This window comes from Escherichia sp. MOD1-EC6842 (assembly GCF_002965705.1).
In the GTDB taxonomy this organism is placed as follows: Bacteria; Pseudomonadota; Gammaproteobacteria; order Enterobacterales; family Enterobacteriaceae; genus Escherichia; species Escherichia ruysiae.
Window position 1 is genome coordinate 57,427 of record NZ_PTRF01000009.1, and the last position, 57,671, is coordinate 115,097.

General features: G+C 51.3%; 45 protein-coding genes (2 of these 45 only partly in view). 16 read left to right on the forward strand and 29 right to left on the reverse strand.

The window, feature by feature from the left end:
* A protein-coding gene (gene acrD / locus A7Z29_RS12655; protein WP_001263108.1) for a multidrug efflux RND transporter permease AcrD crosses the window boundary here: on the forward strand, nt 1-1,062 show its end. The gene continues 2,052 nt to the left of window position 1, outside the view; 1,062 of the gene's 3,114 nt are visible here — the last part of the coding sequence; the start codon falls outside the window, past its left edge; it ends in the stop codon at nt 1,060-1,062.
* Between the two features lie 98 nt (nt 1,063-1,160).
* On the opposite strand, the gene ypfM is transcribed toward acrD, so the two are convergent.
* Complete coding sequence (ypfM, locus tag A7Z29_RS12660; RefSeq protein WP_001386977.1) at nt 1,161-1,220, reverse strand: protein YpfM; 60 nt, start codon at nt 1,218-1,220, stop codon at nt 1,161-1,163.
* 378 nt (nt 1,221-1,598) lie between these two features.
* Here ypfM and A7Z29_RS12665 point away from each other — a divergent pair, with 378 nt between their 5' ends.
* From A7Z29_RS12665 to A7Z29_RS12675, 3 genes are read left to right on the forward strand one after another with little or no spacing between them, the layout of a single operon-like run.
* Nucleotides 1,599-1,955, forward strand: a complete 357-nt coding sequence (locus tag A7Z29_RS12665; RefSeq protein ID WP_000258248.1) for an ArsC family reductase — start codon at nt 1,599-1,601, stop codon at nt 1,953-1,955.
* Between the two features lie 3 nt (nt 1,956-1,958).
* Nucleotides 1,959-3,086, forward strand: a complete 1,128-nt coding sequence (gene dapE / locus A7Z29_RS12670) for a succinyl-diaminopimelate desuccinylase (RefSeq protein ID WP_001277782.1) — start codon at nt 1,959-1,961, stop codon at nt 3,084-3,086.
* Nucleotides 3,087-3,113: 27 nt separating this feature from the next.
* The gene (locus A7Z29_RS12675) at nt 3,114-3,314 is read left to right on the forward strand and encodes a YpfN family protein (RefSeq protein WP_000383836.1); all 201 of its coding nucleotides are present in this window, start codon (nt 3,114-3,116) and stop codon (nt 3,312-3,314) included.
* Between the two features lie 128 nt (nt 3,315-3,442).
* Here the strand turns inward: A7Z29_RS12675 and ypfH are convergent, their stop codons facing one another.
* From ypfH to dapA, 6 genes are all read right to left on the reverse strand, one after another.
* A complete protein-coding gene (gene ypfH, locus A7Z29_RS12680; protein WP_000679838.1) occupies nt 3,443-4,141 on the reverse strand; it encodes an esterase in 699 nt (232 codons plus the stop codon).
* A 73-nt stretch (nt 4,142-4,214) separates the two neighbouring features.
* On the reverse strand, nt 4,215-6,230 hold the full coding sequence (gene tmcA, locus A7Z29_RS12685) for a tRNA cytosine(34) acetyltransferase TmcA (RefSeq protein WP_105290325.1): 2,016 nt from the start codon (nt 6,228-6,230) through the stop codon (nt 4,215-4,217).
* 14 nt (nt 6,231-6,244) lie between these two features.
* Nucleotides 6,245-7,108, reverse strand: a complete 864-nt coding sequence (ypfJ, locus tag A7Z29_RS12690) for a KPN_02809 family neutral zinc metallopeptidase (RefSeq protein ID WP_001267512.1) — start codon at nt 7,106-7,108, stop codon at nt 6,245-6,247.
* A 167-nt stretch (nt 7,109-7,275) separates the two neighbouring features.
* Nucleotides 7,276-7,989 (reverse strand): phosphoribosylaminoimidazolesuccinocarboxamide synthase, encoded by a 714-nt coding sequence (purC, locus tag A7Z29_RS12695; protein ID WP_010344579.1) that lies wholly within the window; start codon nt 7,987-7,989, stop codon nt 7,276-7,278.
* Nucleotides 7,990-8,201: 212 nt separating this feature from the next.
* Complete coding sequence (gene bamC, locus A7Z29_RS12700) at nt 8,202-9,236, reverse strand: outer membrane protein assembly factor BamC (protein ID WP_010344578.1); 1,035 nt, start codon at nt 9,234-9,236, stop codon at nt 8,202-8,204.
* A gap of 16 nt (nt 9,237-9,252) precedes the next feature.
* Nucleotides 9,253-10,131: a 4-hydroxy-tetrahydrodipicolinate synthase gene (gene dapA, locus A7Z29_RS12705; RefSeq protein WP_105290326.1), complete on the reverse strand. Its 879-nt coding sequence runs from the start codon at nt 10,129-10,131 to the stop codon at nt 9,253-9,255.
* 146 nt (nt 10,132-10,277) lie between these two features.
* On the opposite strand from dapA, the gene A7Z29_RS12710 reads away from it, so the two are divergent.
* Together A7Z29_RS12710 and bcp are read left to right on the forward strand one after the other, a co-directional pair.
* Nucleotides 10,278-10,850 (forward strand): glycine cleavage system transcriptional repressor, encoded by a 573-nt coding sequence (locus A7Z29_RS12710; protein ID WP_000176182.1) that lies wholly within the window; start codon nt 10,278-10,280, stop codon nt 10,848-10,850.
* Nucleotides 10,850-11,320 (forward strand): thioredoxin-dependent thiol peroxidase, encoded by a 471-nt coding sequence (gene bcp / locus A7Z29_RS12715; protein ID WP_001068678.1) that lies wholly within the window; start codon nt 10,850-10,852, stop codon nt 11,318-11,320. The genes A7Z29_RS12710 and bcp overlap by 1 nt, the downstream gene beginning before the upstream one ends.
* Nucleotides 11,321-11,395: 75 nt before the next feature.
* On the opposite strand, the gene A7Z29_RS12720 is transcribed toward bcp, so the two are convergent.
* The gene (locus A7Z29_RS12720) at nt 11,396-12,457 is read right to left on the reverse strand and encodes an AI-2E family transporter (protein WP_000892038.1); all 1,062 of its coding nucleotides are present in this window, start codon (nt 12,455-12,457) and stop codon (nt 11,396-11,398) included.
* 212 nt (nt 12,458-12,669) lie between these two features.
* On the opposite strand from A7Z29_RS12720, the gene bepA reads away from it, so the two are divergent.
* Both bepA and arsC read left to right on the forward strand, forming a co-directional pair.
* Nucleotides 12,670-14,133 carry a beta-barrel assembly-enhancing protease gene (gene bepA / locus A7Z29_RS12730; RefSeq protein WP_000489665.1) on the forward strand — a complete coding sequence of 488 codons (1,464 nt, stop codon included), beginning with the start codon at nt 12,670-12,672 and terminating at the stop codon, nt 14,131-14,133.
* A 20-nt stretch (nt 14,134-14,153) separates the two neighbouring features.
* Nucleotides 14,154-14,513 carry an arsenate reductase (glutaredoxin) gene (gene arsC / locus A7Z29_RS12735; RefSeq protein WP_000166470.1) on the forward strand — a complete coding sequence of 120 codons (360 nt, stop codon included), beginning with the start codon at nt 14,154-14,156 and terminating at the stop codon, nt 14,511-14,513.
* A 137-nt stretch (nt 14,514-14,650) separates the two neighbouring features.
* Here arsC and A7Z29_RS12740 read toward each other — a convergent pair whose 3' ends face one another.
* The 3 genes from A7Z29_RS12740 to upp form a co-directional block, all read right to left on the reverse strand.
* Nucleotides 14,651-15,352, reverse strand: a complete 702-nt coding sequence (locus A7Z29_RS12740) for a DnaA inactivator Hda (RefSeq protein WP_001307333.1) — start codon at nt 15,350-15,352, stop codon at nt 14,651-14,653.
* 94 nt (nt 15,353-15,446) lie between these two features.
* Nucleotides 15,447-16,736, reverse strand: coding sequence for a uracil permease (uraA, locus tag A7Z29_RS12745; protein ID WP_105290328.1), 1,290 nt, complete (start codon nt 16,734-16,736; stop codon nt 15,447-15,449).
* Nucleotides 16,737-16,821: 85 nt separating this feature from the next.
* Nucleotides 16,822-17,448, reverse strand: a complete 627-nt coding sequence (gene upp / locus A7Z29_RS12750) for a uracil phosphoribosyltransferase (RefSeq protein ID WP_001295473.1) — start codon at nt 17,446-17,448, stop codon at nt 16,822-16,824.
* Nucleotides 17,449-17,771: 323 nt separating this feature from the next.
* On the opposite strand from upp, the gene purM reads away from it, so the two are divergent.
* The 4 genes from purM to ppx all read left to right on the forward strand — a co-directional run bounded on the left by purM (nt 17,772) and on the right by ppx (nt 23,230).
* Nucleotides 17,772-18,809 carry a phosphoribosylformylglycinamidine cyclo-ligase gene (purM, locus tag A7Z29_RS12755; RefSeq protein WP_010344571.1) on the forward strand — a complete coding sequence of 346 codons (1,038 nt, stop codon included), beginning with the start codon at nt 17,772-17,774 and terminating at the stop codon, nt 18,807-18,809.
* On the forward strand, nt 18,809-19,447 hold the full coding sequence (purN, locus tag A7Z29_RS12760; RefSeq protein WP_001028605.1) for a phosphoribosylglycinamide formyltransferase: 639 nt from the start codon (nt 18,809-18,811) through the stop codon (nt 19,445-19,447). Before purM ends, purN begins: the two co-directional genes overlap by 1 nt.
* A 170-nt stretch (nt 19,448-19,617) precedes the next feature.
* Complete coding sequence (gene ppk1, locus A7Z29_RS12765; RefSeq protein WP_010344570.1) at nt 19,618-21,684, forward strand: polyphosphate kinase 1; 2,067 nt, start codon at nt 19,618-19,620, stop codon at nt 21,682-21,684.
* 4 nt (nt 21,685-21,688) lie between these two features.
* The gene (ppx, locus tag A7Z29_RS12770) at nt 21,689-23,230 is read left to right on the forward strand and encodes an exopolyphosphatase (protein ID WP_105290329.1); all 1,542 of its coding nucleotides are present in this window, start codon (nt 21,689-21,691) and stop codon (nt 23,228-23,230) included.
* Between the two features lie 44 nt (nt 23,231-23,274).
* Here ppx and A7Z29_RS12775 read toward each other — a convergent pair whose 3' ends face one another.
* Together A7Z29_RS12775 and A7Z29_RS23485 are read right to left on the reverse strand one after the other, a co-directional pair.
* A complete protein-coding gene (locus tag A7Z29_RS12775; protein ID WP_105290330.1) occupies nt 23,275-25,518 on the reverse strand; it encodes a bifunctional diguanylate cyclase/phosphodiesterase in 2,244 nt (747 codons plus the stop codon).
* A gap of 181 nt (nt 25,519-25,699) precedes the next feature.
* Nucleotides 25,700-25,852 (reverse strand): hypothetical protein, encoded by a 153-nt coding sequence (locus tag A7Z29_RS23485; protein ID WP_000019880.1) that lies wholly within the window; start codon nt 25,850-25,852, stop codon nt 25,700-25,702.
* Nucleotides 25,853-25,869: 17 nt separating this feature from the next.
* Between A7Z29_RS23485 and A7Z29_RS12785 the strand changes: the two genes are divergently transcribed.
* From A7Z29_RS12785 to A7Z29_RS12795, 3 genes are all read left to right on the forward strand, one after another.
* A complete protein-coding gene (locus A7Z29_RS12785; protein ID WP_000075999.1) occupies nt 25,870-26,061 on the forward strand; it encodes a YfgG family protein in 192 nt (63 codons plus the stop codon).
* A 309-nt stretch (nt 26,062-26,370) separates the two neighbouring features.
* A complete protein-coding gene (locus A7Z29_RS12790) occupies nt 26,371-26,889 on the forward strand; it encodes an outer membrane lipoprotein (protein ID WP_010344568.1) in 519 nt (172 codons plus the stop codon).
* 15 nt (nt 26,890-26,904) lie between these two features.
* The gene (locus A7Z29_RS12795) at nt 26,905-27,444 is read left to right on the forward strand and encodes a DUF5384 family protein (RefSeq protein ID WP_000756785.1); all 540 of its coding nucleotides are present in this window, start codon (nt 26,905-26,907) and stop codon (nt 27,442-27,444) included.
* Between the two features lie 92 nt (nt 27,445-27,536).
* Here the strand turns inward: A7Z29_RS12795 and guaA are convergent, their stop codons facing one another.
* Together guaA and guaB are read right to left on the reverse strand one after the other, a co-directional pair.
* Nucleotides 27,537-29,114, reverse strand: a complete 1,578-nt coding sequence (gene guaA, locus A7Z29_RS12800) for a glutamine-hydrolyzing GMP synthase (RefSeq protein ID WP_000138265.1) — start codon at nt 29,112-29,114, stop codon at nt 27,537-27,539.
* 68 nt (nt 29,115-29,182) lie between these two features.
* Nucleotides 29,183-30,649, reverse strand: coding sequence for an IMP dehydrogenase (gene guaB / locus A7Z29_RS12805; protein ID WP_001299507.1), 1,467 nt, complete (start codon nt 30,647-30,649; stop codon nt 29,183-29,185).
* 161 nt (nt 30,650-30,810) lie between these two features.
* Here guaB and xseA point away from each other — a divergent pair, with 161 nt between their 5' ends.
* A complete protein-coding gene (gene xseA / locus A7Z29_RS12810; RefSeq protein WP_000937959.1) occupies nt 30,811-32,187 on the forward strand; it encodes an exodeoxyribonuclease VII large subunit in 1,377 nt (458 codons plus the stop codon).
* Nucleotides 32,188-32,256: 69 nt separating this feature from the next.
* Here the strand turns inward: xseA and A7Z29_RS12815 are convergent, their stop codons facing one another.
* From A7Z29_RS12815 to yfhM, 14 genes are all read right to left on the reverse strand, one after another.
* A complete protein-coding gene (locus A7Z29_RS12815) occupies nt 32,257-38,706 on the reverse strand; it encodes an adhesion domain-containing protein (RefSeq protein WP_105290331.1) in 6,450 nt (2,149 codons plus the stop codon).
* Between the two features lie 115 nt (nt 38,707-38,821).
* Complete coding sequence (locus tag A7Z29_RS12820; protein WP_000683616.1) at nt 38,822-39,787, reverse strand: SinI family autotransporter-associated protein; 966 nt, start codon at nt 39,785-39,787, stop codon at nt 38,822-38,824.
* 55 nt (nt 39,788-39,842) lie between these two features.
* Nucleotides 39,843-42,023 (reverse strand): intimin-like inverse autotransporter SinH, encoded by a 2,181-nt coding sequence (gene sinH / locus A7Z29_RS12825; RefSeq protein WP_105290332.1) that lies wholly within the window; start codon nt 42,021-42,023, stop codon nt 39,843-39,845.
* A 210-nt stretch (nt 42,024-42,233) separates the two neighbouring features.
* Nucleotides 42,234-42,449, reverse strand: coding sequence for a zinc ribbon domain-containing protein (locus tag A7Z29_RS12830; protein ID WP_000422358.1), 216 nt, complete (start codon nt 42,447-42,449; stop codon nt 42,234-42,236).
* A gap of 62 nt (nt 42,450-42,511) precedes the next feature.
* Complete coding sequence (gene der, locus A7Z29_RS12835; RefSeq protein ID WP_024165069.1) at nt 42,512-43,984, reverse strand: ribosome biogenesis GTPase Der; 1,473 nt, start codon at nt 43,982-43,984, stop codon at nt 42,512-42,514.
* 117 nt (nt 43,985-44,101) lie between these two features.
* Nucleotides 44,102-45,280, reverse strand: coding sequence for an outer membrane protein assembly factor BamB (gene bamB / locus A7Z29_RS12840; protein WP_001177079.1), 1,179 nt, complete (start codon nt 45,278-45,280; stop codon nt 44,102-44,104).
* A 10-nt stretch (nt 45,281-45,290) separates the two neighbouring features.
* Entirely contained in the window at nt 45,291-45,911 is a 621-nt protein-coding gene (gene yfgM, locus A7Z29_RS12845; RefSeq protein ID WP_000409213.1) for an ancillary SecYEG translocon subunit YfgM, read from the reverse strand.
* A gap of 17 nt (nt 45,912-45,928) precedes the next feature.
* Nucleotides 45,929-47,203, reverse strand: coding sequence for a histidine--tRNA ligase (gene hisS, locus A7Z29_RS12850; RefSeq protein ID WP_105290333.1), 1,275 nt, complete (start codon nt 47,201-47,203; stop codon nt 45,929-45,931).
* Nucleotides 47,204-47,313: 110 nt separating this feature from the next.
* Nucleotides 47,314-48,432, reverse strand: coding sequence for a flavodoxin-dependent (E)-4-hydroxy-3-methylbut-2-enyl-diphosphate synthase (gene ispG, locus A7Z29_RS12855; RefSeq protein WP_000551807.1), 1,119 nt, complete (start codon nt 48,430-48,432; stop codon nt 47,314-47,316).
* A 26-nt stretch (nt 48,433-48,458) separates the two neighbouring features.
* The gene (gene rodZ, locus A7Z29_RS12860) at nt 48,459-49,466 is read right to left on the reverse strand and encodes a cytoskeleton protein RodZ (RefSeq protein WP_032225953.1); all 1,008 of its coding nucleotides are present in this window, start codon (nt 49,464-49,466) and stop codon (nt 48,459-48,461) included.
* Between the two features lie 284 nt (nt 49,467-49,750).
* Complete coding sequence (locus A7Z29_RS12870) at nt 49,751-50,905, reverse strand: bifunctional tRNA (adenosine(37)-C2)-methyltransferase TrmG/ribosomal RNA large subunit methyltransferase RlmN (RefSeq protein ID WP_000003318.1); 1,155 nt, start codon at nt 50,903-50,905, stop codon at nt 49,751-49,753.
* 149 nt (nt 50,906-51,054) lie between these two features.
* The gene (gene ndk / locus A7Z29_RS12875) at nt 51,055-51,486 is read right to left on the reverse strand and encodes a nucleoside-diphosphate kinase (protein ID WP_000963837.1); all 432 of its coding nucleotides are present in this window, start codon (nt 51,484-51,486) and stop codon (nt 51,055-51,057) included.
* Nucleotides 51,487-51,634: 148 nt separating this feature from the next.
* Nucleotides 51,635-53,947: a peptidoglycan glycosyltransferase PbpC gene (pbpC, locus tag A7Z29_RS12880; RefSeq protein ID WP_105290334.1), complete on the reverse strand. Its 2,313-nt coding sequence runs from the start codon at nt 53,945-53,947 to the stop codon at nt 51,635-51,637.
* Nucleotides 53,948-57,671 carry the 3' portion of an alpha2-macroglobulin gene (gene yfhM, locus A7Z29_RS12885; protein ID WP_105290335.1) on the reverse strand. The gene runs 1,238 nt beyond the window's last position, so 3,724 of the gene's 4,962 nt are visible here — the last part of the coding sequence; its start codon lies beyond the right edge, outside the window — the gene reads right to left on this strand; its stop codon occupies nt 53,948-53,950.

Consider the following 57,671-nt stretch of genomic DNA (forward strand, 5'->3'; position numbering starts at 1 on the left):
GATCACGCCGGAGCGGGTCACGATGCGCTGATGGCTGCACGTAACCAGTTGCTGGCGCTGGCAGCGGAAAATCCGGAATTAACCCGCGTGCGCCATAACGGTCTTGATGACAGTCCGCAGTTGCAGATTGATATCGACCAACGTAAAGCTCAGGCGCTGGGCGTTGCCATTGACGATATTAACGACACGCTGCAAACCGCGTGGGGTTCAAGCTATGTAAATGACTTTATGGATCGCGGTCGCGTGAAGAAAGTCTATGTGCAGGCCGCCGCGCCGTATCGGATGCTGCCGGATGATATCAACCTGTGGTATGTGCGTAACAAAGACGGTGGGATGGTGCCCTTCTCTGCCTTCGCGACCTCTCGCTGGGAGACAGGTTCGCCGCGTCTGGAACGCTATAACGGCTATTCTGCGGTAGAGATTGTCGGGGAAGCCGCACCGGGCGTCAGTACGGGTACAGCGATGGATATTATGGAATCGTTAGTGAAGCAGTTGCCGAACGGCTTTGGACTGGAGTGGACGGCGATGTCGTACCAGGAACGACTTTCCGGTGCGCAAGCTCCGGCGCTGTATGCCATTTCATTGCTGGTGGTATTCCTGTGTCTGGCTGCACTTTATGAAAGTTGGTCAGTACCGTTCTCGGTAATGCTGGTTGTACCGCTGGGAGTTATCGGCGCGCTGCTGGCAACCTGGATGCGCGGGCTGGAAAACGACGTTTACTTCCAGGTGGGTTTATTAACGGTCATTGGTTTATCGGCGAAAAACGCCATCCTCATTGTCGAGTTCGCTAACGAGATGAACCAAAAAGGTCACGACCTGTTTGAAGCGACGCTTTATGCCTGCCGCCAGCGTTTACGCCCGATACTGATGACCTCGCTGGCGTTTATCTTCGGCGTACTGCCGATGGCAATCAGCAGCGGTGCCGGTTCCGGTGGTCAACATGCGGTGGGTACTGGCGTAATGGGGGGAATGATCTCCGCCACCATTCTGGCGATTTACTTCGTGCCGCTGTTCTTTGTGCTGGTACGCCGTCGTTTCCCTCTGAAGCCACGCCCGGAATAAGCAATAAAAAAGGCGACATGCCAACGTGTCGCCTTTTTCAACTTTCTGATAAAGAACCTGTTCATCAGGTTCTTTCATTTTACCTTCTGTCCTGGTAATTACTTGCGAAGCATAACTTCGATAAAGTCTTTCCAGTTCCCCAGTTCACGTTCAATCATAACAACCTCTCTTATAATTATGGGTATTCTACGGAAACAATATACCGTGGTGAAGCTAATTTATTCGATTGCAGTGATTACTACCTCCGGGGCAAAACCTATGTAAATACTATGGCCCTGAGACAGGGATTTTTATGTGATGCAAAGCAACATTTCAACAGATTCATACGGATTCTAATACTTGCTTAATTCTGTTTGAAATACATACAGATACCTAGGGGAATATTCTTAATAATTACATTCAAAATGCTCACAATTATTTAATAATTGTTAAGTGAAACACCTTAATAATGTTATATTCCCTGGTATTCATTTGTCGGGGAAATGTATTGACCGTTAAATGAGTATTTATTCTTATAAATCGAAAAAGGATTCATTATGGTTACACTTTACGGCATTAAAAATTGTGACACCATTAAAAAGGCTCGCCGTTGGCTGGAAGCCAATAACATCGACTATCGTTTTCATGATTATCGCGTTGATGGGCTGGACAGCGAATTATTGAACGGTTTTATCAACGAATTAGGCTGGGAAGCGTTACTCAACACCCGTGGTACTACCTGGCGTAAACTGGACGAAACCACGCGCAATAAAATCACCGATGCGGCTTCTGCGGCGGCATTAATGACTGAAATGCCTGCAATTATCAAACGCCCATTGCTCTGCGCGCCAGGGAAGCCTATGCTGCTTGGTTTCAGTGAATCCAGTTATCAGCAATTTTTCCATGAGGTGTAGTCTATGTCGTGTCCGGTTATTGAGCTGACACAGCAGCTTATTCGCCGCCCATCCTTAAGTCCTGATGACGCAGGATGTCAGGCAATCATTACCGAACGTTTACAGGCGATCGGTTTTACCATCGAACGCATGGACTTTGCGGATACGCAGAATTTTTGGGCGTGGCGTGGACAGGGAGAAACGTTAGCCTTTGCCGGACATACCGACGTTGTACCGCCTGGCGATGCCGACCGTTGGATCAATCCACCATTTGAACCGACCATTCGCGACGGTATGTTATTCGGGCGCGGCGCGGCAGATATGAAAGGGTCGCTGGCGGCGATGGTGGTAGCAGCAGAACGCTTTGTCGCTCAACATCCCAACCATAAAGGTCGACTGGCGTTTCTGATCACCTCAGACGAAGAGGCCAGCGCCCACAACGGCACGGTCAAAGTGGTCGAAACCTTAATGGCACGCCGTGAACGGCTGGATTACTGCCTGGTTGGTGAACCGTCGAGTATCGAAGTGGTCGGTGATGTAGTGAAAAATGGCCGTCGCGGATCGTTGACCTGTAACCTTACTATTCATGGCGTGCAGGGACATGTGGCCTACCCACACCTTGCAGATAACCCTGTACATCGTGCAGCGCCTTTCCTCAATGAGTTAGTGGCTATCGAGTGGGATCAGGGCAATGAGTTTTTCCCGGCAACCAGTATGCAAATAGCCAATATTCAGGCGGGTACTGGCAGTAATAATGTCATTCCGGGTGAGCTGTTTGTACAGTTTAACTTCCGCTTTAGCACCGAACTTACTGATGAAATGATCAAAGCACAGGTGCTTACCCTGCTTGAAAAACATCAACTGCGTTACACGGTCGATTGGTGGCTTTCCGGGCAGCCATTTTTGACTGCGCGCGGTAAACTGGTAGATGCGGTCGTCAACGCGGTTGAGCACTATAATGAAATTAAACCGCAGCTACTGACCACAGGCGGAACGTCCGATGGGCGCTTTATTGCCCGCATGGGGGCGCAGGTGGTGGAACTTGGGCCGGTCAATGCCACCATTCATAAAATTAATGAATGTGTGAACGCTGCCGACCTGCAGCTACTTGCCCGTATGTATCAACGTATCATGGAACAGCTCGTCGCCTGATGAGTGGTTCTGCAAGAGGAAAAAAGCATGGACTGGCTGGCTAAATATTGGTGGATTCTGGTAATTGTCTTTTTGGTGGGCGTCCTGCTGAATGTTATCAAAGATCTCAAGCGCGTCGACCATAAGAAATTTCTCGCCAACAAGCCGGAGCTTCCCCCGCATCGTGATTTCAACGATAAATGGGACGATGACGACGACTGGCCGAAGAAGGATCAACCGAAGAAGTAAGCTGGAGGGGCCGGATAATGTCTGGCGCTCAACCGTAGGCCGGATAAGACGCGTCAGCGTCGCATCAGGCATCATAGCCGGATGCGGCGTGAACGCCTTATCCGGCCTACGCGTCCGGCACCTGTCTTTTACATCATTTCAATCACATCATCATCGCCAGGCTTACCGCCGCTTAACGCCTCGTCGAAGTAATGTTTCGGAATGGTATAACGCAAGTGATCCAGGGCAAATTGCATACTGCGATTATCGATCGCATGACCTAAATCCTCCACGATATCCAGCGTCACATCTCCACCGGCGTTAATTAACGCTTCCTGCGCCGCAACCGCGTGAGCCAGATCGATAACCGGATCTTCACCACCGTGGATCAGGTGAATTGTTGTAGCAGTAGAAGCCGTTTCCGGCAGGCTGGCATAGCGTCCGTTAAAGGCGATGACGCGTGAGGCAAGTCCCGGTTCGGCTTTAATACTCTCCAGCGCCATAATGGCCCCTTGTGAGAACCCGATCAGCGCCGTGGCGTTAGCCCCTACTCCGCTCTGTTTCTGCCAGTAGCGTACTGTCTCAATAAACGTCGGCATTATGGCATCCACCCGCGCCTGGCGATTCTCTTCCGTTACGCCCTGCACCGAAAACCATTGACGCCCTGCCGGATTACCGCTCGGCTCAGCACCACCGACACTTACCACCAGCGCATCTGGAAACAACGGTGCAAACCAGCTACCGATTTCCCCCATTGCCACCGGGTTATCCCCGACACCGTGGAAAAGCAGTAACAACTGTTGGGCAGGTTTATCCGGGCTTTGAACAACAAAATGGTCATGTTTCATGGCGAACTCCTTAACTGATGTCATTAATTTTACGCCGCTGACTCACAATGACCATGGGAGAAAATTGAAGGAGTCAGTGAAAAAATTGCCATTGTGTTATGCGATTGCGCAGGCGTTCAGTGCGGACATCATCAAGTGCGAATAGCGCCTGCGCGGCTTCTTCGCGTTGGCAAACCAGCAATGCCTTACGGCCTGAAAGTTTAAGTGTGGTACATAACTGCGCGTCGCTGACGTTTTTCTGCAACCGTCCTCGCAGCACCGGTAATGCCCGTTCACTGGTTTGCAGCAGGCGTGTTAAACAACCTAACGACGTTAAAAGGGGACGATGGGCGAAAGCAAAACCGGCCAGTTCAAGCCAGTCATTATCAGAAAGCATGATGTCGTTTAACGGATCAACCGAGATGCTTTCACCATTCCATTGCGAGAGAATTTGTGCGTCGCGGCGTAAACGATAATGCTCACATTCTGCCAATTGTTTACCCGCTTCGCTAATGGGTAATAGTGCCATCGCCGTATAACAGCCGCTACTGGCTTCGCGATGATTACCCATCCGTACCAGCACAAAACCGCAGCGTTGCCAGAAACGCCATAATTCCTCGGTGTAGCCAAAACTCACTGAAAGATAGTCGAGGTCATGCATATATTGCACAGCGTCAGCAATAAGTTGCTGCCCTGTACCTTCCCGCTGACGCGCCGGATGGACGGCAATGCGGCTGACACGCCGTCCGCGTAACGTTGCTGCCAGTGGATTGCTACCGTGTGCCGCCAGCGACTGAGCCACCAGGTTGCCACGCGGGCGACGAAAACCCGCCCATACCGCCTGACTGAGCTCTTCAGATAATCCCCCCTCATCCACCAGCCACAGCGCCCCGGCAATCTCGTTTTCGCAAGCAGCTTGTAAAAAATGTTGTCCAGGCGCGTCCATCATCCGGCGTAAATCCAGCGGTGAAGTCCGGTAGTGCGCACCAGACAATAACTGGTAAACCTTTAACGGCGTTTCTGGCTTGCTTCGCCATGAAGTCTGTTCAAATGCAGAAATGGTGATCTTGCCTTGTGGTACGCGCGTGAAGGTTTCATCGTCAAAAACCAGTGCCTCGCTAACCATTTTTTCCAGCGGGCATCCCTGCGCCCAGCGGATCGGCTGTTGCAATTCAAAACGCTGCAAATGCGGGAAGCGGGCGCAAAATTTCAGCAAAAAGCCACGCCCGGTGCCTTCATAGCCCTGCACCGTAGTGGTTAACAAAGTACGCGGAAAGCGTGATACCAGTTGATGTAATAGTGGGGCGGGTATTGCAGCAGCTTCATCGACAACCAGCCAATCAGCTTTTTCATCACTGGACAGCAATGCATCCGGCGCAACAAAACGAAACTTCTCTCCGGCAAATTGTGCCAGCACATTCGTTGCGGCTCTCGCAGGCGCAGTGACTATCGCACTGCCAGCGATACGGGAAATGAGTTGCCCTGCCAGCGCCGACTTACCGCGTCCGCGCGCAGCAGTTACCGCTGCCACGCCCGGTGGCATAGTCAGAAGCTGCTGTAGTATCTGTTGTTGTTCCGGTTGCGGTGCGCCAGTAGCGGATTGCCAGTCAGAACGGGGGACAACATCCGCCAGCATTAGTGGCTGCTCTTGTCGCCAGAGAATAGCGTCATCATCTGCCGCAAGTACGCGTTTGAGATGCTGGACAAAATGCGGTGTAGCGATGGGACTGGCGCAATCACTCCAGCGCAGCGAATCAGCATCGGGATGGTTTTCCCATTCTTCCCATACAGGGAGTAACAAAACCAGCCAACTGCCCGCTTTCAGCGTTCCACCAAGCGCCGCAAAGGCTGCGGCATCAAAGCCCTGGCGAGCATCGAATACCGCATGCTGGAACTCGCGCCCAAGTAAAGTTTGTAGCGCCGCTGGCGTACAGTGGTTTTCAGAAGTTGGCTGCGGCGATACCCACAGCCAGTCGCCAGGTAATGCGTCACGCAATTTGAGTGCATGTTCACAGCACCAGCACGCATCCCCGCTCAACACCAACAGGCGGCGAATCCCTTCGCGTTTCATTTGCGCTGTGAATGTGTGTAGCGCGGTCAGTTCAGCCATCCCTGCCCCGAAAGTTAAATGCTTTTACCGAAAGTATTGCATTGTGCCGGATCGCCGCTGTCGAAACCACGTTTAAACCAGCTATAGCGTTGTTGGGATGTACCATGAGTAAAGCTGTCCGGCACTACCCGCCCCTGACTTTGCTGCTGTAAGCGGTCATCGCCGATGGCTTGCGCCGCATTCAGCGCCTCTTCCAGATCGCCAGTTTCCAGAACGCCTTGTTGCTGCATACTGTGCCCCCAGACACCGGCAAAACAGTCGGCCTGGAGTTCCATACGCACAGACAAGCGGTTCACTTCCGCCTGCGTCGCGTTTTGTTGCAATTGACGGACTTTCGGTTCAATGCCTAACAGTTTCTGCACATGATGACCGACTTCATGGGCGATAACGTATCCCTGAGCGAAATCACCATCCGCGCCCAGTTTGTCTTTCATGTCATCATAGAAAGAGAGATCGATATAGACCGTACCATCCGCCGGGCAATAGAACGGCCCCATAATGGACTGTCCGGCGCCGCAACCGGTGCGTGTCATTCCGCGATACATCACCAGCTTCGGTTGCTGATAAGTCTTACCCATCTTCTCGAATTGCTGTCCCCAGGTGTCTTCCGTGGTTGCCAGAATTACCGAGGTGAATTTTGCTGCTTCATCTTCATTTGGGCTAATTGAGCGCGTTGATTGCTGTTGAGAAATCGGCTGTCCGGTCATCAACCCAGTTAAATCAACACCATAGTAGCCAGCAACCAGCACCACTACCAGTAAAATCAGCCCACCTTTACCGCTTGGCAGACGGAAACCGGGACCGCCCATTGACGGGCCACCAGAGCTGTTTCGCCTGTCTTCAACATTGTCACTTTCACGACGCCCTTGCCAGCGCATAGATACCTCAACAATATATTCATTATAGTGATGATCGTAGGTGCTTCAGAGGAAGATTACCACAGGAAAACGGGAGGAAATGATGGAGGAATGAGCGTTCAATTCACGTATTACAAGAGCGGTCATCTTGCCGTGCCAGCAGCACGGCAAGATGATGAACAGAAAAATCAGTCCAACTGTACACCCAAGCGGCGGGCGACGGCTTCATAGGCCTCGATCAGGCCACCGAGGCTCTGGCGGAAACGGTCTTTGTCCATTTTCTCCAGCGTTTCTTTGTCCCACAGTCGGCTGCCGTCCGGGGAGAACTCATCGCCCAGTACTACTTCACCTTTGTACAGGCCAAACTCCAGCTTGAAGTCGACCAGAATCAAACCAGCATCATCGAACAGTTTTTTCAGCACGTCGTTCGCTTTGTAGGTCAGCTCTTTCATACGCGCCAAGTTCTCTTTGCTCACCCAGCCAAAGGTTTCGCAGTAAGATTCGTTGACCATCGGATCGTGCATGGCGTCGTTTTTCAGGAACAGATCGAACAGCGGCGGGTCCAGCTCAATACCTTCTTCGATTCCAAGACGTTTCACCAGAGAGCCAGCAGCACGGTTACGCACGACACACTCAACCGGCACCATATCCAGCTTTTTCACCAGACATTCGGTATCGGAGAGCAGACGCTCCATTTGAGTCGGGATACCCGCTTCAGCCAGTTTGCTCATAATGAAGTAGTTGAACTTGTTGTTCACCATACCTTTGCGATCAAACTGCTCAATGCGCGCGCCATCACCTGCTGACGTATCATTGCGGAATTCGAGCACCAACAGATCCGGGTTTTCCGTGCTGTATACGGTTTTCGCTTTACCACGATACAACTCAGCTTGCTTTTGCATCTTTATCACTCCTGGGTGTGAATTAACGTTTTAAAATCTTTTGCTGTCTGGTGTGCCGGATATTTTGTCGGATGCGGCGTGAACGCCTTATCTGACCTGTGTCCGACAAACAAATTTCGTGCGAATTAACGCTAAAATCGCGTTTTTCTGCCGACGCACACGTTTGCGTATCATAACAGAAAAAAGGGCCGGATTACTCCAGCCCTGTATTTTTACTTGCTAAACGCTGCCTGGAAGACAGATACCAGTGCGTCGTTTTGGCTTTGAGTCAGCGTATGGCCTTTCGGATCGATGAACTGCAAGCTGCTGCGGTTATCTAAATCACCGACCTGCAGTTTATAGTCACCGGATGCCAGGCCTGGATCGCTCGCGCCCAGTTCCTGCCAGTCGCTGTCAGACAACGGCTTATAGGTCACGGCCATGCTGCCCTGCGAACGGGTGCTGTCGGTCACTTTCATGCCCACTTTTTCCAGCGCCGCTGGCAGACGTTGCCAAACCACGTTGAACGGCCCGCGAACGACCAGCATTGGTAAGCCTGTGTCATCAGCAGCACTTTGTACGTCCATGGTGGTGGAAGCACGGTTTTGCGCCGCATTAGCCGCATCGGTCACGGATTTATCCAGACCGGCGGAAATGACGTTCATCATCTCCGTGCTGTAACGCTGCATGGAAGCCGCGTCTGCAACCGGTTTGCCCGCCTGCTCCAGGTTCAGCAGTTTCACCGTTACCGCCTGCTGATAACCCTGCGGTTTAACAGAGATTTGATAACGACCGCGATACTGCTCGTCTTCGTCCAGACGATTCCATTGCACCCAATCGGTAGTCAGCGTCTGACCAGCATCATCGCGTTGGGTAATGGTGTAGTTTTTCGCCTGCAGCACGCTAACAACCTGCGGCCACAAAGTATTACCACGACCATTTTCTACCAGCAGCGAGGCGGTGTCGCCCGTAAACTGGGTACGTGCGCCGGAAATCAGCGCCAACGGCTGGGCAGGTGGACGAATGTCCAGCGCCTTACCGACAGCACCGCTACCGTTGGTCACCGGTATTGCATAATCACCGGAAGTCACCGGCAAAATCATTCCTGCCGGGGCATGAAGCTCCGCAAGCGGTGCCGCTTCCAGATAGGCTTCATCACCACTCACCTGACGCTTATAGCGTGAGTCAGAACTACAGGCTGCGAGTAACAGAACAAGCGATACACCCGCAACCTTTGCCAGGCGCGACTTTTGAACAGAGTAAGCCATCAAATCTCCCTAAACTTTACAGCAAACCGGCATACTTAAGCGCCGCTCTGACCGTCTCACGACCACTGTCGGTGATTGGTGTCATTGGCAGGCGCAGCGTATCGGTCGCCACAAGACCCAGTTCCTTACATGCCCATTTCACCGGGATTGGATTGGGTTCGACAAATAGTTTGTTGTGTAATGGCATCAGACGCTGGTTAATAACGCGTGCCTCGGCAAAATGCCCTTCTGCCGCCAGTTTGCACATCTGAGCCATATCACGCGCTGCGACGTTAGCAGTAACGGAAATAACGCCATGACCACCTAACTGCATGAAGTCCAGCGTGCTCGCATCATCGCCGCTCAGCAGAACAAAATCGTCTGAAACCAGCTCTTTGATCTGGTTAACACGCGTTAAGTTCCCTGTTGCCTCTTTGATTCCGATAATATTTTTTACTTTCGCCAGACGGCCCACCGTTTCTGGTAGCAGATCGCAGCCAGTACGGGACGGCACATTATACAGGATTTGCGGCAGGTCAGTATGTTCAGCGATGGCTTTGAAATGCTGATACAGACCTTCCTGCGACGGGCGGTTGTAATAAGGGGTCACCGTCAGGCAGCCAACAATGCCACTGTCATTGAAACGCTGTGTCAGGCTAATGGCTTCCGCAGTAGCGTTAGCGCCGGTTCCGGCAATCACCGGAATACGCCCGTCAGCCAGCTCCAGGGTCATCATCACCACATCAACATGTTCGTCATGATTCAGGGTAGCGGACTCACCAGTGGTGCCAACAGAAACAATCGCCGAAGTACCGCTGGCGACTTGATAATCAATCAGTTTTTTTAAGCTAGCCCGACAGACATTACCTTTTTCATCCATCGGAGTAACAATCGCGACAATACTTCCCGTGAACATGGGCCATCCTCTGTGCAAACAAGTGTCTCAATGGTACGTTTGGTATGGCATTAAAAGCAAGCAAACAGAACCGTTCTGATTGTTGTATGCATGTTTTTTTTATGCTTTCCTTAAGAGCTACTCTCCCCCTTGAAGGAATAACCGGTTTGACACTGTCATCGCAACATTATCTGGTGATCACTGCGCTGGGTGCCGATCGCCCAGGAATTGTGAACACTATCACCCGTCATGTCAGTAGTTGCGGCTGTAATATTGAAGACAGTCGCCTGGCGATGCTGGGAGAAGAGTTCACCTTTATCATGCTGCTTTCCGGTTCATGGAACGCAATCACCTTGATCGAATCAACGTTACCGTTGAAAGGTGCCGAACTGGATCTTTTAATCGTGATGAAGCGCACGACGGCTCGTCCGCGTCCGCCGATGCCAGCATCTGTCTGGGTTCAGATCGATGTGGCAGATTCACCGCATTTAATTGAACGCTTTACCGCACTTTTTGACGCGCACCATATGAACATTGCGGAGCTAGTGTCTCGCACGCAACCTGCTGAAAATGAACGAGCTGCGCAACTGCATATTCAGATAACCGCCCACAGCCCGGCGTCTGCGGATTCAGCAAATATTGAACAAGCTTTCAAAGCACTATGTACAGAACTCAATGCGCAAGGCAGTATTAGCGTCGTCAATTATTCCCAACATGATGAACAGGATGGAGTTAAGTAATGAATCCACTGAAAGCCGGTGACATCGCACCGAAATTTAGCTTGCCGGATCAAGACGGAGAACAAGTTAATTTGACCGACTTCCAGGGACAGCGTGTTCTGGTTTATTTCTACCCGAAAGCCATGACCCCCGGCTGTACCGTACAAGCCTGTGGCTTACGCGATAACATGGATGAGTTGAAAAAAGCCGGTGTTGATGTACTGGGTATTAGCACCGATAAACCCGAAAAACTCTTCCGTTTTGCGGAAAAAGAGCTGCTCAACTTTACGCTTCTGTCTGATGAAGACCACCAGGTGTGCGAACAATTCGGCGTCTGGGGAGAGAAGTCCTTCATGGGCAAAACCTACGATGGTATTCACCGCATCAGCTTCTTGATCGATGCTGACGGCAAAATCGAACATGTCTTTGACGATTTCAAAACCAGCAATCACCACGACGTAGTGATTAACTGGCTGAAAGAACACGCCTGATTACTTTGCTCCATTCCGTGCTGGCTGCGCTTGCGGCCAGCACTCCTCACCTCCGGCGATATAGCGGAATGAAGGTTAATCTTGCGCAATTTGACCATCGGGCCAGGCATGGATTACCGCTTTAATTAGCGTCGCCAGAGGAATGGCAAAGAACACCCCCCAGAATCCCCACAGACCACCGAAGATCACCACCGATAAAATAATCACCAGCGGATGCAGGTTAACCGCTTCGGAGAACAACACCGGTACTAACAGGTTGCCATCCAGCGCCTGAATAATCAGATATACCGCGAAGCAGCTCCAGAATTCAGTGCCAGCGCCAAACTGGAATAGCGCCACGCCGACCACCGGAATGGTCACCACAAATGCGCCAATGTACGGAATAAGCACCGAGAAACCGACCAGCACCGCCAGCAGCAGTGAATAGTTCAACCCGAAAAGCAAGAACCCCAGCCAGGTGGCTATCCCCACCACAATCATCTCCAGTACCTTGCCACGGATGTAGTTGGTGATTTGCTGGTTCATCTCCTTCCAGACCTGGCCTGCCAGCCCACGGTTACGCGGAAGCACCCGGCGGACGGCATTCAACATTTGCTCTTTATCTTTCAGAAGGAAAAAGACCATCAGCGGCACCAGAACAAGATAGACGGCAATGGTCAGCAGGCCCACCAGCGATGCGAGAGAGATTTTCACCACCGAATCGCCCATGGTGAGCATCCGGCTGCGCATATTGTCGGCCATCGCATCAATAATGCCCGCATCCATTAACGCCGGATAACGGCGCGGCAACGTGGCGGCAAAATCAGATAGCTTATTGAGCATCCCCGGCATATCGCGGATTAAATATATGCCCTGCTGCCAGGCGATAGGCAGTACCACGAACGCCATCAGCAGCAAAATTCCAACGAAAACCACCAATACAATCGACGTCGCCCAACGGCGGGAACAGCCAATAGATTGCAGGCGCACGGTTGGCCATTCAAGCAAATAGGCCAGCACAATAGCCACCAGCAACGGTGCGAGTAGGCCACTAAAGAAAAAGATAATGCCAAATCCGGCAACTAAAATAACCAGCAAGGCAATCGCTTCCGGGTCGCTAAAACGGCGGCGATACCATTGCATCAACATTTCGAGCATAAAGACCTTCCCTGAACCTCAAGAGCGGGATTGCGATCCGCAATTGTATCGAAATGTCACAAAAAAGACTTCGCTTTTTATGACGGATTCAGGAAACTGAAAAGTCATTTGAGTGGGTTAATCTTCGCCGTTACACTCAAAGACGGCGCGGTGGGAACGATATTTTACAGTATCGGTCAAATGACTATCTCCAGAAATACAGGACAGAGGTTATGTTCAGGCAGTTGAAAAAAAACCTGGTTGCAACCCTCATTGCTGCTATGACCATCGGTCAGGTAGCCCCGGCGTTTGCCGATAGCGCAGACACCTTGCCGGATATGGGAACCTCCGCAGGAAGCACGCTTTCCATTGGTCAGGAAATGCAGATGGGCGACTATTATGTCCGCCAGCTACGCGGCAGCGCACCGTTAATTAATGACCCGCTATTAACGCAATATATTAATTCGCTGGGGATGCGCCTGGTTTCACATGCCAACTCAGTTAAGACACCGTTTCATTTCTTTCTGATCAACAATGACGAAATTAACGCCTTTGCTTTCTTTGGCGGCAACGTGGTGCTGCACTCTGCCCTGTTCCGTTATTCCGATAACGAAAGTCAACTGGCTTCAGTTATGGCGCACGAAATCTCCCACGTCACCCAACGTCACCTGGCGCGAGCGATGGAAGATCAGCAGCGCAGCGCGCCACTGACCTGGGTCGGGGCGTTAGGTTCTATTTTACTGGCAATGGCCAGCCCGCAGGCGGGGATGGCGGCGCTGACCGGTACACTGGCGGGAACGCGCCAGGGGATGATCAGCTTCACCCAGCAAAATGAACAGGAAGCGGACCGCATTGGTATTCAAGTGCTGCAACGCTCGGGGTTCGATCCGCAGGCGATGCCGACCTTCCTCGAAAAACTGCTCGATCAGGCACGTTACTCTTCGCGTCCGCCGGAAATTTTGCTGACTCACCCGCTGCCGGAAAGCCGTCTGGCTGATGCCCGTAACCGTGCCAATCAGATGCGCCCAATGGTGGTGCAGTCGTCGGAAGATTTCTATCTGGCGAAAGCGCGCACACTGGGGATGTACAATTCCGGACGTAATCAGCTCACCAGTGATTTGCTGGATGAATGGGCAAAAGGTAACGTTCGTCAGCAACGAGCGGCGCAATATGGTCGTGCTCTACAGGCGATGGAAGCCAATAAATACGACGAGGCACGGAAAACGCTGCAACCGTTACTGGCGGCAGAACCCGGCAACGCGTGGTATCTCGATCTGGCTACCGATATCGATCTTGGGCAAAACAAAGCCAATGACGCGATCAATCGCCTGAAAAATGCCCGTGATTTGCGCACCAATCCTGTGTTGCAGCTCAACCTGGCGAACGCTTATCTGCAAGGGGGGCAACCACAGGAAGCCGCCAATATTCTGAACCGCTACACCTTTAACAATAAAGATGACAGCAATGGCTGGGATTTACTGGCACAGGCGGAGGCCGCGCTAAATAATCGCGATCAGGAACTGGCAGCGCGAGCAGAAGGTTATGCGCTCGCCGGGCGACTCGATCAGGCAATTTCCTTGTTGAGTAGCGCCAGTTCGCAGGTGAAATTAGGCAGCCTGCAACAAGCGCGTTACGATGCGCGCATCGACCAGTTGCGCCAGTTGCAGGAACGCTTTAAGCCTTATACCAAGATGTAATTTGCATTAAAGGAAGAACAATGACCAAACAGGTAAAAATCTACCATAACCCACGCTGTTCAAAGAGCCGGGAAACGCTGACCCTGCTGAAAGAAAACGGCGTGGAGCCAGAAGTGGTGCTCTATCTTGAGACTCCCGCCGATGCGGCAACGCTGCGCGATTTACTGAAAATGCTGGGGATGAATAGCGCCCGTGAATTGATGCGCCAGAAAGAAGATCTTTATAAAGAGCTGAACCTGGCTGACAGTTCGCTTAGCGAAGAGGCGCTGATTCAGGCGATGGTGGATAATCCGAAGCTGATGGAGCGCCCGATTGTGGTCGCCAATGGCAAAGCGCGGATTGGACGTCCACCGGAGCAAGTGCTGGAAATCGTGGATTAAGATGTGCCCCATCGCTAGTTAAGGCACATTGCCGGATGCGACGCTTGCCGCGTCTTGTCCGGCCCAGGAATACTATGGATTAACTTCGCGTAGGTCGGATAAGGCGCTCGCGCCGCATCCGACAATAAACACCTTATCTACAACTTCAGAATTTCTTTCACAAACGGAATGGTCAGCTTACGTTGCGCGGTAATCGACGCACGATCCAACTGATCCAGTGTCATAAATAGCGTGCGCATCTCTCTGTCGAGCCGCTTCAGCAAGAAGCGTCCCACATCTTCCGGTAGTTCAAAACCACGCAAACGCGCGCGTAACTGTAGCGCCTGCAACTTATCTTCATCAGAAAGTGGCTGCAATTTGTAGATCTGCCCCCAGTCAAGACGCGACGCGAGATCCGGTAATCCCAGATTCAACTGACGCGGTGGACGATCGCCGGTGATCAACAACCGTGTTTTGCCCGACTCCAGAATCCGATTGTAGAGATCGAAAATCGCCATCTCCCACAACTCATCGCCGGCAATACACTCGATATTGTCGATGCAAACCAGCGACAAATGCTCCATACCGTCGAGCACTTCCGGGACAAACCAGGTGCGTTTATCCAGCGGGACATAGCCCACCGCATCGCCACGCTGCGACAATTCCGCGCAAGCCGCGTGCAGCAGATGGCTGCGCCCCGCGCCTTCGCGTGCCCAGAGATAGATGTAACCGCTATGTTCCTGACGCAGCACGTTTTGCAGCGCGGCCAGTAGAGAGGAGTTATCCCCCGGCCAGAAACTTGCAAAGGTTTCGTCGTCAGGAAGATAAAGTGGCAAAGAGAGCTGTGCCGGTGTGTTCAGAGATACCTCAACCAGGATTTCACAAAATCGCGAGAAGTTTACCACAGAATCCCATGATGTTTGAACCGGGCAGCAGCACTGCCCGGTCGGTACATTATTTGTCTGTTATATCTGCGTCTTCTGCGTCCAGCACCACTTCTTCAGGGCGCAGCACGCTAATCAGTTTGAAGATCAGGCTTAAGCCGATACCGACGATAGTCGCCAGCGCCATGCCTTTCAGCTCCGCCGCGCCGATGTTTACCTTGGCACCACTGACGCCGATGATCAAAATCACGGAAGTCAGGATCAGGTTCTGTGCTTTGTTGTAATCCACTTTCGATTCGATCAACACACGAATACCGGAAGCACCGATGACACCGTAAAGCAGCAGCGAAACGCCGCCCATCACCGGCAATGGGATCATCTGGATAGCAGCCGCCAGTTTACCGACGCAGGAAAGCAGGATAGCAAAAATCGCCGCGCCGCCGATAACCCAGGTACTGTAAACACGGGTGATCGCCATCACGCCAATGTTTTCCCCGTAGGTGGTGTTTGGCGTGGAGCCAAAGAAGCCGGAGATCACGGTCGACAAGCCGTTAGCAAACATCGAACGGTGCAGACCTGGATCGCGCAGCAGATCTTTTTTGACGATATTAGCCGTTACTACCAGGTGCCCTACGTGTTCGGCAATAACCACTAACGCCGCTGGCAGAATTGTCAGAATGGCAAACCACTCGAAGCGCGGCGTATAGAGGGTTGGCAGCGCAAACCAGTGAGCATTAATAATCGGCGTGGTATCGACAATTCCCATGGCGAAAGAGAGCGCGTAGCCCACCAGCACGCCAATTAAAATCGGGATAATTGCCAGGAAACCACGAAACAGCACGGAACCTAAAACCGTAACCGCCAGGGTGGTAATGGAGATGATGATGGTTTTGGAGTCTGGCGTTTGCCCTTCAGCCGGGAGTAACCCCGCCATACCGGCAGCTACGCCCGCCAGCTCCAGACCGATGACGGCAACGATTGCGCCCATTGCCGCAGGTGGAAACAGCACGTCCAGCCAGCCGGTTCCCGCTTTCTTCACGATGAAAGAGACCAGGCAGAACAGCACGCCGCACATAATAAAGCCGCCCAGCGCGACTTCATATCCCAATGGCAACAGTAACAATACCGGTGAAATAAAGGCAAAGCTGGAACCAAGATAAGCCGGGATTTTCCCTTTACAGATGAAGAGATACAGCAGCGTCCCGATACCGTTAAATAACAGTACAGTCGCCGGGTTAATATGAAATAAGACGGGCACCAGGACGGTTGCACCAAACATGGCGAACAAATGTTGCAAACTAAGCGGGATTGTCTGTAAAAGTGGCGGTCTTTCACTCACCCCGATAGCACAGCGCGTCATAGTATATTCCTCTGTATTATATGTTATAGGCGCTTTACTCAAAAAAAAGCCGACTCTTAAAGTCGGCTTTAATTATTTTTATTCTTTATTTTGTACCAAAGATTTTGTCACCGGCATCGCCAAGACCCGGAATAATGTATCCGTGCTCGTTCAATCCCTGGTCAATCGATGCAGTATATAGCTCGACGTCCGGGTGCGCTTTTTCCAGCGCAGCGATACCTTCTGGTGCAGCGACCAGCACCAGAACTTTGATGCTGCTGCAGCCCGCTTTTTTCAACAGGTCGATAGTCGCGATAACGGAACCACCGGTTGCCAGCATTGGGTCAACGATCAGCGCCATACGCTCATCGATGTTAGAAACCAGTTTCTGGAAGTACGGTACTGGTTCCAGCGTTTCTTCATTACGGTACATACCTACTACGCTGATGCGCGCGCTCGGAACGTTTTCCAGCACGCCATCCATCATCCCCAGACCAGCGCGCAGAATCGGCACCACGGTAATTTTCTTACCTTTAATCTGGTCGATTTCCACCGGGCCGTTCCAGCCTTCGATGGTTACTTTTTCAGTTTCGAGGTCAGCGGTCGCTTCGTAAGTCAGCAGGCTACCCACTTCGGAAGCGAGTTCGCGAAAGCGCTTGGTGCTGATATCTTGCTCACGCATCAGTCCCAGCTTGTGTTTGACGAGTGGGTGTTTGACTTCCACGATCTTCATACTCTTTCTCCTTTGAGGGCAGCCACAAAAAAAATCGACGGATTATACCGCCTTTCTTCAAGGCGGCAATATTATTTTCGTTGACTTCAGTCAAGATCATAAAGATTTTAGATAAAGTTATTTTATAATCAAATAGTTAATAGTGGTAATTATCCTGGCAAAAAATCATTCATCCTCTCTATGTACACATTTTTTTGTCACTCTCTCGGTAAAAAGAGGTTAAAAAAGGTTATGTAAAGCAGTCTCGCAAACGTTTGCTTTCCCTGTTAGAATTGCGCCGAATTTTATTTTTCTACCGCAAGTAACGCGTGGGGACCCAAGCAGTGACCGATAAAACCTCTCTTAGCTACAAAGATGCCGGTGTTGATATAGACGCAGGTAATGCTCTGGTTGGAAGAATCAAAGGCGTAGTGAAGAAAACGCGTCGCCCGGAAGTGATGGGCGGTCTGGGCGGCTTCGGTGCGCTGTGTGCGTTGCCGCAAAAATATCGTGAACCCGTGCTGGTTTCCGGCACTGACGGTGTAGGCACCAAGCTGCGCCTGGCAATGGACTTAAAACGTCACGACACCATTGGTATCGATCTGGTCGCCATGTGCGTTAATGACCTGGTGGTGCAAGGCGCTGAGCCGCTGTTTTTCCTCGACTATTACGCAACCGGAAAATTAGATGTCGATACTGCTTCATCAGTGATCAGCGGCATCGCCGAAGGTTGTCTGCAATCCGGGTGTTCTCTGGTAGGTGGCGAAACGGCGGAAATGCCGGGGATGTATCACGGTGAAGATTATGACGTTGCGGGTTTCTGCGTTGGCGTGGTAGAAAAATCAGAAATCATCGACGGTTCTAAAGTCAGCGACGGCGATGTGCTGATTGCGCTTGGCTCCAGCGGTCCGCATTCGAACGGCTATTCGCTGGTGCGCAAAATTCTCGAAGTCAGCGGTTGTGATCCACAAACTACCGAACTTGATGGTAAGCCATTAGCCGATCATCTGTTGGCACCGACCCGCATTTACGTGAAGTCAGTGCTGGAGTTGATCGAAAAGGTCGACGTGCACGCTATTGCGCACCTGACCGGTGGCGGCTTCTGGGAAAATATTCCGCGCGTATTGCCGGAAAACACTCAGGCAGTCATTGATGAATCCTCCTGGCAGTGGCCGGAAGTGTTCAACTGGCTGCAAACGGCGGGTAATGTCGAGCGCCATGAAATGTATCGCACCTTCAACTGCGGCGTCGGGATGATTATCGCCCTGCCTGCTCCGGAAGTGGACAAAGCTCTCACTCTGCTTAATGCCAACGGTGAAAACGCGTGGAAAATCGGTATCATCAAAGCCTCTGATTCCGAACAACGCGTGGTTATCGAATAATGAATATTGTGGTGCTTATTTCCGGCAACGGAAGTAACTTGCAGGCAATTATAGACGCCTGCAAAACCAACAAAATTAAAGGCACCCTACGGGCAGTTTTCAGTAATAAGGCCGACGCGTTCGGCCTTGAACGCGCCCGCAAAGCCGGTATTGCAACGCATACGCTCATCGCCAGCGCGTTTGACAGTCGTGAAGCCTATGACCGGGAGTTGATTCACGAGATCGATATGTACGCTCCCGACGTGGTTGTACTGGCCGGTTTTATGCGCATTCTCAGCCCGGCGTTTGTCTCCCACTATGCTGGTCGTTTGCTGAACATTCACCCTTCCCTGCTGCCAAAATATCCCGGTTTGCACACCCATCGTCAGGCGCTGGAAAATGGCGACGAGGAACACGGTACATCGGTGCATTTCGTTACCGATGAACTGGACGGTGGGCCGGTTATTTTACAGGCAAAAGTCCCTGTATTTGCCGGTGATACAGAAGATGAAATCACCGCCCGCGTACAAACCCAGGAGCACGCTATTTATCCGCTGGTGATTAGCTGGTTTGCCGATGGTCGTCTGAAGATGCACGAAAACGCCGCGTGGCTGGATGGTCAGCGTCTGCCGCCGCAGGGCTACGCTGCCGACGAGTAACGCCGCCGTAGTTAAAGCGCCAGCCCTGCGTTGGCGTTTTTCAATTCACCTGTAAATCGCAGGCTCCAGCAGTTTTTTTCTCCCTTTTCTGGCATAGTTGGACATCTGCCAATATTGCTCGCCATAATATCCAGGCAGTGTCCCGTGAATAAAACGGAGTAAAAGTGGTAATGGGTCAGGAAAAGCTATACATCGAAAAAGAGCTCAGTTGGTTATCGTTCAATGAACGCGTGCTTCAGGAAGCGGCGGACAAATCTAACCCGCTGATTGAAAGGATGCGTTTCCTGGGGATCTATTCCAATAACCTTGATGAGTTCTATAAAGTCCGCTTCGCTGAACTGAAGCGACGCATCATTATTAGCGAAGAACAAGGTTCTAATTCTCATTCCCGCCATTTGCTGGGCAAAATTCAATCCCGCGTGCTGAAAGCCGATCAGGAATTCGACGGCCTCTACAACGAACTGTTGCTGGAGATGGCGCGCAACCAGATTTTCCTGATTAATGAACGCCAGCTCTCTGTCAATCAACAAAACTGGCTGCGTCATTATTTTAAGCAGTATCTGCGTCAGCACATTACGCCGATTCTAATCAACCCTGACACTGACTTAGTGCAGTTCCTGAAAGATGACTACACCTATCTGGCGGTAGAAATTATCCGTGGCGACACTATTCGTTACGCGCTGCTGGAGATCCCCTCAGATAAAGTGCCGCGCTTTGTGAATTTGCCGCCGGAAGCACCGCGCAGACGCAAGCCTATGATTCTTCTGGATAACATTCTGCGTTACTGCCTTGATGATATTTTCAAAGGCTTCTTTGATTATGACGCGCTGAATGCCTATTCAATGAAGATGACCCGCGATGCTGAATACGATTTAGTGCACGAGATGGAAGCCAGCCTGATGGAGCTGATGTCTTCCAGTCTGAAGCAGCGTTTAACCGCAGAACCGGTGCGTTTTGTTTATCAGCGCGATATGCCCAGTGCTCTGGTTGAGGTGTTGCGCGAAAAACTGACGATTTCCCGCTACGACTCCATCGTACCCGGTGGTCGTTATCATAATTTTAAAGACTTTATTAATTTCCCCAATGTCGGCAAAGCGAATCTGGTGAATAAGCCACTGCCACGTTTACGCCACATTTGGTTTGATAAAGCCCAGTTCCGTAACGGTTTTGATGCCATTCGCGAACACGATGTGCTGCTCTATTATCCTTATCACACTTTTGAACATGTGCTGGAACTGCTACGCCAGGCCTCGTTCGACCCAAGCGTACTGGCGATTAAAATTAACATTTACCGCGTAGCGAAAGATTCGCGCATCATCGACTCGATGATCCACGCCGCTCACAACGGTAAGAAAGTCACCGTGGTGGTTGAGTTACAGGCGCGTTTCGATGAAGAAGCCAACATTCACTGGGCAAAACGGCTGACTGAAGCGGGCGTACACGTAATTTTCTCTGCGCCGGGGCTGAAAATTCACGCCAAACTGTTCCTGATTTCACGTAAAGAAAACGGCGAAGTCGTGCGTTACGCGCATATCGGAACCGGGAACTTTAATGAAAAAACCGCGCGTCTTTATACCGACTACTCACTGCTGACCGCCGATGCGCGCATCACCAACGAAGTACGGCGGGTGTTCAACTTTATTGAAAATCCATACCGTCCGGTGACTTTCGATTATTTAATGGTGTCGCCGCAAAACTCCCGTCGTTTGCTGTATGAAATGGTGGATCGTGAGATAGCCAACGCTCAACAAGGGCTGCCTTGCGGTATTACCCTGAAACTGAATAACCTGGTCGATAAAGGTCTGGTCGATCGACTGTATGCGGCCTCCAGTTCCGGCGTGCCGGTAAATCTACTGGTACGCGGAATGTGTTCGCTGATCCCCAATCTGGAAGGTATTAGCGACAATATTCGTGCTATTAGTATTGTCGATCGTTACCTTGAACATGATCGGGTTTATATTTTTGAAAACGGCGGCGATAAAAAAGTTTACCTTTCTTCCGCCGACTGGATGACACGCAATATTGATTATCGTATTGAAGTGGCTACACCGCTACTCGATCCCCGACTGAAGCAGCGGGTGCTGGACATCATCGAAATTCTGTTCAGCGACACGGTCAAAGCGCGTTATATCGATAAAGAACTCAGTAATCGCTACGTCCCCCGTGGTAACCGCCGCAAAGTACGGGCGCAATTGGCGATCTACGACTACATCAAATCACTCGAACAATCTGAATAACCCTATGCCAATACACGACAAATCCCCTCGCCCACAGGAGTTTGCTGCGGTCGATCTTGGTTCAAACAGTTTCCACATGGTCATTGCCCGTGTGGTTGATGGCGCAATGCAGATTATTGGTCGCCTGAAACAACGGGTACATCTGGCGGACGGCCTGGGGCCAGATAATATGTTGAGTGAGGAAGCGATGACGCGTGGCTTAAACTGCCTGTCGCTGTTTGCCGAACGCCTACAGGGTTTTTCTCCTTCCAGCGTCTGTATTGTCGGAACCCATACTCTACGTCAGGCGCTGAATGCTACTGACTTTCTGAAGCGAGCAGAAAAGGTTATCCCCTACCCGATTGAAATTATTTCCGGCAACGAAGAAGCGCGTCTGATTTTTATGGGCGTGGAGCATACCCAGCCGGAAAAAGGCCGCAAACTGGTTATTGATATTGGTGGCGGCTCAACAGAACTGGTGATTGGTGAAAATTTCGAACCTATTCTCGTGGAAAGTCGCCGGATGGGTTGTGTCAGCTTTGCCCAGCTTTATTTCCAGGGCGGCGTCATCAATAAAGAAAATTTTCAGCGCGCACGCATGGCAGCAGCGCAAAAACTTGAAACCTTAACCTGGCAATTCCGTATCCAGGGCTGGAATGTGGCAATGGGCGCTTCCGGCACCATTAAAGCTACTCATGAAGTGTTGATGGAAATGGGCGAGAAAGACGGGATAATTACCCCGGAACGTCTGGAAAAACTGGTAAAAGAGGTTTTACGGCACCGTAATTTCGCATCGCTGAGTTTACCGGGTCTTTCCGAAGAGCGGAAAACTGTCTTCGTTCCTGGACTGGCGATTTTATGCGGTGTGTTTGATGCCTTAGCCATCCGTGAACTGCGACTTTCTGACGGGGCGCTTCGTGAAGGCGTACTGTATGAGATGGAAGGACGTTTTCGCCATCAGGATGTGCGTAGCCGCACCGCCAGTAGTCTGGCTAACCAGTATCATATCGACAGTGAACAGGCACGACGGGTGCTGGATACCACTATGCAAATGTACGGACAGTGGCGAGAACAACAACCGAAGCTGGCGCATCCGCAACTGGAGGCGCTACTGCGATGGGCCGCCATGCTGCATGAGGTCGGGTTGAATATCAACCATAGCGGTTTGCATCGCCACTCCGCTTATATTCTGCAAAACAGCGACTTGCCGGGTTTTAATCAGGAACAGCAGTTGATGATGGCGACACTGGTGCGCTATCACCGTAAAGCGATTAAGCTCGACGATCTGCCGCGCTTTACCTTGTTTAAGAAGAAACAGTTCCTGCCACTGATTCAGCTATTACGCCTTGGCGTATTACTCAATAATCAACGTCAGGCTACCACCACGCCGCCAACATTGACGCTGATTACCGATGACAGCCACTGGACCCTGCGTTTTCCGCATGACTGGTTTAGCCAGAACGCGCTAGTATTGCTTGATCTGGAAAAGGAACAAGAATACTGGGAAGGCGTGGCTGGCTGGCGACTAAAAATTGAAGAAGAAAGCACGCCTGAAATTGCGGCTTAATATGAAATGAAAACGGGCCAACATGTTATGTTGGCCCAAATAAATTACGCGCTTTCCCGGACTGGCTCTCTTTCACCCAGTATCGCCACTAACGGCTGAGGTTCACCAATCAAAAATCCTTGCAGATAATCAATACCTAAAGAATGCACCGCTTTGCGAATCTCTTCATTTTCAACATATTCCGCAACCACTTGCATTTTCTTCATTCGCGCCAGATGACAAATTGACGCCACTATCTGGTAATCCAGACTATTCGAGGCAATATTGCGTATGAAGCTGCCATCAATTTTTAATAAATTGGCATTCACATTTTTTAGCCGCGCATAACTGGCGTAGCCGGTGCCGAAATCATCAATTGCAATTTGACATCCTAACTCCTGAAGATGCAGCAACGTATTCTGCGCCTGCTTAACATTGGTCAGGGTATTACTCTCGGTTACCTCAAAGATAAGCTGCCACGCTTCTATTTGATATTTACTTAAAAATTTACTGATATCTAAAGGGAAACTCGCCTGACAAACGGAAGTTGGCGACAGGTTAATAGCAAACCGACGAGCTGGCATTTTTTCTCTATTTTCTGCCATAAATTGCAGTGTATGCTCGATAACCCACATGTCGATACTGGACGATAAGCCAAACTCATGCGCGACCGGTAAGAAATTGTCAGGATTGATGAGTTCGCCATTATCTCCTTTCATGCGCAGCAGAATTTCATGATAAACATCACCGCGCACCCCTGTAATCGGCTGAGCCATCAGGCAAAAATCGTTATGCTCAAGCGCCTGTTGTAGCCGATTCATCATCGCCACCTTGTCTTTCAATTCACGTTGTAAATACATTGCCCCGCGACGCTGCATATTTTCCGGGGTATTGGTCACGATAGAAAGTTCGGCAACCATATTTAGCTCTCCCAGCAGCAGATATATATGATTAACCGGTGAGCGGACATAGCAATAACTGACGCCAATCTGAGGCTGTAACGGCATTCCATCCCAAAAGAAACGAAACTGCTTCAGATGATTATCCAGCGTGGTAATGCGCTCCTGGTATGATTCTGTATTCAGTCGCAACGCAAGGTCGTTACCGGAAAGCTGATAAACAGCTTCGCCCGGTTCCAGCAACGGTGTCAGCCAGTGTGAAAGTTTTTGTTTATATTGAATGCGTAGCATGATGCCATAGTTCTTTACCAGCATTTCCATGCCAGGGATGCGTAAATAACATAGCGCGGACCAGGGAGCATCACGCAATGCGCGATTCAGGGCACGAATGTTTGGCAGATGAACAACCGGATCCACATATGCAAGCCGTTGAATGCGTCTGACCACCGCTCGCTGACGGGTTGCCAGAACAGCCATATAATTCACAATAAAAGAAAATACCAGATAACTGGAGGAAGTTATGGTCAGTTGCGTGGTATATCCAGGATAAAGGGGAATGTAATTCTGATAGCTGTGAATGCTGATCATCAGCACTACCGCCCAGAGCAGTGATATAAACTTATAGCCATAGCGCATTGCTCCCCACATCATCAGCGGTAGCAATAACGATAACGTATAGTTGGTGCTAAAAATTGTGCTTTTTTCATTTAATGGCATACATAGCAACAACAACAACGCACCCAATGCAAGCAACCAGATCGCAAATTCTTTTTTGGTAACCTTTTTGTCAACCTGCTGTTTTAATTGCGAATAATAGCTACGTAAATAAAACGGATTCCGCACCACCCGAATGATGAAGTAGCACAGTGGGACGCCGATAAGATTACCTACCAGCAAGGCCTGGTAATTGATTAATGTCCCGAGGTTAAAGGGCATAACCCCTACCAGATTATCTCTGCTCGCCAGTAACCCTACAAATGCCGCAAACTGGAAAAGTACCAGAAACAACGTTGCAGGAAAAACAATCTGCCAGAAAATTCGCTGGGAAATTAAGCGGATATCACCATGTGAAACGTTGTTACGCCGGGGAGAAAAGACCCTGTAACCGCCCCAACAAATAATAATAATGATAATAAAATTAGCTGTTAAGGAAAGCGTTTCATAAAGGCCAAGCTCCGCATACTTACGAACAAAAATGCCTAATGCTATACCCGGTAATGCAGCCCAGCTAAAAAACATCATCATGCTGATCATCAGAGCCAGGGGCAGATAAAAGAGAAAGACTTCACCGGAGGAAATATGCGCAAAAGTATTTATTTGTGCGAAAATGGGCAAGATTAAAGAAGGCAGGATCAGCGGAAGCCCCCACCATTTATCACGTATTTTTATATAAGTTGCATTCAGTTTCATAGATGCTCAACAGAATTCCCCACATCCTGAAAGGGGTGTATTCAGACAGGCATCCCACCTGAATTCGACGGATGATTATTCATCACTATAGAGAGTATCGATTCTAAGTGTCATATGAAAGTTCCAATTGATATATATCAAACAAAATAACCATGATTAATGAATTATTACGTTTATCATGTTAAGCCATCATTATTACATCATTGTTGTAAATAATTAAATCAATTTCCATAACATTAGAATATGTATCCGCTGACGCTTTTTTACATAATAGAGAATTGACCATTTTGCCCAGGTGTGCCTTAATGTAAGTACCGTCCACAGAGTGGGACATACTTCAAGGAACCTTTTGTGAGTCAGGCAACCAGTATGCGAAAACGACACCGATTTAACAGTCGCATGACCCGTATCGTACTGCTCATCAGCTTTATCTTCTTCTTTGGTCGCTTTATCTACTCGTCCGTGGGTGCCTGGCAGCATCATCAGAGCAAAAAAGAAGCGCAGCAATCCACTCTCTCTATCGAATCCCCGGTACAACGTTAGCGGTTACCTTCTCCATTTTAACTTAACAAGACGGCGCATTGCTGCCCGATGTTTTTGCTCTTTATAGTTAACAAAGCGGCAGGCATTCTTTCACCTTAAATTTCACCCATTGTCCCGACTGACGTAGATCCTGCCTTAGAAGGCATAAGCTCTAAATTAATACATATATTTAAATTATATTTATTTAATAATTTATTTCTCGCATGAATTTTCATAAATTTAATCTATTACTTTATACGCAATACATTTACTTTGCTCTTTTGATGATCTTAAATATCTTATTTTTCGTAATGTGTATAACAAGGAATAGTGATGAAATTTAAAAAATGTCTTCTGCCTGTGGCAATTTTAGCGTCATTCACCCTGGCTGGATGCCAGTCAAACGCTGACGATCATGCCGCCGATGTTTATCAAACCGATCAACTGAATACAAAACAAGAAACCAAAACTGTTAATATTATTTCTATTCTTCCTGCCAAAGTTGCCGTAGACAACTCACAAAATAAACGGAACGCACAAGCCTTCGGCGCACTTATTGGCGCAGTCGCTGGCGGCGTTATTGGCCATAACGTCGGCTCCGGCAGTAACTCTGGAACGACGGCAGGTGCAGTTGGCGGCGGAGCCGTAGGTGCGGCGGCAGGTTCTATGGTGAATGATAAAACCTTAGTGGAAGGTGTTTCTTTAACATACAAAGAAGGCACCAAAGTGTATACCTCCACCCAGGTGGGTAAAGAGTGCCAGTTCACGACGGGTTTAGCCGTTGTTATTACCACTACGTATAACGAAACGCGTATTCAGCCAAATACAAAATGTCCTGAAAAAAGCTAATAATCAGGAGGATTCATGAAGAAGGTTTTACTTTGCGCCATCTTAGCCGCCTTAAGTAGTTCAACTTTCGCCTCTTCATTACAGGATCAACTCTCTGCTGTCGCAGAAGCGGAACAGCAAGGTAAAAATGAAGAGCAAAGGCAGCATGACGAATGGGTAGCGGAGCGCAACAGGGAAATCCAGCAAGAGAAGCAACGGCGTGCAAATGCCCAGGCCGCCGCTAACAAAAGAGCGGCAACGGCAGCGGCAAATAAGAAAGCTCGTCAGGATAAACTGGACGCCGAAGCCACTGCGGACAAAAAGCGCGATCAAAGTTATGAGGATGAGCTGCGCAGCTTAGAGATTCAGAAACAAAAACTGGCGCTGGCGAAAGAAGAAGCCCGCGTTAAGCGAGAAAACGAATTTATCGATCAGGAACTGAAGCACAAAGCCGCGCAAACCGATGTTGTGCAGTCAGAAGCTGATGCTAACAGGAATATGACTGAAGGCGGTCGCGATTTAATGAAGAGCGTAGGTAAAGCAGAAGAGAATAAATCGGACAGTTGGTTTAATTAATCGATGTTAGTAACTTCAAGCCTATAATTCTTGAGGATAAAAAACCCTCTGTAGTAACAGAGGGTTTTGTTCATTCATAGTGCAGGGTCAAATCATTCCCACTCAATAGTCGCAGGCGGCTTGCCGCTGATGTCATACACCACGCGGGAAATACCGTTCACTTCATTGATAATGCGATTGGAAACACGACCGAGGAAATCGTACGGCAGGTGCGCCCAGTGTGCGGTCATAAAGTCGATAGTTTCGACAGCACGCAGAGAAACAACCCAATCATACTTACGACCATCGCCCATTACGCCAACGGAACGAACTGGCAGGAAGACAGTGAACGCCTGGCTGACTTTGTCGTACAAATCCGCTTTACGCAGCTCTTCAATGAAGATGGCATCCGCACGGCGCAGCAGGTCGCAGTACTCTTTCTTCACTTCGCCCAGAACACGAACGCCGAGACCCGGCCCCGGGAACGGATGACGGTACAGCATGTCGTACGGCAGGCCCAGCTCCAGACCAATCTTACGCACTTCGTCTTTGAACAGCTCTTTCAGCGGTTCAACCAGGCCCATCTTCATCTCTTTCGGCAGGCCGCCAACGTTGTGGTGAGATTTGATAACGTGCGCTTTACCGGTTGCAGACGCGGCAGATTCAATAACGTCAGGATAGATAGTTCCCTGCGCCAGCCACTTCACATCTTCCAGTTTCAGGGCTTCTTCATCGAATACTTCAACAAAGACACGACCGATGATTTTACGTTTTGCTTCCGGATCGTTTTCGCCAGCCAGTGCTGACAGGAAGCGATCTTCTGCCGGAACGTGAACAATGTTCAGGCCGAAGCGATCGCCAAACATATCCAGAACCTGCTCTGCTTCGTTGAGACGCAGCAGGCCGTTGTCGACAAATACGCAGGTCAGGTTTTTACCAATTGCACGGTGCAGCAGCATCGCAGTAACGGAAGAGTCCACGCCACCAGAGAGGCCAAGGATCACTTTATCGTCGCCCACCTGCTCGCGGATGCGGGCTACCGCGTCGTCGATAATTTTCGCCGGTGTCCACAGGGCTTCACACTGGCAGATATCACGCACAAAACGCTCCAGCATACGCATACCCTGACGGGTGTGAGTCACTTCCGGGTGGAACTGCACACCATAGAAGCGTTTTTCTTCGTTAGCCATAATGGCAAACGGGCAGCTTTCGGTGCTGGCTACGGTGACGAAATCTTGAGGAATCGCAGTTACCTTATCACCGTGGCTCATCCACACGTCAAGCAGCGGTTTGCCATCTGCGCTTAATGCATCTTCGATACCATGAATCAGCGCGCTATCAGTTTGTACTTCAACCTGCGCATAACCAAATTCACGTTCGTTAGAGGCTTCAACATGACCACCTAACTGCATCGCCATAGTCTGCATACCATAGCAAACGCCAAATACCGGTACGCCTGCTTCAAAGACATACTGCGGCGCACGCGGGCTGTTTTCTTCGGTGGTACTTTCCGGGCCGCCGGAAAGAATAATGCCGCTTGGATTGAAGTCACGAATTTGTGCTTCTGTCACATCCCACGCCCACAGTTCGCAGTATACACCCAGTTCACGCACGCGGCGCGCAACCAGTTGAGTGTACTGAGAACCGAAGTCCAGAATGAGGATGCGATGCTTATGAATGTTTTCCGTCATTGACGCTTATTCCGAGGCAAGTGAAACAGATAATATAAATCGCCCGACATGAAGTCGGGCGAAGAGAATCAGGAGCCCAGACGGTAGTTCGGGGACTCTTTGGTGATGGTCACGTCGTGAACGTGGCTTTCCTGAATGCCCGCACCGCTGATACGTACAAACTCCGCTTTAGTACGCAGTTCGTCGATAGTACCACAGCCGGTCAGCCCCATACAGGAGCGCAGGCCGCCCATCTGCTGGTGGATGATCTCTTTCAGGCGGCCTTTGTACGCTACGCGACCTTCGATACCTTCCGGCACCAGTTTGTCAGCGGCGTTGTCGCTCTGGAAGTAACGGTCAGAAGAACCTTTGGACATTGCGCCCAGAGAGCCCATCCCACGGTAAGATTTGTAAGAACGCCCCTGGTAGAGTTCGATTTCACCCGGAGATTCTTCAGTACCTGCCAGCATGGAACCTACCATCACCGCGCTTGCACCAGCAGCGATAGCTTTCGCAATATCGCCAGAGAAACGAATACCACCATCAGCGATAACCGGAATACCGGTGCCTTCCAGGGCTTCTACTGCATCAGCAACGGCAGTGATCTGCGGAACACCTACACCAGTAACGATACGAGTCGTACAAATAGAGCCAGGACCGATACCGACTTTAACCGCGCTGCAACCTGCTTCTGCCAGCGCGCGAGCACCAGCAGCCGTTGCCACGTTGCCGCCGATGATTTGCAGATCCGGATATTTAGCACGGGTTTCACGGATACGCTGCAGAACGCCTTCAGAATGGCCGTGAGAGGAGTCGATCAGCAGAACGTCAACGCCTGCGGCAACCAGCGCATCAACACGCTCTTCGTTTCCAGCACCCGCGCCAACCGCTGCGCCAACACGCAGACGACCTTGTTCATCTTTACACGCGTTCGGTTTACGTTCCGCTTTCTGGAAGTCTTTCACGGTGATCATGCCGATCAGGTGGAATTCATCATCAACCACCAGCGCCTTCTCAACGCGTTTTTCGTGCATTTTTGCCAGCACAACTTCGCGGGCTTCACCTTCACGCACGGTTACCAGACGTTCTTTCGGCGTCATGTAAACGCTAACCGGTTGGTTCAGATCGGTCACAAAACGCACGTCACGACCGGTGATGATGCCGACCAGTTCGTTTTCTTCAGTAACGACCGGGTAGCCCGCAAAGCCATTACGTTCAGTCAGTTCTTTCACTTCGCGCAGCGTCGTGGTTGGCAGAACCGTCTGTGGGTCAGTCACCACGCCAGATTCGTGTTTTTTCACACGGCGAACTTCTTCAGCCTGGCGTTCAATAGACATGTTTTTGTGGATAAAGCCGATACCGCCTTCCTGAGCCAGAGCAATAGCCAGGCGCGCTTCCGTTACGGTATCCATTGCTGCGGAGAGCATAGGGATATTCAGACGAATAGTTTTCGTCAGCTGGGTGCTGAGATCAGCAGTATTCGGCAGAACGGTAGAATGAGCAGGAACGAGGAGAACGTCGTCAAATGTGAGAGCTTCTTTAGCGATACGTAGCATGGGCAATATCTCGACCAGAGTGGTTAATAAATATTGCCGTGGCATTATACAGAGCGTAACCGATTGCATCTACCCCTTTTTGCAAATAATGCTTGCTATCCCCAGAAGGCGGGTTACTATCGATTGAATAACTTGCTGATTTAGAATTTGATCTCGCTCACATGTTACCGTCTCAATCCCCTGCAATTTTTACCGTTAGCCGCCTGAATCAAACGGTTCGTCTGCTGCTTGAGCAGGAGATGGGACAGGTGTGGATCAGCGGTGAAATCTCGAACTTCACACAACCGGCCTCCGGTCACTGGTACTTTACGCTCAAAGACGATACCGCCCAGGTTCGCTGCGCGATGTTCCGCAACAGCAACCGCCGGGTTACCTTTCGCCCACAGCACGGGCAACAGGTTCTGGTTCGCGCCAACATTACGCTGTATGAGCCGCGCGGTGATTATCAGATTATCGTCGAGAGTATGCAGCCAGCCGGTGAAGGCTTGTTGCAACAGAAATACGAACAGCTAAAAGCGAAGTTGCAGGCTGAAGGTTTGTTCGATCAGCAACTAAAAAAACCTCTCCCCTCCCCCGCGCACTGTGTCGGTGTGATTACATCCAAAACCGGCGCGGCGCTGCACGATATTTTGCATGTGTTAAAACGTCGAGATCCTTCTCTGCCGGTGATTATTTACCCTACCGCCGTACAGGGCGATGATGCGCCGGGGCAAATCGTTCGCGCAATTGAACTGGCGAACCTGCGCAACGAATGCGACGTCTTGATCGTCGGTCGCGGCGGCGGTTCGCTGGAAGATTTGTGGAGTTTTAACGACGAGCGCGTGGCGAGGGCGATTTTTGCCAGCCGTATTCCGATTGTCAGCGCCGTCGGTCATGAAACCGATGTGACTATCGCCGACTTTGTTGCCGACCTACGCGCACCAACCCCCTCTGCCGCCGCCGAAGTGGTGAGCCGCAATCAGCAGGAGTTACTGCGCCAGGTGCAATCTTCCCGCCAGCGGCTGGAAATGGCGATGGATTATTATCTCGCCAACCGTACCAGGCGCTTTACGCAGATCCACCATCGTTTACAGCAGCAACATCCGCAGTTACGTCTGGCGCGCCAGCAAACCATGCTGGAGCGGCTGCAAAAGCGGATGAGCTATGCGCTGGAAAATCAACTCAAACGAGTCGTGCAGCAACAGCAACGGCTTGAACAGCGTCTGAATCAGCAAAATCCTCAACCACGCATTCATCGCGCGCAGACTCGCATTCAACAACTGGAATATCGCCTGGCAGAAACTCTGCGAGCACAGCTTAGTGCCACGCGTGAACGCTTTGGTAATGCAGTGACACATCTGGAAGCCGTGAGTCCACTATCCACGCTGGCGCGTGGCTATAGCGTCACCAGCGCCGCCGATGGGACAGTGCTGAAGCAAGTTAAGCAGGTGAAAACGGGCGATACGTTGACCACGCGGTTAGGTGATGGCGTGGTGATTAGCGAAGTCAGTGCTGTAACAAAAACGCGTAAACCGCGTAAGAAAGCGGCTAATCCGTAGGCCGGATAAGATGCGCCAAGCATCGCATCCGGCACAGGCTCCCCGCTCATGCCGGATGCGGCGTAAGTGTTACTGGAAGCAGGTGGCAAACCCTGATGTCGTCGCCGGGGAGATTGCACAGTCCAATGAGCCCGCAGGTTCAATGATACCGCAATAGAGACTGCCAGAGCGGCTTTGCGATAAATACGGGAAGCTGGGCGATGACGGCCATCCCAACGCGCTAAAGCTGGAATGCAGCGTTTGCAGTTCGCTGTATTCCGGTGCATTCCCCAGTCTGCCGCACTGTTTCGCCAGATCCCATTTACTGCTGTCAACCGTATGCGCCAGCGCCCAGATTTCATTATTGACGACCGGCGTTACCGCTGCGACAGCATTCGACGGCAGTTCTGACTTCAGCAACGGACGGTGCAATGTTTTGCCGCTTACCGTCTCGGTGTCGCTCATATGCCCCCAGAAGTAGGCACTTGCCACGTTCGGGCTGGTCACTACTGTGAAAATGGCATCCATCGTCGCGGTGATGCTGGTGTTATCGGTCAGCGTCACCGTCAGCGGCGTTTTATATCCAGGCGTATTATCCTGTTTAATCATAAACGTCGCCGTACCGTCAGAACCGGTGGTTCCCTGAAGTGTATTACCGCTATCGGATAACGTGACCATCGCGCCAGTGGACGGCTGAGCGCGCAGGTCATCCATCGCCGCCACGTCGCCATACAAAGTCGCCCCTGGGTTGCGTGGCACGGCATCACCGCGCGTCAGTGTAAAGGCCACGTTCGGCACCGGTTTCCCGGCGCTGTCTTTCACTGTGACTGTCACCGGCATAGATTCCCCTTTCTTCACCTTCGCAGCCTGAGTGGTAGCGTCAAATACCGTTGAGGTGAGCGTTACGGTAGACACCGAAACGTTAGGGTTCAGCAAGCAGGCCTGCAATGCGCGGCTTCTGCTCGCCGCCTCAGCCTGGCCATTATACAAATCGACAGTCGCGCATCTGTTGGCTCCGCTGGTATCACACGTCGAGTCCACTGCCCACCAGGCATACCCCGATGACTCCACCGGCCAGCCGGTATCAGCCATCAATGTTCCATTGGGATGACGGTTATACAGCGATATAAGTTGCTCGTTGGTCGGCCAGCGCGCGGCCTCACACGCCGCCGTGCCGCTACGTTCCCTTTCCTGAACAGTAGGCACAAGCCAACTTTCACTATTTAAATCCTTAACGTGAACGCCTGAGGTGTTCGTTAACTCAGCCTTTATTTTAGGCCGCACAAAAACGGTGCCATCTGCCGCCGTCACCGTTTCCGCCATATGCCCCCACATGTTGGCTACGCTAACGTCCGGGCTGGTGAGAACCGTGAAAATTGCGTCCAGCGAGTCGGTTAGCATAGGGCTACTGCCAAGTGCTGATGCGGTTATCGGTGTTCTAAGACCGGTCGAGCTATCCTGGTGAAGATTCAGCGTCGCTTTACCCTGAGCATCGGTCTGAATAACCAGATAACTGGTATTACTCCGACCATTCATGCTGGCGCTTTGTATGGTTTGTGCTGGGTTGAACGTATCGGCCACCAAATCATCCGTCGTTACCGTTTCGCTGAGCGATGTGCCCGCACGATTGTAACTGGCGGCACGCAAAATCCCCACCGACTCAAATGCCGCAGGAGAGCCATCTGGTCGGGTCACCGTAATCGTCAGCGGCAGCGGTGAGCCTTTATGCGCTTTTCCGGCCAGCAACGAACTATCCCAGTTTTCCACCGCCGTGGTCAGGGTAATTTTGCCTACCGACTCCGCACTCTCCAGGCAGGTCTGGAAGTTGAGATCTGTAGCATCTGAAGCTGCCTGCCCAGTCGTTCCCGATTTGAGATTAATGTACTGATAACTGATCTTCGCTGTGCCTGGACTGGTGACTACGCTTCGCGACCAGAAGTACGGTCTTGGCAATGTTGACTTATCGAGCGGCCAGCCCTGTGCCGTTTCAATGGTTCCCGAAGGATACGCTTCATATAACGATTGCAAATCGTTAATAGACGGCAGTTTATCTTTACAACCTCCCTGCATACCACTCAGCGCATTAGCGATAGTCAGTCGCTGCCAGTTCTCATTGTTGACAATAAGCCCGTTTGAAGAACCTGCCTCCACTTTTAACAATGGACGTTTAAATACCTTGCCGTTATGTGCTGTTAAGGTTTCCGGCATATGCCCCCAGAAATTCGCTTTTGGCGTATCCGGGCTGGTGATGGCAGTGAAAATAGCACTCAGGGTATTCGACGTTATTGCGCTACCGTCATCGATTTCCGCCGTCAGTGGAATACGCGTCCCCTTCCCATTATTGGGCTGATATAGCGTAAATGTCGTCGAACCATCAGCCCCAGTCACGCTGTAATATTTATTGCCATCATCAAGGTAGTCGCTACTGTTACTGTAGCTGTCCCCTACATGTAACAACCGTGACTGGTTATCCATGCTAATCGAATTCGGGTTACGGGGCAGTGTGATACCATGATTCAGCGTAAACGGTACATAGCCCAGCGGGTTACCCTGCGCATCTCGGGTCGTCACTACCATAGTGATTTGATCCCCGACTTTGTTGTAATCCGTTCTGACTTTTACCGCATCGTTACCATCATATTTAGCCGCCTGGGCTGACCTCAACTCAATGGTGCTAACCGACGGGTTTGCCGTTGTCTGACAGGTCAAATACCCGTTGTCCGTTGCCGCCAGACTACTGCTGGTGCCGCCGTTAAGCTGCACGCCTTTGTATTTACGATCGTCAATACTGTTCTGGTCCGGCGTACTGGAGTCATAGGATTTCAGTATCGGCCAGCCGTCAACCGAGTGCCCGTGCCAGGCGCCAGAGAGCGCGACCAGCGAGTTCATGGAGGGGACATAATCCGTACCACAGCCGCCATTACTGTTCTTCGCTGCCTGCGCTTCTGTAAACAGCGCCCAGATTTCGTTATCTTCTTCCGGCCCCTTGCGTTTATTGCCGGGGCTACCGGTCAACTCTGAAAACAGGATCGGGCGCTTAAACGTCAGACCACCTGCCGTTAGCGTTTCCGGCATGTGCCCCCACATTTTTGCTTTTGCACTATCCGGGCTGGTGACGACGGTGAAAATGGTATCCATCGATGCATTTTTTGTTGGATCGGAATAGAGCGCAGCGGTGAGTGCCGTTTTCGTGCCGTAGGTATCCGGGCGCGTAATGTTGAGTATTTTACTGCCATCGCTACCTGTCAGGGCGGCATACGCCGTAGCGGTATCATTGAGCGCCATTTCATCTGGCAGACCAGCATCAACCACCACCGATGAGACAACCCCATCGCTGCTGCCTGCCGTATGACGCTCACCTGGGCGGGTATAGCCATCACCGCGTTTCAGGGTAAACGGCATATCTGCCATCGGGTTACCAGCAGCGTCTTTTACCGTCACTTTCACCTGCAACGTCTCGCCCTTTTTCAGCTTCGCTGCGTTAAGCGAACTGTTCCACTGCGCCTGGTTCACAACTTCAAGCATGATGATACTTGCAGGCGGATTAGCGGTAGCTAAACACGTCATATACGTTGGCGTGGTATTCGCACTCTCTATACTGCCGTTATTCAACCAGACCGCCGCCAGATGCGGCACTTTATCGACAGGTGTGCTGCTCCAGTACTCTTCACGCTGGGTTGGCCAACCGTGAACCGTCTGGATAGTATTATTGTCGTTGGCGGCATAAAGCATATTTAGCTGTTCTTTGCGCGGCACTTTATTGACTCCGCAACCGCCCGCCGCCGTATTTTCAATATCCGCCTGCGCCACGCGTACCCAGGTTTCGTTATTTTCAGCCAGTTGACTGGTTTCACCACTGACTTCATTAATCAGTTTTGGGCGTTCAAAGGTTAGCGACCCAACGGTGATGGTGTTATCCATGTGACCCCACATTTTCGCACCGGTCACATCCGGGCTGGTGGGAACGGTAAAGATCACGTAGTAGTTGATTGTGTTCGGCAGCACGGAATTGGTCGGTGTGACGATAAGTTTGGTTCTTAAACCTACCCCCTGCGGCTGCTCGATAACGACGGTCGCCATGCCCTGCGCGTCCGTGGTGCCAGAGTAGACCATCGAAGGCTGTGAGGTGCCATATTGCGTGCCGTTCAGGGTTATCGCACCATTGCTGGGATCGCTATAGTCGGTTGCCTTTCCTTCTCTATCAAGGCTGATATCTTTCGTGATAGTAAAGTCAGCATAAGGGATGGGCGCATTATTTTGACCATTGACTGTACGCACCGTCATGGTGATTTTTTCGCCGACTTTTGCTCTTGCCTGTTTAGAGGTGGGTGAAACATCTTTATCGGTTTCCACCACCACCCGCGCAATCAGTTCGTTGGCAGAACAGGAGAGATAGTTGGGTTTAAAACCGGAATAGGTATCCACTCCCCCCGTTCCCAGGTCTACAGACGAATGCAATTCGGCTTGCTGGGCGGCGGTAAGATAATCATAATTTGCCGTCGGCCAGCCATGTTCAGTGCCTATCGTATTTCCCTGATGACCCGCAAATAAAATCTCCAGAGAACTTTGCGAGGGAATATGCCCCACACCGCATTCCGCCTGCATACTGGTATTCTGGTCAAACAACGCCCAGTCTTCATTATTTTCACGCATCACCCCTACTTCATGCGTCGTTTCATCCGCCAGGCGTGGCCGTTTATAGAGATTCCCCTCCGCCATAATCCCACTGCCCATATGGCCCCACATGCGGGCATATTCGCTGTCCGGGCTGGTGACCACGGTGAAGATGACGTCTTTGGCATCCGATGCGTTATAGTTACTACGCATCGCCGCCGTGATGTGTGTTTTCACACCAACGCCGTCTGGCTGACTTAACGTCAGCGTGGCCTGGCCATTAGCGTCAGTAATCCCTTCGTAATTATGCGCATCTACCTGTTGTAGGTTGGTGCCACCACGGATTTGAACCGGGTGCGTCTCCCAGGTGGGATTGGATTGATTTTTACGGTTAACGCCGTCGTCCAGATGCAAAGAGAAATAGTAATACGCTAACGGCTGATCGTTATTTTTGTTGTCAGTAATAGTCAGACGCATGATGGCGTCTTCCCCAACCTTCGCTTTCATCGCCTGCGCCGTATCATTAAAACTCGCGGGCGTGAGAACAATTTTCGGTTCGACGTCCGGAGCTTCTTTATCGACACAACTGACCAGGAATTTCGTCGCATCTGGTTTTTGCGCCTCGCTACGGTTAGAAACGTCAGCCGCGTGGTGCATTCCACTTGCCCCCGCCAGCGAAGACCAGTAATAGTTTCCCTGCATTGGCCATCCCGCCACTTCCTGAATCGAGGTGGGAATGACTGTTGCCAACGCGCCGAACTGACGCATACCCGGCAAAATGTCACAGTGGTTATCAGCCCCACTCCAGACAAACGTGGACCAGGTTTCATTGTGATCGTCTGCGGTGCCATCCTCATTGCTGACTTCCGCCGCCAGTTTTGGTCGGCTGAAGGTGTACTGCTGCGCTTTCAGCGTATCCGGCATGTGACCCCACATACTGGCGACCGCAACGTCCGGGCTGGTCAGAACGGTAAAAATCACTGCCGTTTCGCTGGTTTGTGTAATGCCTGGCAGACTGACAACCAGCGGAGTTTTTACGCCTGGTCCGGCAGCCTGCGTGACGGTGACGGTCGCGGTGCCGTTGGCATCGGTTGTGCCGTGATACTCTGTTGTGGTCGTGGTAAGTTCCGTGCTATCGATGCTCACCGGGCCGGTGTTATTGACAACATCCTGGCGATTCCTTGCGTCTTTCCGTTTGATAACAAAGGGAAGATTTCCTGTTGGGTTACCCTCGCAGTTTTTGGTGGTCACCGTTAAGGTTATCGTACTGCCGACGGTGGTTTTTGCTGCCTTTAGCGTATCGTCATAACCACTGACGCTTGCACTCACTAAATCACCCTGGGCTGCGGCAATATTGAGCGTCACCTGCTTTTCGTTCAACAACACCGAACCCTGATTTGGCACGCCGGTCAGGGTAAAAAGATTCAGCGTCGGAAGCGTTTCTTTAGGGTCAAACTGTGGAATGACTACCAGCTTATGCCCCGCCAGGTTTTGCGCGCAGAAGGAGCGATCGGCGCGAGGCTGCGGGTCGAGCGGCACATCAGACGTGGCAGCCTCCGCCCATACCAGCGAAACGTCAGGTAGCGTTTGGTTTTGCCAGCGCAGCAGCGGCGGAGTGCTGAACATGTCACCTTCGGTATCGCCCGGGTTAATTAAAATCATACTGGTTGCGCTAGCATCCACGCTGAAGTTCCCCGGCGTGGCCGTACTGGCGACATTGTGCTCTTTGGCGGGATCAAGCTGGACACTGCCCTGATAAACGGGCACGCTGGCGCTGTCTGCTATGGGAGGGGTGCCATTTATGGCATCCGTTGAAACGGAGGTATGTTGCCACTGGCTCCCTTTCAATGCTGCTACTGCTGGCGTAGCCAGAGTAAGCATTAAACATGCCATCACCATTTTTACGCGTTTCAATTTCCCGTCCATGAGTGAAACCTGCCCGTTAACGTTACTTTCTTACCTCAACCCACTTTGCTTAACGTTGGCTAAGCAAAGTGTGCGGAAAAGCACCATTCCCATACGGGAATGGTGCCGGTAAAGATTATTTTCTCTGGTAGTCGATAGACAAACCGTAGCCCTGAACACCGTCTGCGCCAATAGTGAGGCCGCCTTCGGAATAGTCGAAAGAGGTCTTCGCTTCGGCGTTGGTAACCGGGATGACCAGGTCGTTGTTGTTGTGGCTCGGGTTGACAATCCCGCCGTTAGTACCCAACTGCAAACTGGTGCCTGTAAAGCGCCAGCGGTAGTTGTACTGGTTGGTAACTTCTTCACCCGTATCATAGGTTCCATTGCTGTTTCCATCTTTCCACAGCATGACCTGATAGGTGGTATTGGTTTTGAGTTTGGTTGCTTTGCCCAGCAGGTTGGTATTAACGCCCTGTTCATGAATGACCACTTTAACCGCATCATCAAATACCGGACCTTCAGGAATATCATCGCTATCAGAACCACCACCAGCATTTGTCGAGAGGTCAAGCATCACCAACTGTTCTGCGACGTTAGGGTCACCGGTTGTGGTGGTTGGTGTGATCTTCAAGCCGATGTATCGATCCGCATCTGCTGCAGCGATGGTGTAAGTGTCACTGCCAACTGTACCAATCTCTCTTGGGTCACCACCCGCTTGATCTTTGTAGCTCATCCATTGCAGCGTGGCTTTTGTCGCTGTGTTGTTGTCATCAAGATCGCCCTGGGTATCACCAATGGCCCAGTTTGCCGTTAACTTATCGCCAACATGAAATTGCTTTTCGCCATCCGTTGAAGCAGTTCGCGCACCGCGATCAATAGTAATAGTCACATGAGATTTATCAGCATCGCTCGTTTCTGTCGCGCTACGAGTTATCCACGGCACTGTACCCTGAATCGTTCCGGTTGATTGCGTCTCTGATTGCCACTGACCAGCTCTTAGATTACCCTGCCCTTCTGCCATGGCTGCTGGCACTGCGCAGTACCCTGCTAAAGCCAGCGCCAGCGCAACTTTGGTCATCGGTCGCTTTAAATAATGTTTCATTCAACTCTCTCCTTGATTAATATCCAGTGACTGGCCGATCGGCCATTACGCCGATCTAGTGCTTGCTGTAAACCACACGTAATCCATACCCTTGCACGCCATCTTGTTTTTGGGCACCAAATTTCTGCACGGCTTCTTCGTTAGTGGCAGGGATGACAATATCTTCATTGCTGGTATTTGTTTGGGCGCCGGTGTAGCCGTTAACGCTTTGCCCGGTAAATTCCCACTGGTAGTCGTATTGCGTCATTTCCTCTTCCGTCAGTTTTTCCGACTGCTGGAAAACGCCATCTTTGTTGGCATCGCGCCACAAAACAAAGCGGTAGGCGTTATCCACAGGCAAATGCTCTTTCTCATTGTCGATAAGATTGACGGGATTAGTCGCAGATACACGGTAGATAAACGCATTAACATCATTCCCTCCCGCACCAAGGAATGTCACATCCACATAGTTGCTGTCGTCATACGGAGCAGCTTTTGCTTTCCAACGGAAAGTGCCGGGTAACGTACTGGAGAGTGTGACGGTTCCTTTTTCTTTATCTTGTTTGGCGATAAAGACGCAGGGATTCTCGGTTGAACAGGGTTTATTGGTGAGCGTGACTTTTTTATCCTGCGCATCGTAAAGCTGCGGGGAAAGGTTATCTTCTGGCAGTGTATTGCCGTTGCGGTCAGTGTCATCACCGAAGCTGTCAGTGACGTCGAGATCCATCACCACGCCATCAACGCCGTCTGCCTGGGCGCTGGCTTCGTGGCTGTGATTGTTCTCTTCAGGTACATCCGCAATATTGTTGACGATCAGCTCAATTTTACGGTCTTGCTGCACGGTGATTTCCACCACACCGGAATTCTGCCGATTACCCTTTTCATCCTCCAGCGCCAACCGTACCCGCCAGGTATTCAGCTTTTCCTGCTCTGCTTTATCGGAACTGTACTGCCAGGCGGGCAGCACCAGATTCCAGTGGTTGTTGTTACCTTCAGTGATGGTATTCGCTTTAACAACAGGCATGACCAGCGTGCGGGCAGCGTTATTTTTCGCCTGCCACGAGGCGGAAATAATTTTGTAATGATGGTTGATCAGCGCGTTGATGGTCCATTTACATTTTTCCAGTCCAACCGCTTCTTCTGGCGTGTCTTTAATCACACATTCCGGGTGCTCATTGGTGGCGTCCGCTTTAAGCCACAAGGTGACATCAAGTGGGTCTTTTTCTTTGTATTCCAGCACGATAAAGTTATTACGTTCGACGAAGTCATGGCGGCTCCCCACCAGCGAGTGAGCGACTTTGACGTTATCGCTATTCAGTTGATCTTTTAGCGGAACACCGAACTGATAATTAATCGTGGCGTTAACACTAAGATCACTGTTATCTCCAGTGCCTGCTTTATAGTCCGCCCCGACTGTCAATAACGGAACTGGTTGATAGTTCATGCCGAGCGTCACTGCATAGGGATCTTTTTCTAAATTATCGGTGCCGAACAACGCAACTTCGTCACTATAATATTGCTCGAAAACAACTTTGCCCCCCAACTGTGGATAAGAAGGTAGCCAGGCTTCCGCACGAACATCCCAACCACGCGCAGGTCGTTCTAAATAGAAGTCGAAATCTTTTGAATCTTTCCAGTCAGAAAGTGGATGATAATAGTTACCAGAAAGTTTTAAATAATCCGTCCAGGCTTCAGTCCCTAACCCTAAACGGCGATGTCCACGAGTGAAATCATAATCATAAAATATATTTCCACCCAATAACCATTTATCTAAATTATGTCTAACGCCGAAGCCAATATTACCTATCGTGCGTTCCTCTTTACGTTGAGCGGATAACTGGCTGAAATAAACACTTTTTTGAGAATCATATAAAGGAACAAAATAGTCGATTGAACTGCCGTCCAGCGAGCCATCCTGACCGATAGAAAGATTCGAACGGACTTTACCGTATGGAGAAAGCGCACCTTCGATATAAGACTGTGCAGATGAGGTGATTTGCCCTTGCAGATAGCTTCTTGCTTGAGATTCCAGAGCTTCTGGGGTCAGGTTCTCAAATCCCTGCTGGGCGGATTCGGCGACGTAGTTGACACCACGCTCTTTCAAGGATTTACCTTTATTATTTTGTTCTTCTTGTAAGGCAGCTTCGCTTCCCAAATCCGGTAATGAAGAGTCACTTTGCTTAACATTTATCTCTGGTGTCGCATAAGCAGCACCAGAGATAAAAATTAGCATAAAATAGCGTATCCATCGCAACATGCCTTTTCCCTGTAACGATTTTATAATCTGAAATCAGCTTCGGCATTGTATTCCAGATAGTTCAGATATTACACACCAGAAATGCTAAATATATTCTTAAAGTTATAACAATGGGAGTTTGTTCACTCTAATTACGTGTTAAGCTAATAGAAATTGGTTCATTATATTTATACTGGGAATATATAAAAGAAAACATATATTCCCGTGATATTAAGCAGTGGTAAATTCAACGCGCTTTTTAGAAATTAAACCGTGTCCATTCTGGCAGAAATAATCCACCGCGCCACAGGCTTTTAATACCTGTAACGGCTGATGACAGTCAGGGCAAAGCGCCTGAACAGTGAAATCTTTATCGCAAGTTGTGCAGTGAGCCGTCTCGCCATTGCGTTCGAGAGGGTTTTGGCAGACAGGGCAGTTGAGTTCCATATTTGTTCCTCGCGATTGGTTGGGTTTCTCTTCCTGGATGGCAAGAGAAACCCAATAAGTAATTACTTACTTTTCTTAATGTGCTTCATCAGACGCTTACGTTTACGCATCTGGGTCGGCGTCAGAGTGTTACGCTTGTTCGCATACGGGTTTTCCCCTTCTTTGAACTGAATACGAATCGGCGTACCCATCACGTCCAGAGATTTGCGGAAGTAGTTCATCAGGTAACGTTTGTACGAGTCAGGCAGGTCTTTCACCTGGTTGCCGTGAATCACCACAATCGGCGGGTTATAACCACCGGCGTGGGCATATTTCAGCTTCACACGACGACCGCGTACCAGCGGCGGTTGGTGATCTTCAACAGCCATCGTCATGATGCGCGTCAGCATAGAGGTCCCCACACGACGGGTGGAGCTGTCATACGCTTCACGTACTGATTCAAACAGGTTACCAACACCGCTACCGTGCAATGCAGAAATAAAATGCACACGGGCGAAGTCGATAAAGCCCAGACGGAAGTCCAGCGTCTCTTTCACCTGCTCTTTCACTTCCTGGCTCAGGCCGTCCCACTTGTTCACCACAATCACAAGTGAGCGCCCGCTATTGAGAATAAAGCCAAGCAGGGAGAGATCCTGATCGGAAATACCTTCGCGTGCGTCAATCACCAACATCACAACGTTGGCATCTTCAATCGCCTGCAATGTTTTGATTACCGAGAACTTCTCTACCGCATCAGTAATTTTTCCGCGTTTACGCACGCCCGCAGTATCAATGAGTACATACTCACGTCCGTCACGTTCCATCGGAATGTAGATACTGTCACGCGTCGTGCCTGGCATGTCGTAAACCACGACGCGCTCTTCACCCAGGATACGGTTAGTGAGTGTAGACTTACCGACGTTTGGACGACCAACAATCGCCAGTTTGATCGGCAGACTTTGCGGGTCGAAGTCGTCTTCCTCTTCTTCTTCACCGTTCTCTTCCGCTTCAAATTGCGCCCAGTATTCAGCGTCTTCGTCGACTTCTTCTTGCGGTGCGAGATCTTCCATCCACGGCAGCAGCACGTGCTCCAGCAGACTTAATACGCCACGACCATGCGAAGCGGCAATTGGGTAAATTTCACCTAAACCAAGTGAATAAAAATCAACAATTGCTTGATCCGGGTCCAGTCCATCGGTTTTGTTCGCCACCAGGAAGGTTGGCTTTTCACGGGAACGCAAATGTTTGGCAATGGCTTCATCCGCAGGCATCAGACCCGCGCGCGCATCGACCATAAACAGTACAACGTCCGCCTCTTCAATCGCCAGCAGCGATTGTTCCGCCATGCGGGTTTCTACACCGTCTTCTGTACCGTCAATCCCGCCGGTATCAATACAGATAAACTCGCGGCCTTCAATTTCCGCACGACCGTACTTACGGTCACGAGTCAGACCCGGGAAATCCGCAACCAGCGCATCTCGGGTGCGAGTTAGACGGTTAAATAACGTGGATTTTCCTACGTTAGGGCGCCCGACAAGCGCGACCACAGGTACCATGTTTAAAGCCTCATTTTTATAAATCATCAGACAACGCACGCTATTTTCGCGTCGTTGTTAAAAACAGGAAAACGGCTCCTGTCCAGGAGCCGTTTTCAAAGTGAACGACAGAGACGATTAACGTGTAATGGAGTACACGGTTCCGTCTTTTGCCTGGATCAGCAGTTTGCCATCAGCGGCAACCGGGTCAGTCTGGAAACCAGAGCTATCAACTTTTTGTTGGGCAACGAAACGTCCATCTTCCACATTAATCCAGTGCAGATAACCTTCGCTATCACCCACCACCAGGTTGCCATTATACAACACCGGGGAAGTCAGCAGGCGGTGCAGCAGATCGCTTTGTGTCCACAGCGTCACGCCACCATCGATGGTCAACGCCATTACCCGGTCATTTTGATCAACCAGATAGATACGGTTACCGTCAACGATGAAATCATTCACCGAGCCCAGTTCGCGTTTCCACATAATCTGACCACTGCGCAAATCAAGCGCCGTCAGGTTACCATTATAGGCCAGCGCGAAAACAACACCGTTCACAACTACAGGCGTAGTATCAACATCGCTCAGACGGTCAATTTCGGTAGAACCCGTCGCCTGGGAGATACGCTGTTGCCAAATCATCTGTCCCTGCTGCATCAACACAGCACTGACGCGACCATTATCGCCACCAACGACTGCCGCACCAAATGCGGTTGCTGGCGCAGACTCGCCACGCAGAGAGAGCGAAGGCATATCAAGGTTAACGGTCCATTTAACAGCGCCATCAGCTTCGTTCAGCGCCTGCAACTGGCCGTTGCTGGTGTGAATCAACACCAGACCATCGCTGACCACCGGGCGAGAAAGTGCTTCACCCGCTACTTTGGTTTGCCATGCCACAGTACCATCGCTGGTATTCAGCGCGTAAACCTGCGCTTTTTCGCTGCCAATATAGACATGACCACCTGCGACGGTCACGCCGCCGGAAAGTAATGCCGGCTCTTTAGATAACCAGCCATCTTTTTCAGCCAGGCTGACAGACCAGATTTCTTTACCGTCATCCGCATTCATCGCCTTTACCAAACCAGCGCGATCGGCTGCATAGACAACGTTATCCGCCAGTGCCGGATGAAGATTAGAGTAGAAGTTACCAATGCCGCTACCAACGGAAGTGCTCCACGCCGTGGTCGGCGTAAACTGGTTTTCAACGGTCGGCAATGGGGACATCTTGACCACATCTTCTTCACTGTTAAACAGCGAACAGCCGCTTAAAAGGGTAACGGAAAGCACTCCTGGCAGCAGTAATTTACGCAATTGCATCGGGTCCCTCTCAGATGGACAAATTATTAATTTTCATCTGCATCATTTCACTCAGTGCCGGGGTCACATCGCTTTTCACGCCTGCTTCCCACGCACTACGCGCACCTTGCTTATCACCTTTGCTCAGTAATGCTTCACCACGCAAGTCGGCAACAATAGCAGCCCAACCTTCACCTTTAATGGTATCGAGGGTTTTCAGCGCGGCATCAGTCTGCTTGAGCTGCACCTGAACCCGGGCAAGACGCAGATTTATCACGGCTTTGAGATTTTCATCGCTCGTGTCCGCCAACCCTTGTTGCAATTGAGCGGCGGCTTTCTCTAGTTCATTTTTGTCAACAAATTGCTGCGCAAGTTCCAAAGAAGCCAGCGCGCCGTAAGTATTTTTATTTTCAGCAGCGAATTTTTCCGCCGCCGGGATGCTGTCAGGTTTGCCTTCGCTAACTGCGGTAACCGCATTTTGATAGGCAAGAGAAGCGGAGCGTGCAGACTCAACCTGATGGCTGTTCCAGTAGCGCCAGCCAATCAGTGCGCCAACGCCTAAAATCACCCCAACAGCCAGTGCCTTGCCATTTTCAGCAAAAAAGCGTTTAACCGCTTCAACCTGGTCGTTTTCGTTCTCGTAAATTTCCACGCTGTCCTTCTCCTTCCTTAACTCAGTAACGTGTGCAAATGCGCGGCTACGCTATCCTGCGCAACTGCCGTTTGCTCACCAGAGCGCAAATCCTTCACTACTGCCGTACCATTAGCCACTTCGGACTCACCCAGCACCACAGCAACGCGGGCACCCCATTTATCAGCGCGGGCAAACTGTTTCTTAAAGTTGCCGCCGCCGTGGTTGGTCATCAGTTTCACGCCCGGTAATTCATCACGCAGACGCTCTGCTAATGCCATAGCCGCAGATTGTGTATCAGTACCCGAAGCCACCAGGTATATATCGACAACAGGATCGGCTTTAAATTCCGGATTAACTGCCTGAACTAACAACACCAAACGTTCCAGGCCCATCGCAAAACCGACTGCCGGTGTGGCGCGACCGCCCAGTTGCTCCACAAGACCGTCATAACGACCGCCTGCGCACACGGTGCCCTGGGAACCGAGGCTGTTAGTGACCCATTCGAAAACGGTACGATTGTAGTAATCCAGACCACGCACCAGACGCTGGTTTACGGTATAGGCAATACCTGCGCTCTGGAGCAGTTTGCACAAACCGTCAAAATGCTCGCGAGACTCCTCATCCAGATAATCGCCCAACGCCGGAGCGTCGTTGAGAAGCGCCTGCACTTCCGGATTTTTAGAATCCAGCACACGCAGCGGGTTGGTATACATGCGACGTTTGCAGTCTTCGTCCAGTTTTTCTTTATGCTGTTCAAGGAACGCAACCAGCGCATCGCGGTAATTGGCACGTGCTTCCAGCGAACCGATAGAGTTCAGCTCAAGAGTTACGTGTTCGGAGATACCCAGCGCGCGCCACCAGCGGGCAGTGAGCATAATCAGTTCGGCGTCGATATCGGGGCCTTGCAGACCGAAAACTTCGCACCCCAACTGATGGAACTGACGATAACGCCCTTTCTGCGGACGCTCGTGACGGAACATCGGCCCGATATACCACAGACGCTGTTCCTGATTGTACAGAAGACCATGCTCGATGCCGGCGCGTACACAGCCCGCCGTCCCTTCAGGGCGCAAAGTCAGGCTGTCGCCATTGCGATCCTCAAAGGTGTACATCTCTTTTTCAACCACGTCGGTGACTTCACCAATCGCACGTTTGAATAGCGGGGTCTGCTCTACAATCGGCAAGCGGATTTCACTGTAACCGTAGCTGCCGAGCACGTTTTTCAGTGTGCCTTCAATGCGCTGCCAGATGGCCGTTTCGCCAGGCAGGTAATCGTTCATGCCGCGAATGGCTTGAATGTTTTTTGCCACGTTTATTCTCTTTCTGAATATAAAAATGAACCCTCAACGCTTCCCTCAATGTTTCGGGAGCCATGCGGGTTCAATCATACACGGGAAGCGAGGCGCTTCCCATCACGTTATTATTTTTCAACCTGCTGAACGTCAATTCGACGCGCTTCGTCCAGTTGGCTGGCTTTCGCACGAATGCGTGCTTCCAGCTGGTCGATCATGTCGTTGTTGTCCAGACGGTCTTTGCGCACGCCATCTTCATAGAGGCCGCTTTTCTTGTTGCCGCCCGTAACGCCAAGCGTAGAAACCAGCGCCTCGCCCGGGCCATTCACCACGCAGCCAATAATCGAAACGTCCATCGGGGTAATGATATCTTCCAGACGTTGCTCCAGCGCGTTAACCGTACCGATAACGTCAAATTCCTGACGCGAGCAGGTCGGGCAGGCGATGAAGTTGATGCCGCGCGAACGGATGCGCAGCGATTTCAAAATATCAAAACCGACTTTGATCTCTTCGACCGGATCAGCCGCCAGCGAGACGCGCAGCGTGTCGCCAATGCCTTCCGACAACAGCAGACCTAAACCAATAGCCGATTTCACCGCCCCGCTGCGTGCGCCACCGGCTTCGGTGATCCCCAGGTGCAGCGGCTGATCGATCTGTTTTGCCAGCAGACGATAAGACTCAACGGCGAGGAAAACGTCAGACGCTTTCACGCTGACCTTGAATTGATCAAAGTTCAGACGATCGAGATGATCAACATGGCGCATGGCAGATTCCAGCAGCGCCTGCGGCGTCGGTTCGCCATACTTTTCTTGCAAATCTTTTTCCAGCGATCCGGCGTTAACACCAATACGAATCGGAATGTTTTTATCGCGCGCACAGTCAACCACCATGCGAATGCGTTCTTCATTACCGATATTGCCAGGGTTAATGCGCAGACAGTCAACACCGTATTCCGCTACTTTCAGCGCAATGCGATAGTCGAAGTGGATGTCGGCTACCAGCGGCACGTTAACCTGCTGCTTGATGAGCTTGAACGCTTCTGCCGCGTCCATCGTCGGTACAGAGACGCGAACGATATCAGCGCCGACACGTTCCAGCGCCTTAATTTGATTGACCGTAGCTTCGACGTCTGTCGTACGCGTATTGGTCATGGACTGTACGGCGATGGGTGCACCATCGCCAATCGGCACATTCCCAACGTAAATACGTGTTGATTTTCTACGTTGAATTGGAGCCTGGTTATGCATGAAAAATCTCCCGCGTTACCCGTCTGTTACTGCGCCGGTGATTGTTCGGCATTGAGGGTCAGACGCGCAACCTGGTTAGTTCTGATAAAACGACTCAGATCGACAGGTTTCCCTTGATACTGGATCTGCACTGCAGCTGGGGCACCAATTTTCAGTTTGTACGGTGCCTGACCGCTTAAATTCAAATTACCGCCTTTACGCTGCATCCCGCTAAACAGTTTTTTGCCGGTAGAATCGGTGACTTCCAGCCAGCAATCAGCAGTAAAGTTCATCACCAGCGCATTAGGATCAGCCGCTGGAGTGGTCACGCCAGCCTGATCGATTGGCAACGGCGCTGCGCCATCTGGCGTTGTTGTTGCGACCGGAGCCGCTGGTGTAGTAGCCGCGATATCAACATTTGCCTGTGAAGGAGGAACAACTGCGTCCTGCTGCGGCGCTACAGCGGGTGCTGGCGTCGTCACGGCTGGCGTTTGCGTGTTCGTGGCGGTGGTATCTACAGCCGCAGGCGATGTAGTCGTCTGGGTTTCGGTAGCAGACGTATCTAACGGTACACTCTGGCTCTGGTTATTATTCAGCTCCGCAGTGGATTGATCAGCCATAGTGCTGATCTCTTCCTGCTGGGCTTTGTGATCCTGCCACCACCAGGCGCCGCTCAGGCCAATCACCACAAACAGCACCAGCCAGGTGAAAGTCATCAGCCAGCCATCGCGTTTTTTGCGGCGTTTGCCGAGGGAAAAACTCTGCATTGGCGCAACTTTTGCCGCCCGCAGTGGTGCCTGCTTTTCCAGTCCCGGCAGCAGTTCTTCTTCCGGAATATGAACCAGACGCGCATAAGAGCGGATATACCCGCGCAAGAATGTTGAAGCAAGATCGGCTGGCGCCTTATCTTCTTCAATGTCGCGTACCGTGGAAACCTTCAAACAAAGTCGTTCGGCAACGGCTTGCTGGCTAAGTCCAAGTTGTTCACGGGCATTACGCAAGCGAGCGCCGGTGGTAAGTGCTTCATTTTGGTCGTGCGTGGCTTCAGTATTCATTCGCTGCAGGTACGTTTAAAAGAGAATTGGGATGCCGGTGAACCATCACGCCCACCCACACCGCGAAACATCCGTAAAGTTAACCTTTATCATACAGTATAAGACTGTCTGTGTGCTCGTGACAAAGCCCACATGAATCAAAGCTAACTTACTGTTGCATCGTTACATACTGCCTTAAAGTCAGCAAAAACGCACCGTTAATATTGATCAGACAATTGCAACTTAATGCTACATTCATAAAACATTACGCCACGGTACATAAAGTAACCGTGGCGTAATAACTATCAGACCGTTTTAATGTCGATAGCTTCACCCTGCATCCGTTTACGCAGAGTACGTTTAGTACGGTCAATGACATCACCTGCCAGCTGACCACAGGCGGCGTCGATATCATCACCACGAGTTTTACGCACAATGGTGGTGAAACCGTAGCTCATCAGCACTTTTGAGAAACGGTCGATACGGCTGTTCGAACTGCGTCCATACGGCGCGCCGGGGAACGGGTTCCATGGGATCAGGTTAATCTTACACGGCGTATCTTTCAGCAGTTCAGCCAGTTGGTGCGCATGTTCAGTGCCATCGTTAACGTGGTCAAGCATCACGTACTCGATAGTGACGCGCCCCTGGTTCGCATTGGATTTCTCCAGGTAACGGCGCACTGCAGCAAGGAACGTTTCGATATTGTACTTTTTGTTGATTGGTACAATTTCGTCACGAATTTCGTCGTTCGGCGCGTGCAGGGAAATTGCCAGTGCAACGTCAATCATATCGCCCAGTTTATCCAGCGCCGGAACTACACCGGAAGTGGAAAGCGTCACGCGACGTTTAGACAGGCCAAAACCGAAATCATCAAGCATGATTTCCATCGCCGGAACGACATTGTTCAGGTTGAGCAGCGGCTCGCCCATACCCATCATCACTACGTTAGTGATCGGACGCTGACCGGTGACTTTTGCTGCGCCGACGATTTTCGCCGCACGCCACACCTGGCCGATAATTTCCGACACCCGCAGGTTGCGGTTAAAGCCCTGCTGGGCGGTGGAACAGAATTTACACTCCAGCGCACACCCCACCTGCGAGGAGACGCAAAGCGTGGCGCGGTCGTCTTCCGGGATATACACCGTTTCGACGCGCTGATCGCCAACGGCAATCGCCCATTTAATGGTGCCGTCAGATGAACGCTGTTCTTCAACCACTTCCGGTGCGCGGATTTCCGCCACCTCTTTCAGTTTGCCACGCAACACTTTGTTGATGTCGGTCATCTCATCAAAGTTGTCGCAGCAATAGTGATACATCCACTTCATCACCTGATCGGCGCGGAAGGGTTTTTCACCTAAATCTTTAAAAAACTCCCGCATCTGCTGACGGTTGAGATCCAGCAGGTTGATTTTTCCATCTTTCGTGGTGACGTTTTCAGGTGTGACTAATTGTTCAGACATATGCTATTCCGGCCTCGTTATTACACGTTATGGCCCCTGGAGGGTTGAAAAAAGAAACGCCCCGGTGAGCGGCTGCTCGTCCGGGGGCGCTGCATTGTACAAATTCTGGCGCACGGATGCCACGTTTGCACGCGGCATTTACGAAATTATTAACGAGTGCGCGGGCACACTTCGCCTTCACCGAAGAAGTAGGCGATTTCGCGAGCGGCAGATTCTACAGAATCAGAGCCATGTGTGCCGTTTTCGGTCAGGCTGTCAGCGTAGTCTGCGCGCAAAGTTCCCGCCAGAGCGTTCGCCGGGTTGGTCGCGCCCAGCAGATCGCGGTGACGCTGAACGGCGTTTTCACCTTCCAGCACGGAAACGACGATCGGACCAGAGGTCATGAACTCAACCAGACCATCAAAGAACGGTTTCCCATCGTGTTCAGCATAAAAGCCACGAGCCTGTTCAACGGTCAGGTGCAGCATTTTGGTGCCGACAATTTTGAACCCTGCAGCTTCAAAGCGCGCAAAGATATTACCAATGACGTTTTTTGCTACCGCGTTCGGTTTGATGATGGAAAAAGTACGTTCAATAGCCATTTTTACCTCTGTAAATTATTCTGTTGTTGTCTGTACCAGCGTACGAGATGGCGCGGATTATAATGAGCAACAGAGCCGTTGACCATTGACGAAGGTAACATTTTTTTAAAATAAACCTAGTTTAAGCAACAAACATGGTGAAAACAGACTATTGCATAACAAATCTCACTGTCGCTACCTGCCCCACTTCATCCATTACCAGCAATTGATAATTGCCTTTTTCCGTTAAATGCAGAGTCACACTGCGCCCACGTTCAGCTAACGGTTCGCCATTCAGAAACCACCAGCGTTCTCCGGCACCACCGCTGGATTGCACCGGCAAAGTCGCTTCCGCCGCACCAGGTAAACGCTTGATAATGGCGCCATCACGGATGCCAGTCAGTTGCAGCGGGAGTTGGGCGTCGTGACCATACGGTGGGCAAATTGTCGAGACCGCTGGCAAGCGTGCGGCACGGCGTTCCGATGCGGGCAGCCAGGGTTCCAGCGGTAGTGGCCAGACATTCATCATTTCTTGTCGCGCCTGTGGGCAATCGGCGGCGACGCGTTTGCCATTTTCATCCAGCCAGATGGGAAAGCGGATGCCATTAATCCCTTCTTGCTCTGGCAGTAACAGGGTTGGCGGCTGGCTTCCATCCAATAACCAGGTTGCCAGACGACGACGGCAATTACTGTCACCCACGGGCAAAGACTGCCCACCTGGCCAACAGATAACACCACGAGTGACGGAGTTCGGGCGCGGATCTTCCGGCAGATTTGCACTGCGTGACAGTAAGATATTATTGACCTGATTCATCAACGGTACGGCGCTGGCAAAACCAAACTGACCGACAACGGGCGTGCCATCCGGCCTGCCAGTCCATATTCCTATCACATAGCGAGCATTTACACCTATCGCCCATGCATCGCGATAGCCATAACTGGTTCCTGTTTTCCACGCCAGTGGTACAACGCGCGGCAAGGCGCCGTCCGGCAGGGGCTGCGCTTCATCAGCCATGATCCGGCGAATGATCCACGCGGCGCCCGGCGACATTAAGGGGCGTTCAAGCAGGGGATCGTCAGGCTGTAAGCGCAATTTGCCTGCCTTGCCGTGGCGAGCAAACGCGGTATACGCTGCCGCCATATCTTCCAGTTTTGCACCTGCGCCGCCGAGGATCAGCGAAAGGTTCGGCGCAGCACCGTTGGGCAGGTACAACGGCAATCCAACATTGCGTAATTTTGCCGCAAACCGTTTCGGGCCATAGGCTTCCAGCACCTGCACGGCAGGTAAGTTCAGCGATCGCACCAGCGCCTCACTCATGCTGATCGGGCCATGAAAACCGCTATCAAAGTTACCTGGTCGGTAATCACCGGTGCGCCGGGGGACGTCTTGCAACAGTGATGCCGGGTGGATCAAGCCTTCATCCAGCGCCAGTCCATAAACAAACGGTTTGAGCACCGATCCTGGCGATCGGATCGCATTGACCATATCGACATGACCAAAGCGTGAATCATCGTTGAGATCAACCGATCCCACCCAGCCGCGAACACGCATATCGGTATGATCAACCACGATCATCGCCAGTGAGCTGCGCGGTGGTAATCGTCCTTTCCAGTTTTGCGCCAGTTCTTCCAGACGTCGTTGAAGACCGGCATTCAGCGTAGTAACGATTTTGTCGCTTTTGCTTTTACCGAGCATCATGCGCGAAAACAGCGGTGCCAGTTGCGGCATTTGTCGGGGTGCCAGCCAGATGGGTTCTTCCCTTGACTCTTTTACCTGCTCACGGGACCACACACCTTGCGCAGCCATCCGTTCGAGCACTTTATTACGCGCGGCTTCGGCACGCTCCGGCCAGCGATCCGGACGAAGACGGCTGGGTGCTTGCGGCAACACAGCCAGCATCGCCGCCTCGGAATAGCTTAAATTCGCAGGCGCTTTTCCGAGGTAAGCCCAGCTTGCCGCACCTATCCCCTGCAACGTACCGCCAAACGGAGCGCGGTTAAGATACAGGGTCAGAATGTCACGTTTAGACAGATGCCATTCCAGTTGAAACGCGCGCCAGAGCTGGCGAATTTTACCGCCAAACGTTTTGGGGTGAGGATCAAGCAGACGAGCAACCTGCATAGTGAGCGTGCTCCCGCCGGAGATAACTCGACCAGAAGTCAGATCCTGCCAGGCAGCGCGCGCCACCGAGAACGGGTTTACGCCTGGATGCTTCCAGAACCAGCGATCTTCGTAATTGATCAGTGCTTCAAGGTAACGCGGAGAAACATCTTCGATAGTCACGGGATAACGCCAGATACCGTCAGCATCGGCGAAACGCCAGAGCGGCGTACCATCCTGCGCCACGACCACACGTGCGGGATTGACTTCATGCAGCGGCAGAGGCCAGAGTTTATCTGCTCCCCACGCCGCCAGAATGATAATAAAGGGCGCGGCTGCCAGCGTTATCCAGCAGCCGCGTTTACTTACCAGACGAGGCATTTACGGTCTGACAATCAACAGATCTTCAGCCGCGCCGGTCGCCCGCCATTGAGGAACATACATCGATTCCACCATCGGCTGCGGCACCTGATACGTTCCCGGCGTCACCGCCCGCGCCAGATATACCAGTGTAACCGGCTGGTATTCATCAACGGCAACCGCCGCCACAAAGCGATCATCACGAAACTCAATGTGCTTAATGCTCGCCTGCTGCATTTGATTAAGCAGGTTTTGCACTTCGCTACCACTTTGCTCCAGACTGGCGTTGCCGTTAGCCAGGTTCTGGTTTTCCAGCTCCAGACCCGCTGGCAGCAAATCAACCACCAGCGCATCTGGCACGCTGTTACTGGCTTTTACCTGCAACCAGACCAGTACCAAATCACCGCTACGTAACGAGTCCAGCGATTTGCTCTTACCGTCAGTACCAAGAATATGGCGCTCGATTTGCAGCACATTACTCGCAGGTAAAGGTGCGGATTGCGGATAACCGCTGGCATCCACACGCAGCCATAACGGCTGGTCGCCACTGTTGGTCACCTGCAAGGTGGCAAGTTGATCGCTATGCAGATTGCTGTTTTGCGCTTTCTCGCCAGTCAGCGGCTCGGCAGAGAAAGAGGTTTGCGCCTGCCATTTACCCGGTAAATCCTGTATCGAACGGGCAGCCAGGAACAACGCGTTACTTTCCTGAGTTGATAGCCAGCGTTCACCAAACACCTGCTGCGAAAGTGTATTCAGCAAGGTGTTCTGCTCATCTGGCAGCAGTTTGTTCTCTTCCAGTAAGGAGAGCATCAACGCGTTGTCGCGCAGTGGGCTACCGTAATCGCCAAGCCATATCCGCTCATCATTATTACGCGGCGTTTTCAGCGCCAGCGCAATTGCGTCTACACTCCGCGTCGCATCACCCATGGTTTTCAGCGCAATGCCAAGTTGCAGTAGCGGTAAACCAGAAGCGGCATCTGCACGACGCTCCCAGATTTCACGCAGCGCACCCAGCGGTGCCTTTTGCTGACGAGCCAGTACCAGCGCAGCGTAAGACTGTACGGCGAATTTACTGGCTTTGAGATTATCGGCATACGGGATCGACATCATGCCCGGATCTTGTAAATAGCGCAGCAGACGCTCATTCCCCCGGTTAATGGCTTCTGCCGGCACGCTGTAACCCTGCTCACCTGCGCGAACCAGGAAATCCATCACATAAGCCGTCAGCCAGTACTCTTCGTCGCTGTATTTATCCCATAGCGCAAAACCGCCATTATCGCGTTGCATTTGCAGCAAGCGGGAAATGCCAATATCAACTGCCGCACGGCGTTTATCATCACTGTCGCCTTTGATGCCCAACGCCTGTAGCTGGGCTGCATTGGTATAGAGCGACGGGAACAGACCGCTAGTGGTTTGCTCCAGACAGCCGTACGGATATGCTTTTAACTCTTTGATATAACGTGCGATGTTCAGAGGTGGCTTGCCGCTCAACAACAATTGCCCTTCCAGCGTAACAGGCGAGAAGTTTTGCAGTCCGCCAGCCGGAATCGCCCATGTTTCACCAGGCTGCAACACCGTACCATAATTGACTGTTTGTGCCGGGAATGCCGGACGGACGCCAATTTTCCACTGCTTATGCTGATCGGCAACGGTTTCTCCTGGCAAATTCAGGCCACTGATAGTCGCCTGAATTTCACCATCGCCATAACCCGGCAATGCTCGCACCGGGATAAACAGCGTGGTTCGCACGCCTGGCGCTAATTCAACAGGTGCGGGTGAATCGCTTACCAGTTCAACCAAGCCGCTGGCGGTCAGGGCAACGTTCATTTTTTGCGGTTTATCAGTAAGATTAGTGATATCCAGCGTCAGACGCGAAGTGTCGCCACTCGCCATAAAGCGCGGCATGTTCAGTTCGGCTATCACCGGTGCAGCAACAATCACTTTGCTTTCGTTGCTGCCGAAGTCATCTGCCGTCCAGGCTTGCGCCATGACGCGCAATTCACCGTTAAAATCGCCAATCGGCAGTGTAACCGTACCTTCGCCCTGTTCGTTGAGCGTTACCGGCTGTGCCTGTTGCGCGACAATATTGACGTGATTGACCGGTGGCTTACCACCACGTTTCAGTTCATCGCCATCGCCACCAAAACGCAGTGCTGCCAGGCGTCCCTGTCCTTCAATGACCTGACCGTAAATATCGTATATGTCTGCGCCATAGCGTTTCTGACCGAAGAACCCCTGCCACGGATCTGGCGTAACGTAATCAGTAATATTCAACACACCGCTATCAACGGCAGACACCAGCACATTCACCTGTTTTGGCATCTCACCATTTTTATTGCTGGCTTTGATTTTCACAGTTAATGGCTGATTGGGGCGCATTTTTGCCGGTGTTTCCAGCGCCAGATCAAGACGACGGTTTTCATCGCCAAGCGGCAAATGCAACACACCAACCGCACGTTTTGGCGTCGCGGAGCGAGATTTATCGCCAGGACGCACCACCAGCGTACTCAAATAAAGATCATGACGATTCCAGGTTTTATCGACCGGAATCGTCAGATCCAGCCCTTGTGCCGGAACATCAATCTCTTGCCACCACAGCGGCCCTTCACTGGACTCAACCATCGCGTAGCCTTTACCCGCCGTTGGCGCGGCAATATGCAACTTAATGGTATCGCCAGGGCGATAACTGGCTTTATCCAGTTTCATCGTGACGCGATCTGGACGCACCGCACCGCCACCGTCGCTGTTGTCCTGCCAGCTATAGCCAGCCCAGAAACGCACACTACTGACCGCTTCATTCGGCGCTTTGACTTCCAGACGATAAGCGCCCCACTCTACCGGAAAACTGACCTTACCGGTTTCATCCGCCTGAAGATCCAGCGTTTGTTCATTTTCGATCAGATCTTTTTGATCAAACTGAGACTGCCAGCCTTCATCTTCTGACCAGTTCCAGAAGTAATCACGGCGTTCGCGAATCAGACGCACCTGCAAGCCCGACACGGCTTTTTTCACGCCCTGCGCATCGCTATAAACGATATCAAAAGCGGCGTTGCTGCCTTCATCAACAATGGGTTGTTTTACAGTCGTGTCAGTACGGTAATTGTAAACCGATTTCGAGGCGAACTGCGGGCGGATCCCCGGCAATGCATCGGCAGGCCAAATAGCCTGTTCAGCACGGCGCGTCACCGGGCGACCACCCGATTCCAGCAAACTCCCCTGGAGAATAACCTGCAATGGGGAATGCGTTTCCTTCCACTGGCTTTCTGTAGATACTTCGCCGCGCCCTTTATCATCCAGCGTCAACTGAACTTCATCCAGCGTGCGGGAAAGGTTTTCGGCAGCGATATCGCCAAATTCGAAGCCGGGTAATGCAGAAACCGCTTCACGCAGAGGGCGCAGGAAAAGCTGCCCTTGTAATGTATTGCCGTTCGCGGGCGCACCATAAAGGTAGTAACCCACTACGGAGAATTTCACTTCATCTTTCGACGCTAACGGGGTTTTCTCGCCAGTCAGATTCAACGCCATGCGCTCTGGCATAAAATCTTCGACGTGGAAATCCCACATCCGATACTGGTTATCGCCAGTGTTAGCGCGAATATGCCACATGCCGGTTGCCGCACTGCTATCCAGTTGCCAGGTAAAGTGATAGAGGCCATTCTCCGGCTGACTAACGACACTACGCAGTACCTGCCCGTCAGGTTTAATCACGTCTAACTTGATGGGTTGATCCGGCAGAGCTTTACCG

Excerpts from the sequence above, each read along its gene's own strand:
- pbpC (WP_105290334.1), bottom strand. The coding sequence starts at position 53,947 with ATGCCTCGTCTGGTAAGTAAACGCGGCTGCTGGATAACGCTGGCAGCC.
- purN (WP_001028605.1), top strand. The coding sequence starts at position 18,809 with ATGAATATTGTGGTGCTTATTTCCGGCAACGGAAGTAACTTGCAGGCA.
- ppx (WP_105290329.1), top strand. The coding sequence starts at position 21,689 with ATGCCAATACACGACAAATCCCCTCGCCCACAGGAGTTTGCTGCGGTC.
- tmcA (WP_105290325.1), bottom strand. The coding sequence starts at position 6,230 with ATGGCTGAACTGACCGCGCTACACACATTCACAGCGCAAATGAAACGC.
- bamB (WP_001177079.1), bottom strand. The coding sequence starts at position 45,280 with ATGCAATTGCGTAAATTACTGCTGCCAGGAGTGCTTTCCGTTACCCTT.
- bamC (WP_010344578.1), bottom strand. The coding sequence starts at position 9,236 with ATGGCTTACTCTGTTCAAAAGTCGCGCCTGGCAAAGGTTGCGGGTGTA.
- A7Z29_RS12720 (WP_000892038.1), bottom strand. The coding sequence starts at position 12,457 with ATGCTCGAAATGTTGATGCAATGGTATCGCCGCCGTTTTAGCGACCCG.
- rodZ (WP_032225953.1), bottom strand. The coding sequence starts at position 49,466 with ATGAATACTGAAGCCACGCACGACCAAAATGAAGCACTTACCACCGGC.
- A7Z29_RS12830 (WP_000422358.1), bottom strand. The coding sequence starts at position 42,449 with ATGGAACTCAACTGCCCTGTCTGCCAAAACCCTCTCGAACGCAATGGC.
- A7Z29_RS12795 (WP_000756785.1), top strand. The coding sequence starts at position 26,905 with ATGAAGAAGGTTTTACTTTGCGCCATCTTAGCCGCCTTAAGTAGTTCA.
- ppk1 (WP_010344570.1), top strand. The coding sequence starts at position 19,618 with ATGGGTCAGGAAAAGCTATACATCGAAAAAGAGCTCAGTTGGTTATCG.
- A7Z29_RS12775 (WP_105290330.1), bottom strand. The coding sequence starts at position 25,518 with ATGAAACTGAATGCAACTTATATAAAAATACGTGATAAATGGTGGGGG.
- dapA (WP_105290326.1), bottom strand. The coding sequence starts at position 10,131 with ATGTTCACGGGAAGTATTGTCGCGATTGTTACTCCGATGGATGAAAAA.
- A7Z29_RS23485 (WP_000019880.1), bottom strand. The coding sequence starts at position 25,852 with ATGTCCCACTCTGTGGACGGTACTTACATTAAGGCACACCTGGGCAAA.
- dapE (WP_001277782.1), top strand. The coding sequence starts at position 1,959 with ATGTCGTGTCCGGTTATTGAGCTGACACAGCAGCTTATTCGCCGCCCA.
- guaB (WP_001299507.1), bottom strand. The coding sequence starts at position 30,649 with ATGCTACGTATCGCTAAAGAAGCTCTCACATTTGACGACGTTCTCCTC.
- guaA (WP_000138265.1), bottom strand. The coding sequence starts at position 29,114 with ATGACGGAAAACATTCATAAGCATCGCATCCTCATTCTGGACTTCGGT.
- A7Z29_RS12675 (WP_000383836.1), top strand. The coding sequence starts at position 3,114 with ATGGACTGGCTGGCTAAATATTGGTGGATTCTGGTAATTGTCTTTTTG.
- ypfJ (WP_001267512.1), bottom strand. The coding sequence starts at position 7,108 with ATGCGCTGGCAAGGGCGTCGTGAAAGTGACAATGTTGAAGACAGGCGA.
- ndk (WP_000963837.1), bottom strand. The coding sequence starts at position 51,486 with ATGGCTATTGAACGTACTTTTTCCATCATCAAACCGAACGCGGTAGCA.
- ypfH (WP_000679838.1), bottom strand. The coding sequence starts at position 4,141 with ATGAAACATGACCATTTTGTTGTTCAAAGCCCGGATAAACCTGCCCAA.
- upp (WP_001295473.1), bottom strand. The coding sequence starts at position 17,448 with ATGAAGATCGTGGAAGTCAAACACCCACTCGTCAAACACAAGCTGGGA.
- purC (WP_010344579.1), bottom strand. The coding sequence starts at position 7,989 with ATGCAAAAGCAAGCTGAGTTGTATCGTGGTAAAGCGAAAACCGTATAC.
- A7Z29_RS12665 (WP_000258248.1), top strand. The coding sequence starts at position 1,599 with ATGGTTACACTTTACGGCATTAAAAATTGTGACACCATTAAAAAGGCT.
- bepA (WP_000489665.1), top strand. The coding sequence starts at position 12,670 with ATGTTCAGGCAGTTGAAAAAAAACCTGGTTGCAACCCTCATTGCTGCT.
- A7Z29_RS12820 (WP_000683616.1), bottom strand. The coding sequence starts at position 39,787 with ATGAAACATTATTTAAAGCGACCGATGACCAAAGTTGCGCTGGCGCTG.
- der (WP_024165069.1), bottom strand. The coding sequence starts at position 43,984 with ATGGTACCTGTGGTCGCGCTTGTCGGGCGCCCTAACGTAGGAAAATCC.
- arsC (WP_000166470.1), top strand. The coding sequence starts at position 14,154 with ATGACCAAACAGGTAAAAATCTACCATAACCCACGCTGTTCAAAGAGC.
- bcp (WP_001068678.1), top strand. The coding sequence starts at position 10,850 with ATGAATCCACTGAAAGCCGGTGACATCGCACCGAAATTTAGCTTGCCG.
- A7Z29_RS12870 (WP_000003318.1), bottom strand. The coding sequence starts at position 50,905 with ATGTCTGAACAATTAGTCACACCTGAAAACGTCACCACGAAAGATGGA.
- uraA (WP_105290328.1), bottom strand. The coding sequence starts at position 16,736 with ATGACGCGCTGTGCTATCGGGGTGAGTGAAAGACCGCCACTTTTACAG.
- A7Z29_RS12815 (WP_105290331.1), bottom strand. The coding sequence starts at position 38,706 with ATGGACGGGAAATTGAAACGCGTAAAAATGGTGATGGCATGTTTAATG.
- xseA (WP_000937959.1), top strand. The coding sequence starts at position 30,811 with ATGTTACCGTCTCAATCCCCTGCAATTTTTACCGTTAGCCGCCTGAAT.
- ispG (WP_000551807.1), bottom strand. The coding sequence starts at position 48,432 with ATGCATAACCAGGCTCCAATTCAACGTAGAAAATCAACACGTATTTAC.
- sinH (WP_105290332.1), bottom strand. The coding sequence starts at position 42,023 with ATGTTGCGATGGATACGCTATTTTATGCTAATTTTTATCTCTGGTGCT.